44 protein-coding genes and 2 pseudogenes (2 of these 46 cut by a window edge) are annotated in these 57,671 nt (G+C 72.5%); 19 read left to right on the forward strand and 27 right to left on the reverse strand.

Annotation, left to right across the window (positions count from 1 at the left end; translation table 11 throughout):
• Nucleotides 1-569, reverse strand: partial view of a sensor histidine kinase gene (locus tag ACFV18_RS20965; protein ID WP_380485318.1) — the 5' portion only. The gene continues 562 nt to the left of window position 1, outside the view; the window shows 569 of its 1,131 coding nt (coding positions 1-569); its start codon is at nucleotides 567-569; its stop codon lies off the left edge, out of view.
• 132 nt (nucleotides 570-701) lie between these two features.
• Between ACFV18_RS20965 and ACFV18_RS20970 the strand changes: the two genes are divergently transcribed.
• Both ACFV18_RS20970 and ACFV18_RS20975 read left to right on the forward strand, forming a co-directional pair.
• Nucleotides 702-1,385, forward strand: a complete 684-nt coding sequence (locus tag ACFV18_RS20970; RefSeq protein WP_380485320.1) for a class I SAM-dependent methyltransferase — start codon at nucleotides 702-704, stop codon at nucleotides 1,383-1,385.
• Between the two features lie 126 nt (nucleotides 1,386-1,511).
• On the forward strand, nucleotides 1,512-2,222 hold the full coding sequence (locus tag ACFV18_RS20975; RefSeq protein ID WP_380485322.1) for a lytic polysaccharide monooxygenase: 711 nt from the start codon (nucleotides 1,512-1,514) through the stop codon (nucleotides 2,220-2,222).
• A 70-nt stretch (nucleotides 2,223-2,292) separates the two neighbouring features.
• Here ACFV18_RS20975 and ACFV18_RS20980 read toward each other — a convergent pair whose 3' ends face one another.
• From ACFV18_RS20980 to ACFV18_RS21000, 5 genes are all read right to left on the reverse strand, one after another.
• The gene (locus ACFV18_RS20980; RefSeq protein ID WP_380485324.1) at nucleotides 2,293-3,738 is read right to left on the reverse strand and encodes a cytochrome P450; all 1,446 of its coding nucleotides are present in this window, start codon (nucleotides 3,736-3,738) and stop codon (nucleotides 2,293-2,295) included.
• Between the two features lie 73 nt (nucleotides 3,739-3,811).
• Entirely contained in the window at nucleotides 3,812-4,429 is a 618-nt protein-coding gene (locus ACFV18_RS20985) for an ATP/GTP-binding protein (protein WP_380485326.1), read from the reverse strand.
• Nucleotides 4,410-4,760, reverse strand: a complete 351-nt coding sequence (locus tag ACFV18_RS20990; protein ID WP_380485328.1) for a DUF742 domain-containing protein — start codon at nucleotides 4,758-4,760, stop codon at nucleotides 4,410-4,412. The genes ACFV18_RS20985 and ACFV18_RS20990 overlap by 20 nt, the downstream gene beginning before the upstream one ends.
• A gap of 13 nt (nucleotides 4,761-4,773) precedes the next feature.
• Entirely contained in the window at nucleotides 4,774-5,181 is a 408-nt protein-coding gene (locus ACFV18_RS20995) for a roadblock/LC7 domain-containing protein (RefSeq protein WP_380485331.1), read from the reverse strand.
• The gene (locus ACFV18_RS21000) at nucleotides 5,178-6,842 is read right to left on the reverse strand and encodes an ATP-binding protein (protein WP_380485333.1); all 1,665 of its coding nucleotides are present in this window, start codon (nucleotides 6,840-6,842) and stop codon (nucleotides 5,178-5,180) included. Before ACFV18_RS21000 ends, ACFV18_RS20995 begins: the two co-directional genes overlap by 4 nt.
• Nucleotides 6,843-7,375: 533 nt before the next feature.
• Between ACFV18_RS21000 and ACFV18_RS21005 the strand changes: the two genes are divergently transcribed.
• Nucleotides 7,376-8,899 carry a CehA/McbA family metallohydrolase gene (locus ACFV18_RS21005; RefSeq protein ID WP_380485335.1) on the forward strand — a complete coding sequence of 508 codons (1,524 nt, stop codon included), beginning with the start codon at nucleotides 7,376-7,378 and terminating at the stop codon, nucleotides 8,897-8,899.
• Between the two features lie 386 nt (nucleotides 8,900-9,285).
• Entirely contained in the window at nucleotides 9,286-9,786 is a 501-nt protein-coding gene (locus tag ACFV18_RS21010; protein WP_380485337.1) for an AAA family ATPase, read from the forward strand.
• Here ACFV18_RS21010 and ACFV18_RS21015 read toward each other — a convergent pair.
• Genes ACFV18_RS21015 through ACFV18_RS21030 form a run of 4 tightly spaced genes read right to left on the reverse strand, consistent with a single transcriptional unit; the run spans nucleotide 9,744 to nucleotide 13,709 of the window.
• Nucleotides 9,744-10,625 carry a hypothetical protein gene (locus tag ACFV18_RS21015; protein WP_380485339.1) on the reverse strand — a complete coding sequence of 294 codons (882 nt, stop codon included), beginning with the start codon at nucleotides 10,623-10,625 and terminating at the stop codon, nucleotides 9,744-9,746. The genes ACFV18_RS21010 and ACFV18_RS21015 overlap by 43 nt on opposite strands.
• Nucleotides 10,622-11,857, reverse strand: a complete 1,236-nt coding sequence (locus tag ACFV18_RS21020; protein ID WP_380485341.1) for a hypothetical protein — start codon at nucleotides 11,855-11,857, stop codon at nucleotides 10,622-10,624. The genes ACFV18_RS21015 and ACFV18_RS21020 overlap by 4 nt, the downstream gene beginning before the upstream one ends.
• The gene (locus ACFV18_RS21025; RefSeq protein WP_380485343.1) at nucleotides 11,854-12,558 is read right to left on the reverse strand and encodes a hypothetical protein; all 705 of its coding nucleotides are present in this window, start codon (nucleotides 12,556-12,558) and stop codon (nucleotides 11,854-11,856) included. The genes ACFV18_RS21020 and ACFV18_RS21025 overlap by 4 nt, the downstream gene beginning before the upstream one ends.
• Nucleotides 12,555-13,709 (reverse strand): glycosyltransferase, encoded by a 1,155-nt coding sequence (locus ACFV18_RS21030; RefSeq protein WP_380485345.1) that lies wholly within the window; start codon nucleotides 13,707-13,709, stop codon nucleotides 12,555-12,557. The genes ACFV18_RS21025 and ACFV18_RS21030 overlap by 4 nt, the downstream gene beginning before the upstream one ends.
• Before the next feature lie 143 nt (nucleotides 13,710-13,852).
• Between ACFV18_RS21030 and ACFV18_RS21035 the strand changes: the two genes are divergently transcribed.
• The 4 genes from ACFV18_RS21035 to ACFV18_RS21050 all read left to right on the forward strand — a co-directional run bounded on the left by ACFV18_RS21035 (nucleotide 13,853) and on the right by ACFV18_RS21050 (nucleotide 19,845).
• Nucleotides 13,853-14,824, forward strand: a complete 972-nt coding sequence (locus ACFV18_RS21035; RefSeq protein ID WP_380485347.1) for a multiprotein-bridging factor 1 family protein — start codon at nucleotides 13,853-13,855, stop codon at nucleotides 14,822-14,824.
• Nucleotides 14,821-15,390: a peptide deformylase gene (locus ACFV18_RS21040; RefSeq protein ID WP_380485349.1), complete on the forward strand. Its 570-nt coding sequence runs from the start codon at nucleotides 14,821-14,823 to the stop codon at nucleotides 15,388-15,390. Before ACFV18_RS21035 ends, ACFV18_RS21040 begins: the two co-directional genes overlap by 4 nt.
• A 382-nt stretch (nucleotides 15,391-15,772) precedes the next feature.
• Complete coding sequence (locus tag ACFV18_RS21045; RefSeq protein WP_380485352.1) at nucleotides 15,773-17,947, forward strand: ATP-dependent endonuclease; 2,175 nt, start codon at nucleotides 15,773-15,775, stop codon at nucleotides 17,945-17,947.
• Nucleotides 17,944-19,845 carry a UvrD-helicase domain-containing protein gene (locus ACFV18_RS21050; protein WP_380485353.1) on the forward strand — a complete coding sequence of 634 codons (1,902 nt, stop codon included), beginning with the start codon at nucleotides 17,944-17,946 and terminating at the stop codon, nucleotides 19,843-19,845. Before ACFV18_RS21045 ends, ACFV18_RS21050 begins: the two co-directional genes overlap by 4 nt.
• Nucleotides 19,846-19,920: 75 nt before the next feature.
• Here the strand turns inward: ACFV18_RS21050 and tyrS are convergent, their stop codons facing one another.
• A complete protein-coding gene (gene tyrS / locus ACFV18_RS21055) occupies nucleotides 19,921-21,330 on the reverse strand; it encodes a tyrosine--tRNA ligase (RefSeq protein WP_380485355.1) in 1,410 nt (469 codons plus the stop codon).
• Between the two features lie 504 nt (nucleotides 21,331-21,834).
• On the opposite strand from tyrS, the gene ACFV18_RS21060 reads away from it, so the two are divergent.
• Entirely contained in the window at nucleotides 21,835-22,503 is a 669-nt protein-coding gene (locus tag ACFV18_RS21060) for a DUF5995 family protein (protein ID WP_380485356.1), read from the forward strand.
• A 111-nt stretch (nucleotides 22,504-22,614) separates the two neighbouring features.
• Here the strand turns inward: ACFV18_RS21060 and ACFV18_RS21065 are convergent, their stop codons facing one another.
• The 6 genes from ACFV18_RS21065 to ACFV18_RS21090 form a co-directional block, all read right to left on the reverse strand.
• Complete coding sequence (locus tag ACFV18_RS21065; RefSeq protein ID WP_380485357.1) at nucleotides 22,615-24,054, reverse strand: GuaB1 family IMP dehydrogenase-related protein; 1,440 nt, start codon at nucleotides 24,052-24,054, stop codon at nucleotides 22,615-22,617.
• A gap of 189 nt (nucleotides 24,055-24,243) precedes the next feature.
• Nucleotides 24,244-24,873 carry a hypothetical protein gene (locus ACFV18_RS21070; RefSeq protein ID WP_380485359.1) on the reverse strand — a complete coding sequence of 210 codons (630 nt, stop codon included), beginning with the start codon at nucleotides 24,871-24,873 and terminating at the stop codon, nucleotides 24,244-24,246.
• A gap of 89 nt (nucleotides 24,874-24,962) precedes the next feature.
• A complete protein-coding gene (locus ACFV18_RS21075; RefSeq protein ID WP_380485361.1) occupies nucleotides 24,963-25,607 on the reverse strand; it encodes a response regulator in 645 nt (214 codons plus the stop codon).
• Nucleotides 25,598-26,764, reverse strand: coding sequence for a sensor histidine kinase (locus ACFV18_RS21080; protein WP_380485363.1), 1,167 nt, complete (start codon nucleotides 26,762-26,764; stop codon nucleotides 25,598-25,600). Before ACFV18_RS21080 ends, ACFV18_RS21075 begins: the two co-directional genes overlap by 10 nt.
• Before the next feature lie 83 nt (nucleotides 26,765-26,847).
• On the reverse strand, nucleotides 26,848-27,552 hold the full coding sequence (locus tag ACFV18_RS21085) for a DedA family protein (RefSeq protein WP_380485365.1): 705 nt from the start codon (nucleotides 27,550-27,552) through the stop codon (nucleotides 26,848-26,850).
• 212 nt (nucleotides 27,553-27,764) lie between these two features.
• Entirely contained in the window at nucleotides 27,765-28,595 is an 831-nt protein-coding gene (locus tag ACFV18_RS21090; protein WP_380485367.1) for a transglycosylase SLT domain-containing protein, read from the reverse strand.
• Between the two features lie 850 nt (nucleotides 28,596-29,445).
• Between ACFV18_RS21090 and ACFV18_RS21095 the strand changes: the two genes are divergently transcribed.
• The 7 genes from ACFV18_RS21095 (at nucleotide 29,446) to ACFV18_RS21125 (ending at nucleotide 37,255) form a co-directional block, all read left to right on the forward strand.
• Complete coding sequence (locus ACFV18_RS21095; protein WP_380485369.1) at nucleotides 29,446-30,387, forward strand: AEC family transporter; 942 nt, start codon at nucleotides 29,446-29,448, stop codon at nucleotides 30,385-30,387.
• A 100-nt stretch (nucleotides 30,388-30,487) separates the two neighbouring features.
• Nucleotides 30,488-31,987 (forward strand): SDR family NAD(P)-dependent oxidoreductase, encoded by a 1,500-nt coding sequence (locus ACFV18_RS21100; protein ID WP_380485371.1) that lies wholly within the window; start codon nucleotides 30,488-30,490, stop codon nucleotides 31,985-31,987.
• Nucleotides 31,984-32,505 (forward strand): NUDIX hydrolase, encoded by a 522-nt coding sequence (locus ACFV18_RS21105; protein WP_380485373.1) that lies wholly within the window; start codon nucleotides 31,984-31,986, stop codon nucleotides 32,503-32,505. The genes ACFV18_RS21100 and ACFV18_RS21105 overlap by 4 nt, the downstream gene beginning before the upstream one ends.
• A 42-nt stretch (nucleotides 32,506-32,547) precedes the next feature.
• Nucleotides 32,548-33,351: a thioesterase II family protein gene (locus tag ACFV18_RS21110; RefSeq protein WP_380485374.1), complete on the forward strand. Its 804-nt coding sequence runs from the start codon at nucleotides 32,548-32,550 to the stop codon at nucleotides 33,349-33,351.
• A gap of 671 nt (nucleotides 33,352-34,022) precedes the next feature.
• Nucleotides 34,023-35,534 (forward strand): hypothetical protein, encoded by a 1,512-nt coding sequence (locus ACFV18_RS21115; RefSeq protein WP_380485376.1) that lies wholly within the window; start codon nucleotides 34,023-34,025, stop codon nucleotides 35,532-35,534.
• A gap of 354 nt (nucleotides 35,535-35,888) precedes the next feature.
• Nucleotides 35,889-36,428, forward strand: a complete 540-nt coding sequence (locus ACFV18_RS21120; RefSeq protein ID WP_380485378.1) for a hypothetical protein — start codon at nucleotides 35,889-35,891, stop codon at nucleotides 36,426-36,428.
• 212 nt (nucleotides 36,429-36,640) lie between these two features.
• Entirely contained in the window at nucleotides 36,641-37,255 is a 615-nt protein-coding gene (locus ACFV18_RS21125) for an O-methyltransferase (protein WP_380485379.1), read from the forward strand.
• Here the strand turns inward: ACFV18_RS21125 and ACFV18_RS21130 are convergent.
• The gene (locus tag ACFV18_RS21130; protein ID WP_380485381.1) at nucleotides 37,249-38,313 is read right to left on the reverse strand and encodes an LUD domain-containing protein; all 1,065 of its coding nucleotides are present in this window, start codon (nucleotides 38,311-38,313) and stop codon (nucleotides 37,249-37,251) included. The two genes, ACFV18_RS21125 and ACFV18_RS21130, sit on opposite strands and share 7 nt — an antisense overlap.
• A gap of 186 nt (nucleotides 38,314-38,499) precedes the next feature.
• On the opposite strand from ACFV18_RS21130, the gene sigJ reads away from it, so the two are divergent.
• Nucleotides 38,500-39,396 carry an RNA polymerase sigma factor SigJ gene (sigJ, locus tag ACFV18_RS21135; protein WP_380485399.1) on the forward strand — a complete coding sequence of 299 codons (897 nt, stop codon included), beginning with the start codon at nucleotides 38,500-38,502 and terminating at the stop codon, nucleotides 39,394-39,396.
• Here the strand turns inward: sigJ and ACFV18_RS21140 are convergent.
• The 3 genes and pseudogenes from ACFV18_RS21140 to ACFV18_RS21150 all read right to left on the reverse strand — a co-directional run bounded on the left by ACFV18_RS21140 (nucleotide 39,393) and on the right by ACFV18_RS21150 (nucleotide 40,953).
• Nucleotides 39,393-39,908 carry a DinB family protein gene (locus ACFV18_RS21140; RefSeq protein WP_380485401.1) on the reverse strand — a complete coding sequence of 172 codons (516 nt, stop codon included), beginning with the start codon at nucleotides 39,906-39,908 and terminating at the stop codon, nucleotides 39,393-39,395. The two genes, sigJ and ACFV18_RS21140, sit on opposite strands and share 4 nt — an antisense overlap.
• Nucleotides 39,909-39,968: 60 nt before the next feature.
• Nucleotides 39,969-40,100 (reverse strand): annotated as a pseudogene (locus ACFV18_RS21145) (hypothetical protein); the annotation flags it as partial.
• Between the two features lie 28 nt (nucleotides 40,101-40,128).
• Complete coding sequence (locus ACFV18_RS21150) at nucleotides 40,129-40,953, reverse strand: SAM-dependent methyltransferase (RefSeq protein WP_380485383.1); 825 nt, start codon at nucleotides 40,951-40,953, stop codon at nucleotides 40,129-40,131.
• A 421-nt stretch (nucleotides 40,954-41,374) separates the two neighbouring features.
• Between ACFV18_RS21150 and ACFV18_RS21155 the strand changes: the two genes are divergently transcribed.
• On the forward strand, nucleotides 41,375-41,899 hold the full coding sequence (locus ACFV18_RS21155; RefSeq protein WP_380485385.1) for an RNA polymerase sigma factor: 525 nt from the start codon (nucleotides 41,375-41,377) through the stop codon (nucleotides 41,897-41,899).
• Complete coding sequence (locus ACFV18_RS21160) at nucleotides 41,896-42,510, forward strand: hypothetical protein (protein ID WP_380485387.1); 615 nt, start codon at nucleotides 41,896-41,898, stop codon at nucleotides 42,508-42,510. The genes ACFV18_RS21155 and ACFV18_RS21160 overlap by 4 nt, the downstream gene beginning before the upstream one ends.
• An 8-nt stretch (nucleotides 42,511-42,518) precedes the next feature.
• On the opposite strand, the gene ACFV18_RS21165 is transcribed toward ACFV18_RS21160, so the two are convergent.
• The 6 genes and pseudogenes from ACFV18_RS21165 to ACFV18_RS21190 form a co-directional block, all read right to left on the reverse strand.
• Nucleotides 42,519-43,028 carry an SRPBCC family protein gene (locus tag ACFV18_RS21165; protein WP_380485389.1) on the reverse strand — a complete coding sequence of 170 codons (510 nt, stop codon included), beginning with the start codon at nucleotides 43,026-43,028 and terminating at the stop codon, nucleotides 42,519-42,521.
• 238 nt (nucleotides 43,029-43,266) lie between these two features.
• Nucleotides 43,267-43,491: a DUF6059 family protein gene (locus ACFV18_RS21170; protein WP_380485391.1), complete on the reverse strand. Its 225-nt coding sequence runs from the start codon at nucleotides 43,489-43,491 to the stop codon at nucleotides 43,267-43,269.
• 1 nt (nucleotide 43,492) lies between these two features.
• Nucleotides 43,493-45,049 carry an FAD-dependent monooxygenase gene (locus tag ACFV18_RS21175; protein ID WP_380485393.1) on the reverse strand — a complete coding sequence of 519 codons (1,557 nt, stop codon included), beginning with the start codon at nucleotides 45,047-45,049 and terminating at the stop codon, nucleotides 43,493-43,495.
• Between the two features lie 16 nt (nucleotides 45,050-45,065).
• Nucleotides 45,066-49,676: pseudogene (locus ACFV18_RS21180) on the reverse strand (beta-ketoacyl synthase N-terminal-like domain-containing protein); the annotation flags it as partial.
• A 110-nt stretch (nucleotides 49,677-49,786) separates the two neighbouring features.
• Nucleotides 49,787-56,320 (reverse strand): SDR family NAD(P)-dependent oxidoreductase, encoded by a 6,534-nt coding sequence (locus tag ACFV18_RS21185; protein WP_380485395.1) that lies wholly within the window; start codon nucleotides 56,318-56,320, stop codon nucleotides 49,787-49,789.
• A 44-nt stretch (nucleotides 56,321-56,364) separates the two neighbouring features.
• Nucleotides 56,365-57,671, reverse strand: partial view of an SDR family NAD(P)-dependent oxidoreductase gene (locus ACFV18_RS21190; RefSeq protein ID WP_380485403.1) — the 3' portion only. The gene runs 4,615 nt beyond the window's last position; 1,307 of the gene's 5,922 nt are visible here — the last part of the coding sequence; its start codon lies beyond the right edge, outside the window; its stop codon occupies nucleotides 56,365-56,367.

Raw genomic sequence — 57,671 nt, forward strand, 5'->3', positions numbered from 1 at the left:
AGGCTGAGCCGGTGGGCGAGGACGTCGTGCATCTCGGCGGCGATCCGGGACCGTTCGGCGGCGCGCGCCGCGTCCTCGCGCAGCCGGGTCTCCACCCGCAGCTGTTCGACCTGCCCGGCCAGGGTCTGCACCAGGCGGCGCCGGTTGCCCTGCCACAGGCCGAGCACCAGCCCGAACAGCAGCACCGTCAGCGTGGACAGCCACCGCTGCCCGACCCACACCGAGGCGGCCCGGAGCCCGGCCAGGTTTCCCGCCGGCGCGATCGCCGCGCAGAGCAGCGCGAGCCTGGTGCGCCGGGCCACCGCCAGGTCGAACATCACCACGGCGAGCAGCAGATCGACCAGCCAGCCCCAGCGCGCCGTCATCACCACGGACACCAACGGAGCGGCTGACAGGCGTAATTGAGGAACCGTCAGAATCGCGGCGCAGCTCGCCGCGGCCACGGTGATCGTCAACCGCTCGCTCTCGTCGCCGAGTTGGGCGCTGTTGTGGTTGATCGTCACCACCAGGAATGCCAGCACCGCCGCCCGTCCGGCGGTCGCCCACAGTGGGCTTCTCCACCACGTCACGGCGTCCATGCTAGGCAGTGTTCCCGGTCGGTGGGATCGCCGAACGGCCGTGCGCACCACCGACTTTCGTCGATAGGGACGGCCGCCCGACGGCGGATCGGCGGGGCGCGGCGCGTTCCTAGCGTCGAAGCCATGACCGAGCAGACCACTCCGCCGCCGCGGCCCCGGGCCGACGGCTGGGCGTTCCTCCGCGAAGCCGTTCGCGACCTGCGCACCACCGGCGCGGTCGCCCCCAGCAGCCGGGCTCTCGCCCGGGCCCTGTCCGCCCCGGTGCGGGCCCGCGCCCCGCACCCGATCGACGTCCTGGAGGCCGGCGCGGGCACCGGCGCCGTCACCCGCGTACTGCTGCCCCAACTGCCGCGCGGCGCACGGCTGGACGTGGTGGAGGCCAATCCGCGGTTCGCCGCCCGGCTGCGCGAGCTGGTGGCCGGGCAGAGCGCCGCCCGGGTGGCGGTGCACCAGGCGTACGTGGAGGAACTGGCCACCGACCGGCGCTACGACGTGATCGTCTCCGGCCTGCCGCTGACCAACTTCACGCCCGCGCAGGCCGACCGCATCATGGCCCGCTACCTCGAACTGCTGCACCCTGGTGGGACGTTGACCTGGTTCGCCTACCTAGGCACCCGTCGCGCCCGGGCACTGTTCGCCACGCGCGCCGAGGCCCACCGGCACGCGGCGGTGGAACGCGCCGTGGCCGTCCGTCTGCGGGCTGGGGCGACCGGCAGCCGTACGGTGCTGGCGAACCTCCCTCCGGCCCGGGTCTGGCAGCTGCACCTCCCCGGGTGTCCGGAAGGCCCGTCCGGCGCAAGCTCTTGACCTCGCGCCGGGCGCCGCTATCGTCTCCCTCGGCGCATCCGGTCCAGACCAATGACCGCTCTCCCGGCCCCGCCCCGACCGGCCTCCGGAAGAAGCGCCCTGACCCCACATCAGGAAGGTACGGAGATGAAGGCAAACAGGAAGGTGACCGCCGCGATCGGTGCGCTGGTCGCCCCGCTGCTCGGGCTGACCATGTCGGCCGGCACCGCCAACGCCCACGGCTGGGTCACCGACCCGGCCAGTCGGCAGGCGCAGTGCGCCGACGAGGTCGTGGTCTGCGGGCAGATCAAGTACGAACCGCAGAGCGTCGAGGGCCCGAAGGGCCTGTTCAGCTGCAGCGGCGGCCACTCCGAGTACGCCGAGCTGGACGACGACTCCAAGGGCTGGCAGGTCACCAACGTGTCCTCCACCCAGACCTTCAGCTGGCACCTGACGGCCCGTCACGCCACCGCGAACTGGCAGTACTTCATCGGCAGCCAACTGATCGCCCAGTTCTCCGGCAACAACGCCCAGCCCCCGGCGGACGTCAGCCACCAGGTGAACTTCGGCGGCCGCACCGGCCGACAGAAGGTCCTCGCGGTGTGGAACGTCTCGGACACCGCCAACGCGTTCTACTCCTGCATCGACGTCAACATCGGCGGCACCGGCGGCGGCAACCCCGGTGGTGGCAACGGAAGTTGCACCGCCACCGGCTGGGACCCGGCCCGGGTCTACAACGGCGGCGACAGCGTCTCCTACGGCAACCACACCTGGCGTGCCAAGTGGTGGACCCAGGGCGAACAGCCCGGCTCCACCGGCCAGTGGGGTGTCTGGGAGGATCTCGGGGCCTGCAAGTAGCCTCCCCGGAACGACACGGCCGCCCGGCGACCCCCTGTGGGGGAGGGTCTCCGGGCGGCCGTCCGGGCGATCAGCCCCGTAGCTTGGCCGCCAGCTTGGCCCACCAGCCCTGGCGCTGCTCCGGCACGGCGCGCACGGGTTCGGCAAGCGGGGCGTACCCGGCGGGCGGGGTGTGCGGAGCGGGCGCGGGGGTGGAGATCACCGGGGCGCTGGCGGTGGTGGTCGGGTCCTGCGGCTGGAGCGCGGTGCGCGGGGTGAAGCTGACCGGCAGCGTGGTCAGGTGCCGCGACATCCAGTTGCCGCGCCACACCAACTCATCCTCCTCGACCGCGAGTTGGAGATCGGGCAGCCGGGTGAGCAGGATGTCGATGCCGGTCTCGGCGATCGCCCGGCCGATCTCCTGGCCGGGGCACTCGTGCGGTCCGCTGCCGAACGCCAGGTGCGAACGGTTGCCGAACAGCGGCTTGTTCAGGTCGGGCCGCACCGCCGGGTCGGCGTTTCCGGCGGCCAGGCCGATCAGCAGCATGTCCCCCGCCTTGATCCTGCGGCCGCCGAGCTCGGTGTCGCCGGTCGCCCAGCGGCCCGGGACCAGCATGAACGGCGGGGCGTCCCACAGGACTTGGTCGAGCGCGTCCGGCAGGGTCATCTGGCCGCCGGACAGGTGGGCGCGGAAGCGGCCGTCGGTGAGGACCATCTTCAGCGTCTCGGCGATCAGGTTGATGGTGGTCTCGTTGGCGGCCAGCAGCACCGAACGCAGGTGCTGAAGCACCTCGTCCTCGCTCAGCGCGGACTCGTGCCGCATCAGCCGGGTGACCAGGTCGGCCCCGGGGTCGGAGCGCTTGCGGTCCATGGTGCGGCGCAGGCATTCGACCACGTACTCGTTGGAGGCGACGGCCGTCTCGGTGCCGCGCACCAGGTCGCGGGCGGCCTCGACCAGCCGCGGGCCGTACTCCTCGGGCATGCCGACGAGTTGGGTCATCACCAGCATCGGGAGGTGCTCGGCGAACTGGGAGACCAATTCGGCCTGCCCGCCGGTGCCGAAGTCGGCGATCAGCTGATCGGCGAAGCGGGTGACGTAGCGCCGCATGCCGCGCCGGTCGAAGCCGTTGAGGCCGTCGGTGACGGCGGTGCGCAGCCGGCGGTGCTCCTCGCCGTCCACGAACGAGCAGGTCGGCTGCCAGGCGATGACCGGCAGCACCGGCGAGTCGGGGGCGACCCGGCCCTCCTGGAACTCGGTCCAGCGGCGGGAGTCGCGGGAGAACCGGGACGGGGTGCGCATCGCGGTGAGGTTGGCGGAGTAGCCGAGCACCAGCCAGGCCGGCAGGTCGCCGTGCAGCAGGACGGGCGCGACGTCGCCGTGCTCGGCGCGCAGCTTCTCGTACAGGCCGGACGGGTCGGCCTCGGCCTCCGGCCCGAACAGCCGCCGCAGCTCGTCCTGGTGGAGCGGCGTGGCGCCGTGGGCCGGGCAGCCGGGCGGGGGGACGGCGCCGTTGTACGTGCGCTCTTCGGGGATCACGGGAGCTCTCCAGGAGATCGGGGCGTGCGGGGGCGTCGGCCGACGGGCTGGACGGCGGCCGGCGTGGGGGGCGTCAGCCGACGGGCTGGGCGGCGAGTTCGTACAGGTAGCGCATCAGCGCCATCAGCACATCGCGGCTGGACTCCCGGGAGCGGGCGTCGCACTCGACGATCGGCACGTGCGGCGGCAGGTCGAGCGCGCCGCGCAGTTCGTCGAGCGGGTAGGCCGGGGATTCGGGGAAGGAGTTGACGGCGACGACGAACGGCACGCCGCGGTCCTCCAGCCGGCCCAGGACGTCGAAGCTGACCTCCAGGCGTCGGGTGTCGACCAGCACGACCGCACCGAGCGCGCCTTCGAACAGGCCGTTCCACAGGAACCAGAAGCGTTCCTGGCCGGGGGTGCCGAAGACGTACAGCACCAGCTGGTCGCTGATGGTGATCCGGCCGAAGTCCATCGCCACGGTGGTGGAGCTTTTGCGTTCCACCCCGGCCAGGTCGTCGATGCCGACGCCGGCCTCGGTCATGGTCTCCTCGGTGGTCAGCGGGCGGATCTCGCTGACCGAACCGACCAGGGTGGTCTTGCCGACTCCGAAGCCGCCGACGATGACGATCTTGACGGCGGTGGCCACGGTGGCCGGGAGCAGTTCGGCCTCGCGCGGCCCGCGCACCGGCTCAGAGCCGCTGAAGTCCATGGATCACTGCCTCCAACAGGGAAAGGTCGGGAAGGGCGGCCGGCGGGATGGGGGCACGGGCCTCGATCCGGTGCGCGGCGAACAGGTCGGCCAGCATGACGATGACCAGGCTGTTCGGCAGCCGCAGGTACGCGGAGACCTCGGCCACCGAGAGCGGCGAGCCGCAGATCCGCAGGATCGCCGCGTGCTCGGGCTGCATGGTGGGCTCGGGCCGGGAACGGGCGATGATCAGCGTGACCAGGTCGAAGTCCGTGCTGTGCTGACCGTCGAGGCCCCCGCTGATCACGAAGAACCGCTCGGGGCCGCTCTGTTCCCAGTCCTGGTTGCTCATCGGGGGCCCCGACTCACGCGAGCTGTTCGCCGGTGCGGGCCGGTGTGGTGAGGTGCTCGCCGATCCGCGCGACCAGGTCGCGCATGCGCTGGCCGACCAGTCCGGCGTCCACGCCCTCGTCGGCGAGCACCGCGAGGAACGCCCGGGATCCGGCCGCCATCAGGTAGAAGAATCCGCCGCCGACCTCGATCACCACCAGCCGCATCCGCCCGTCGCCGTGCGGGAACTCGTTGCCCACCGCGTGCGCCAGGCTCTGCAGTCCGGCGCAGGCCGCGGCCAGCCGGTCGGCGGTGTCCGGGTCGGTGCCGTACTGGGCCAGCCGCAGGCCGTCGGCCGACAGGACGATGGCGTGCCGCGCGTACGGGACACTCTCCGCGAGGTCCCTGAGCATCCAGTCCATGTTGGTCCGTTGCTGAATCACTTCTCGCCTTTCCCTGCTGACTGTTCACTGGCGTGCTGGCCGTCCGCCGGGCCGCCGGTCGTGGTGCCGTTGATCCCTTCGGTGAACGCGGCCAGCCACAGGCCGGGCTGGACCGGCTCGGCGGCGGGTGCGGGTGCGGGTGCGGGTGCGGGCACGGGGGCCTGCCGCAGCCGGCGGGCGCCCGGGCCGCGCAGCTGCGTGGGGTGGCGGCGGCGCTGCGGCAGACCGTTGGCGGTGCGCTCGGTCACCACCGGGTAGTCGTCCTCGCCCGGGGACGGCGCGGACATCCACGGCCGGCTTCCGGCGGACGGGAAGGCCGAGGCGGCGGCGAATCCGCCGGACGGGGTGTGGGTCGGGGCGGACGGGACGGGGGCCGCTGCCGGGCTGTGACCGGCGGCCGGCTCCTCGGCGGGCGGGCTCCACACCGGGTTCTCCGATTGCCTGGCGGCCCTGCGGTCCGCCATCGGGTGACCGGTGGCCATCCGGCCGATGCCGTGGGCGCGGCTGGGCGCGGGCGCGGTGGTGATGTAGCGCTGCGGGACGATCAGCACGGCGCGCACGCCGCCGTACGCGGACGGGCGCAGCGAGACCTGGAAGCCGTAGGCGCGGGAGAGTCGGCCGACCACCGCGAGGCCGAGTCGCGGGGTCTCGCCGAGGTCGTTGAGGTCGATGCCGGACTGGGCCTTCTCCAGCATCCGTTCGGCCCGGGCGCGGCCCTCCTCGCCGAGGCTGAGGCCGCCGTCCTCGATCTCGATCGCGATGCCGGTCTGCACCTCGACCGCGGTGAGGTGGACGTTGGTCTGCGGCGGCGAGTAGCGGGTGGCGTTGTCGAGCAGCTCGGCCAGCGCGTGGATCAGCGGTTCGACGGCGGGGCCGACGATGGCGACCTCGGAGACCGGGTGCAGTTCGACCCGGCGGAAGTCGAGGATCCGGGACATGCCGCCGCGCAGCACGCTGTACAGCGGGACGGGCCGGCTCCACTGGCGGCCGGGGCGGGCGCCGCCGAGCACGGCGATCGAGTCGGCGAGGCGGCCGATCAGCGCGTTGCCGTGGTCGAGGACCAGCAGGTCGTTGAAGACGGCGGGCAGGTCGCCGTGCCGCATCTCCATCTCCCGCATGTCGACGGCCTGCCGGTGGACGATCGCCTGCACGCGGCGGGCGATGTTCACGAACGCGCGCTGGGCGGACTCGCGCATCGCCTCCTCGTTGTCGACGGCGTTGAGGACGGAGCGCACCACGGCGTGCCGGGCCTCGTGGAAGTCCTCGCCGACGTTGGCCAGGTGGCGCTGCTCGTAGGAGCGGAGCACGTCGGTGATGAACTCGCCGCGCTGGAGCCGGTCGATCGCCTCGGGCAGCTCGTGTTTGGCCAGGTGGATCATGCCGGCCTGCTGGCGGGCCAGCCGCTGGAGCACCTCCTCCTCCTGCCGGGCGCTGTCCGCGCGGGCCTGCTCCAACGCCCGTCCCCGGCGCACCGCTTCGAGGCCGGCCGCCGCCACGGCCGCGGCGCCCACCAGACCGCACAGCAGGATCCCCGAGATCGCCTGCCCGGGCCCGGCGGTCGCGGCGAGAGCCGCCGTCGCGCCGATCACGACCGCGGGCAGCAGGCCGACGAGTACGGCTGCGGGCAGCCGGTTTCCTGGCGACGATCCGGGTCGAAGCATCGGTGTCCTCATACGGTCAAAGGGATGGAAACGCGAGTCCGGGCGGTGCGGCGGGGCCCGGGCGCGAAGCAGCATAGCCGGTGCCCGACCGTGCTGATGGTTCGTCAGCATCCCTTTCCACCAGCAGAGTTGTCCTGCTGGCGGCGGGTGTCGCACACCCCGCGGAACGGTTCGTGCGCCCCTCGCCGGGGCTCTTAGGCTTGTCGCACCAGGCACCCCGCGGCAGCCTCCCACCCCGGATTCACCCGGACGAGCGGCAGTCGCGGCGATCCTTCACCGCCACGCCCCGGATGCTGCTAGGGCCGTGCTCGGCGGTGACAACGACGCGGCCCGCACCCCCGTCGAGGAGGAACGAGCCGTGATCGCCATATTACTGACGGATGATCAGTTCGTCATATTCATGCCGCACACTCACCTGCCGGCGGGCCACACCTCACCGCCCGTTCACCCCCCGGGGTAGGCAGCCGGGCGACCCTCGACCGTCCTGCCCAGCGGAGATCATCGTGCCTCATGTACCGCCCATTGAGCACCAATTGACGGCCCGTCGCACGCTGCTGCGCGCCGGCCTGGCCACCGCCGCCCCGCTTCCGGGAACCATCGGTCAGGCCGTCGAGGCCCCGTCCGCCGCCCCGGACCAGGTGATCACCCTGACCGCCCAACTACCCACCGGATCACCGGACTTCGTCCACCTGCCGTTCGAAGTCCCGCGTGGAGTACGGGAGATCAAGGTCTCCTACCGCTACGACCGGCCCCCCGTCCCGCCCGGCACGCCCGGCAACTCCTGCGACATCGGCATCTTCGACGAACGCGGCACCTCCCTCGGCGGCGACGGCTTCCGGGGATGGTCGGGCGGCTTCCGCACCGAGTTCAGTCTGTCCCGCGAGACCGCCACCCCCGGCTACCTGCCCGGGCCGATCAATCCCGGCACCTGGCACATCGTGCTCGGCCCCTACCAGATCGCCCCCGCCGGACTGACCTGCACCGTGCAGGTCACCCTCCGGTTCGGCACCCCCGGCCCGGCCTTCGTCCCCGCCTACCCGCCGGAGCGGGCCCGCGGCCGCGGCCGGGCCTGGTACCGGGGCGACTGCCACCTGCACACGGTGCACTCCGACGGCCGCCGACTGCCCGCCGAGGTCGCCGCCGGGGCGCGCGTCGCCGGCCTCGACTTCATCGTCTCCACCGACCACAACACCTCCTCCTCACACGGAAGTTGGGGCCCACTGGCCAGCCCCGACCTGCTGATCCTCCCCGGCGAGGAGGTCACCACCCGCAACGGCCACTGGCTGGCCCTCGGCCTGGCACCCGGCCAGTTCGTCGACTGGCGCTACCGGGCCCGCGACGACCAGTTCCCCCGCTTCGCCCGCCAGGTCCACCGCTCCGGCGGCCTCGTCGTCGCCGCCCACCCTTACTGCCCCTACGTCGCCTGCCAGTGGAAGTTCGGCTACCAGGACACCGACGCCGTCGAGGTGTGGAACGGCCCCTGGACGTACGACGACGAATCCGCCCTCGACACCTGGGACGCCAACCTCGCCACCGCCCTGCGCCAAGGCCGCGACTGGCTACCCGCCCTCGGCAACAGCGACGCCCACAGCGCCCCACAACCCATCGGCACCCCGCACAACGTCGTCCTCGCCGACGACCTCCACCGCACCGCCGTCCTCGCCGCCCTCCGCGCCGGCCACAGCTGGCTCGCCGAATCCGCCGCCGTCACCCTGGAGTTCACCGCCACCGGCCACGGCCGCCAGGCCACCATCGGCGAGCGCCTCACCGTCCCCGCCGACGCCCCCGTGGACATCCGCCTCACCGTCACCGGCGTCCCCAACGGCACCGTCCGCCTGATCACCGACGAGGGCCAGCTCCACCAGGAATCCCTCCCCACCACCGGCACCGGCACCGTCACCTGGCGCACCACCGCCTCCCTGGCCACCTACGTCCGCGCCGAAGTCCGCCACCCCAAACCCGACGGCACCCCGGGCAAGGGCAACTCCCTGGGCCCCGACCTGCCCTGGGGGCCGATGGCAGCACTCACCAACCCGATTGTGCTGCACATCTCTTGACGCACCGCACCCAACCTCCGAACGAGCGAACCCGACTGATCGCTCTGCCGACCCGGCTCCACGAAGCAGCGCAGAGCCGGCCCTGACCACACAAAGGCCATCACGCCTGCCGCGCCCCGCGTCAGCACGGCACGGCTCAGTAGCTGTTTCTCTGACCCGGGTGGTGGCGAGTTCGGTCTGGCTCACCAGCCCGGCCAGAGGCGCGGTCGGCGTTTGGAAGGCGGCGTGGACGTGGCGGGGGCGGACGGCAGTGGTGTGGCCGAGGTTGGTGGGGTCCTCCAGGTACAGGGCCGGCGTGCCGGGACTCCTTGGCTGGCGGCGGTCACGGGCGGGCCGGTGGTGGCAGACTGGCCGGTGAACGCTGGTGGTGGTGAGGAGAGTTGACAGTGAGCGAGCGCGGTCCGGTGGTGTTCCTGCTGGTGGGGCTCACCGGTTCGGGGAAGACCACCTATGCCCAGCGGGAGCTGGAGCCGCGGGGAGCGGTGCGTCTGTCGGTGGACGAGGTCGTCCACGAGCGGCACGGTCGGTACGGTGTCGACTACCCGGAGCACGCCTACTTCGACAAGGAAGCCCCAGTCGTCGCCGAGCTGCACGACCGGCTGGTCGAGCTGGTCGGCGAGGGCCGGGACGTGGTGTGGGACCACGGACTGTGGCCGCGCAAGGACCGCGACGCGATGAAGCAGTTGGTGGAGTCGGCCGGCGGGCGGTGGCGGCTACTGTACTTCCCGGTCGCGCGAGAGGAGCTGCTGCGCAGGCTGGCCGAGCGCAACCAACGAGGCGACGCGAACGCGCTGATCGTGACGCCGCAGGCCCTCGACGACTTCTTCGCCCGCTTCGAGGCGCCTCACGGCGAGGGCGAGGAGATCGTCAAGCCGGGCCGGCTCTGACCCGGCGGGCGCCAGGTGGTGGTGATCTGAGCGGCTTCGGCGGCCCAGCCGTCCGGCAGGCGGTCGAGGGTGGCATGCCGGAAGGCAAGGCGGGGGTCGGAGACGTCGATGCGGCCGTGGTGCCGGTCGATGTGCTGTAGCAGCCGGGCGGCCTCGGTCCGTACGGCTGGGGTGTGCTCGGTCCAGATGCCGGAGGTGAATCGCTCGACGCGACGGCGCAGGTCATCCAGGACACCGGCGCGCCACTTGAAGTGGTGCGCACACGCGAGTGCGTGCGGGTCGGGCCTGCGGCCGGGGGCGCGGTGGTTGCCTGAGGCGAGGGCGACGTCCGAGAGGGCAAGGACGATCTTGCGGGGGTCTCCGCGCAGGAGGCGGTGGGTGAGGTGTCCGCCGAGCGGGAAGGCACGGTCGAGCCCGATCTCAGGGCGCCAGAGGCCGAGGCGGCCATCGGCACTCACGCGGTCGAGCATCAGCCCGCCCACCACCGCTCGACCGTTCTCCTCCGCCATCGTGGTCACCTCGCTGAGCGGGGCCGGGTAGGTGTGGAACTCGTCGGAGTCGGCGATCAGGTGCCAGCCGGGGCCGGCCTGTTCGCGCAGCGCGTCGCGCAGTTCGGTGTTGGTGTGCTCGTGCCACGGGCCCGTGCTGACCTGAGGGCTGGGGAGGTCGAGTTCCCGAGCGGTGGCCAGCAGTTGGCGGCGCCAGGCGTCGGGGACGTGGTCGGGGAAGTGGAAGGCGAGGTGGAAGCTCTCGATGCCGAGCCGGCGGTAGTGGGCGGTCCAGGCGGTCAGGAGGGCCGGTTCGACCGCTCCGATCACCGCGACCAGGGCGGGCGTCATCGGCACTCCTTCGTCAGGTGGTCGTAGGTGTCGGTGAGGTAGGCGGTCTGCTCGGCGGCCGTAGGCATGTCCAGCGCTCCGGATGCCTGCGGTCCTGGCCGGTCGAGAGCCTCGGTGACAAGCCGGTCCAACACATCGGCGAGGGCTTCCGGGTAGCTGACCGGGAAGAGCCGGGCCCACGGCTGGTCGGCCAACTGCTCGGTCAGGTCCGGGTCGTGGTCGGAGAGGATCAACGGGACCCCGAGCCGGGCAGCGTCCATGACCAGTCCGGACTCCTTGCCCACGCCGGGGCACCGAGCCACCACAGCGGCGTTGGCAGCGGCGTACACCAGCCGCAGCACCGGCTCGTCAACCGGGCCGGGCACGATGTGGAGGGTCACCTGGCGCAGTTGGCGCCACCGGGCAGGCAGGTTCTCGTCCAGCGGGGTGCCGCACACCAGGACGTGCAGCGGCCGGGTGAGGCGGGCGAGGGCACCGTCGATGGTGGCGATGTCCTTGTACGGCCACCAGCCACCGACCAGGCACACCGCCGTCGCGTCGGCGGAAATGGTGAAGGCGGCGCGGGCACCCTCGCGTTCGGCCTCGGTCAGCCGTCGGCCGTCATCGACCGCGAAGCTCCGCACCTGGCCGCGCAGACGGGGGAAGGCCGACGCGAGCTGGTCGCGGACAGCGGCGGTCGGGTACAGCGCGACCGTGCGCCTCTCCCATCGGCGGGCGAGCCGGCCGAGCAGCCGGACGGGCAGGTCCTCGGCGGTGACCAGCTCGTGGATGAACCGCAGGTGCGGGGTGCCGCCGAGCAGGGCGGCGGCACCGTGCAGGGCCTCGCTCGCGCTGAGGATCACCACCGCTGCCGGGCGCGGGGCGAAGCGGCGAGCGGTTCGAAGGCAGGCGGCTTCGGTCAGGCACCGGGCGATCAGAGTGAACTGGTGCGGAAGCCGACGGACCTTCACCGGCCAGCTCCGCGAGTCGAAGACCTGCTGACCGGTGACCGAGAAGCGAGCCGCCGCTCGCGCCGCGGCCAGCAAGGCCTTCGCCGCCGAACCAGTCGGCCCGGCAGCAACGCACGCGCCGGCCCGCACCAGCGGACCCGGGCCGCCAGCGATCCCCTCCGGGGCGATGACCAGGGCACCCGGGTAAGCGGCGGCGAGCGCGGTCAGCGAGCGCTGGTGGTGCCCACCGCCTCGGTGGGCGTACGGCTCGATCAGGACCAACGGCCCGGAACGGGCGCTCACCCGGCGACCGCCTGCGCGCCGTGCAGCGCGATGAAGTGCTGGTACAGCCAGGGCGGGTCGTTGAGCGTCTCGAACTGCTTCGGGTCGCGGGCCGCCATGTGGGCGAAGTCGAGGCCGTCGCGGGCGCCGGCCGCCGCGAAGTCGGCGAAGTCGCCGTCCGTGCTGGCCGCCCAGGCGTCGATGCGCTCGCGGGCGGAGGCGCCGGTCATGCCGTACTCGCTGCCGCGGGCGAGCATCGCGCACTCGCGAAAGCCCGCCTTCCAGGCGTGGAACGGGGTCTGGTTGAACAGCGTGGTCCCGGCGGTGACCCGGCTGAACTCGACGCGTGCGGGCAACGCGGCCAGCACATCGACGGCCTGAGCCATCTCCCGCAGCGCGCTGGTGCGGATGAGCTTGAGTCCACCGTAGCCGTAGGTGAGGCCATTGACCGGGTTGACGGCCTGCCAGACCCGCATCGACACTCCGTCGGTCAGCGGCTCCACCGTGGCGGTGGGAAACTCGGGGTCGATGGCGAAGTCGCCGTCGGCCAGGAAGAACTGGTCGGTGTCGACCAGTTCGGCGGTGAGCCGGTAGGCGCGTCGCATCCCGCGCACGCCATGCAGGCGCTTGACATTGCCACCGAGTACCCCGGTGAGGCGGGTGTGAAGGAAGTCGGCCAGTGGCTCGTCGTAGGACAGTTGGACGGCGTCGAAGCCGGTCACTTGATCGCCTCCAGGTAGTCGGCGGCCACTGCGGCGGGCGTGAGCTCGGTGGTGGAGGCGTGCGCGCGCCCGGCGTGTACCAGATAGAACTCGGGGTCGGTGACGAGGCGTTCGGCGATCCGGACGGCCTGGTCATCGGTGTCGAAAAGCAGCTCAGGGTCGATGTGCTCGGCCAGCCAGCCGCTACGCGGGCCGATGACGGGCAGGCCCATCGCCTGGCAGTCGATCACCGACATGGACCAGGGGCATCCGGGCCGGAAGGGCGCCATGCCGAAGTCGGCGCCGGCCAGCAGGTTGCGGTAGCGGATGCGGTCACCGCGGTCGGAGGCGATCGCGACGCCGTCCACGGAAGCGAGCTCCTCCAAGTGTCGCTCGGGGCTGGGGTCCAGGCGGATCCGCTCGGGGCTGCGTGTGCCGAACAGGTCCATCACAGTGAGCCGCACCGGAGCCTCGGCGACGAGGCGGCGGGCGAGCTGAGTGAAGCGGGCGGTGCCGTAGTGGGCGTACAGGCGGTGGTTGTAGACACCGGTGGCGCGGCCCTGAGGCGGGACGATCTCGGCCGGGTCGCGCACCAGGCGCTCGTCCCTCGGTGCGGGGACCACGTGCAGTTTCTCGGCGAGCTCAACTCCCGTGCGGGCGGCGACAGCGGCGGTCCACGACGCGGCGGTGCCGGAGTGGACCAGGACGCGGTCGCAGGCCGCCAGGCCGGCGGCGAAGGCCAGCAGCACACTGCGGCCGAGCCCGCCGCCGTTCATTGCCGGGTCCAACTCCAACTGGCCGGTTTCGGTGAAGGAGAACGGCAGGTAATGGCAGTAGCCGGCGATCAGCGCGTCCACACCGGCTTCCAGGAGCGCGGCGCGGATCGCGGGTGCGGCCTCGATCTGGTTGGCTACCACGACCTCGGGCTGGTGACGGCGGAACAGCCGCACCAGGGTGCCCATGCCCGGGTTGAAGCGGGCCCGGTACTTGGTGGACGGCGACGTGGTCCGAGTGAAGTGCACGCGCTCGTCGCCGGTCGGGACCGGGGAGGCCACGGTCACCTCCACTCCGGCATCCGCCAGGGCGGGGGCGAGCAGGTCGGCAAAGGTGAAGCCGGAGTCGGCGGTCAGGCGGCTGGAGTTGGAGACGTTGAGCAAGTACAGCAGGCGCATCGCCAGGGCCTTCCTTCTTGGGGCCCGGGGTCGCCCTGGGCCGGTGAAAGAAGGAAACTGGTTCCCCGAGACGTGACAGAATGATGAACCGAGATCACTCACGGTCCACTCATTCTCATCCAGCGGCCAGGGCGGGGGCTCTGATGAACACGCGAGGCGACGCCTCAACGGTCGAGCAGGCCGCCGAGGCGTTCGCGGCGGAGGTCGCCTACTGGCGCGAGGTGCGCGGACTCTCCAAGCGGGACCTGGCCCGCAGGATGGGCTTCGACCCGTCGTACGTGAGCCATGTCGAGTCCGGCCGGCACAAGCCGACCGAGGACTTCGCCCGTCGTTCCGAGGAGATCTTGAACGCGGGCAAAGGCATCTGGAAGCGCTGGCTGGACTACGAGGTGGCCAAGAACCGCACCGCCCCGGCGGCGGCCCCGCCTGCCCCGCGCAGGGCCGAGCAGCCGTACGCGACGGGCTCAGCGATCGTCGTCGAGCACGATGCCGCCCGCCTGGACTACGACGGTGACCAGTACCGGCTGACGATGCGGCGGTTACTGCGAAACACCGGCAGCGAGCCGATCACCCGCTACCTGATCCGCATCAGCGTAGACCGCTACCCCGGCGAACCGGAACGCTCCAACGCGCACTACCGCGGGCACCCGCTGACCTGGGGTGAACTCGCGCTCACCGCCACCTGCCGAGGCGAGGAGATGCGCTGGCAGGCCAAGCACGACCGCGACGCGTTCAAGGAAGTGTGGCTGCTGTTCGAGAACGGGCACGGCCGCTTCCCGCTGTACCCCGGCGAGTCGGTGTGGATCGAGTACGCCTACTCGGTCGGCGAAGAGAAGTGGGGCCGTTGGTTCCAGCGCGCCGTCCGACTCCCCACTGAGTACCTGGAAGTCGAACTCGCCTTCCCCGCTGAGCTCGACCCGGCGGTCTGGGGCACCGAGACGTCGATGACCGCCGAGGCGGCACCGCTGCGGACCGCCCCGATCCGGCGCGAGGAGGGCGGAATGCGCGTCTTCTCCTGGAGCACGTCCACGCCCGCGCTCCACGCCCGGTACCGTCTGGAATGGCGATTCCGGGCCCGGCCCGAACGCCACACGACCCAAGGGGAGTTCAGGTGACCCAGGTGCGGCCCAGCGAGCAGATGCGTGACCTCGGAGTCGTCCAGGAGGGCGCCCCGATCCTCGCCGAGCCCGCCCGTCCCTTCGACCTGCCCAGCGAGCGCGACGCCGCCGAGCAGGTCATCGGGAAGCTGTTCACCGCGATGGAGCGCATCGGCCAGGTCCACCCCTTCGCCAAAGGCATGGGCATCGCGGCACCCCAGATCGGCATCGGCCGGGCCGCCGCCATCGTCCAGCCGGCCGAGCCCGGAGCGCCGGCAATCATCCTGCTGCACCCCCGCATCACCGACCGCTCCACCGAGACGGACGAGCAGTTCGAAGGCTGCCTGTCCTTCTTCGACGTACGCGGCGTGGTCCCACGACCGCTGCGGATCACCGTGGAGACCACCACCCTGAACGGCGAACTGGTGACCACCACATACGAACGCGGACTCGCCCGCCTGATCCAGCATGAGATCGACCACCTCGACGGCCTGCTCTACACCGCACGCATGGCTGCCGGTCTCACCCCCATCCCGGTCGAGCAATACCGACAGACCGGTCGGGCCTGGGCCTACGAGCAGTGAGCGTCGTGCACAGCCCGGCCGATGTGCCCGCGGGAGAGACACCCTTCCGCTTCACCGACTGCATGCATGAGGGGATCACAGTCACCGCCTGCAGCCCGCGGCCTCAGGTGCGCGGACGTGCTCTGGTTGACGCCGGACGGGCCACGCCCGATCTCGCTCCAGATCCTCTGCGTCAGAAGGCGCATCGCCACCACCGGGGAGTGGGCACTCGCGAATCGGAAGCCACAGCAACGTCCAGCCGGAAAGGCCAAGTAGTAACTGCCGAAAGAATTGCAGTTCGATCGGACGGGACTGCGCTCATATTCCTAGCGAAATGGAACGCTATTCCGCCATACGCGATGGAATGCATGCCCTAAGTACATAAGACGACACAGAGGACCCAGTGCACATTAAGGCGTTTCGAGTTGAGAACTTTCGCCGCCTCAAGAAGGTCCGCGTTGACCTCGACAAGGAGACGACGATATTTGTTGGGGCCAACAACAGTGGAAAGACGTCGGCTACGCATGTTTTCCAACGCTTCCTGGTCCCCAAAGTCCGATTTCAGATCTACGACTTCACAGCTGACTGCTGGGAAAAATTCAACAGGTTCGATCCTGCTACTGGCAATGCAGAGACGGATCTTCCGAAGATCTGCTTCGACCTCTGGTTCGAGGTCGATGATAACAATGTGCATCGCGTGGTCGATCTACTGCCAGGACTTGACTGGGACGGGGAGCCTGTAGGCGTCCGTATGATCTACGCACCAAGAAACCCTTCCTCTTTGGTGGCCAACTACCAAGAGGCCTACAAAGGCAGGAAACTGAACACCGAGAAGCCGGGCGCTGCTTACAATCCCTGGCCCCAAAATCTTACCGATTATCTCAGCAAGCGCCTGACGAACGAATACGAGATCCAATACTACAAACTTGACGCCCGGAAGTGCGATGAGGATCTCGTCCCGGAATCCGGATACGAGCCGTTCCCCCTGGGGCCAAATGGCAGTGCCATTGTGGCCTCGCTCATCAGAGTTGACTTTCTAAACGCCCAACGCCACCTCACGGATTCGGAGTCACACGGCCGCGCAGAAGACCTATCGCGTAGGCTCAGTAGATACTATCAGCGCAACCTGCCGAGCTTTGAGGCAGATATCGATGCGCTAAGTGCGATCGCCGACTCCGAGGCCGCCCTAAATGAGCATTTTGCTCAGGCGTTCAATTCCATCCTGGAGAAAATTGAGATTCTAGGCTATCCCGGCTCTGCTAATCCAGGCATCATGCTCAAAGCCTCGCTCAATGTGCAGAGCCTTCTTAGTACGAGCGCCCGCGTCCACTATGCGCTTCCCGTTGGGGATAACGACCATCTCTCAGCGTCACTGTCGACCCTGCCAGACCAGTACAACGGCCTTGGCTTCAAGAATCTGATCTACATGGGTGTTGAGATCCTGGACTTTCATAATGCATGGGAGGATGTTGACGGCCAGCGCCCGCCAGTGCACCTCGTCATGATTGAGGAGCCAGAAGCCCATCTCCACGCCCAGCTGCAGCAAGTATTCATTCGCAAGGTATTCGACCTGCTCCCTGACGCCAAACCCGGGTTTCAAACGCAGATGGTGGTCACCACACATTCCTCGCACATCCTGTACGAAAGTAGCTTTCAGCCGATCCGCTACTTCTGCAGGAACAAGGGGATCAACTCACCATATTTTAGCGACGTCAAGAACCTCTCAGTGTTTTACCAGGGAGAGGAAGACGCGACACGTAAATTCCTCCAGCAATATCTGAAGCTCACACACTGTGACCTGTTCTTCGCTGACGGCGCCCTCCTCGTCGAAGGGAACGTCGAACGCCTACTGCTCCCGCTCATCATCGAACGGAACATTCCCAGGCTGAAAGAATGCCATCTGACGATCCTAGAAGTTGGCGGGGCATTTGCTCACAAGTTCCACGAGCTACTCGAATTCCTGGAGATCACGACCCTCGTCATTACCGATCTAGATAGCATCCAACCTCCCCAAGCCGAGACTGCTGAAAATAAGCTCTCCGAGGCAGGCGAGGCGTGCATGACGACCGCGCCATCCGCCGTCACGTCTAACGAGACGCTCAAGCACTGGTTCCCGCTGCTCACCTCAATCGATGACCTGCTTGATCTTCCCGACCCCGAAAAGGTTGTTAAATACAAGGGCGAGGATGGCGAAGACTACGGGAACATCCGAGTCGCCTACCAGACCCGTCGCCCAACCGCTTGGAAAGCTGACATAGCCGAGTTGGCCGGCCGAACCCTTGAAGAAGCCTTCGCTCTCGAGAACCTGAGCTGGACCCAAGAGCGGCAGAGGGACGCCATCAGTCTCTACATTCGAGGGGCAGACCAGAAGACACTCCACGAACTGCATCAAGCGATCTTCAAGCGGGTTCGAAACCTCGACAAGACCAGGTTCGCGCTGGGTCTCATCGCAGAGCAGGATGCGGGATGGAAAGCACCCCAGTACATCATCGACGGACTGGTTTGGCTGCGTGATCAATTGCTTCCTCCACCCAGGACCTCTACCGACTCCTTGCCAGAAAATAAGGCAGGCAAATGAATTTGCGAATCTCCGCGCCGAACACCCTCGCCGATATCGAACTGCACGATCTACTGGACGCCGAGCAGCTCAACGGCTTTGTCATGGTAGCCGGCGCCGGTTCGGGCAAGACAACTTCGCTAGTCAAAGCGCTAGATTATGTGGCAAGCAAGCATGGTTCCCGCTTGAAGGCTCGCACACAGCAAATCGCCTGTATCACCTACACTGACATAGCCGCCAAGGAGATCCACAACGATGTTGGCAACAGCCCGCTCATCTGGGTTTCCACCATTCATAGCTTCATGTGGTCCTTGGCGAAACCCTTCCAGCGGGATATTGCCAAGTGGGTCCTCCATCGTATCGAGTCCAAAATCCTGGAGATAACTGAAAAGCAGGCCAGTTACTCGTCTCGGACACGAGAGGCAACAATCGCGAAGGACGACTCCGATCTCACGAAGCTCCGTGCCCAGATTGGACGCCTCCAAGAAGTCAAGCACTACACATATGGAACCGGAAGCGATTATGCAAATGGAGTCCTTGGCCATGAGGACATCATCACTATGGTTCCGGAGCTGATTCTCGCCAGTAATCTCCTCGCGCGCGTCGTCGCCAGCAAACATCCGTATATCTTCGTCGACGAGAGTCAGGACACATTCCCTAATGTGGTCGAGGCGCTGAAGCATGTCAGCGCCAAGGCGCAAGGCGCCGTTTGCCTTGGCTTCTTTGGGGACCCGATGCAGCAGATCTATCAGCGCGGCACGGGGGAGATTTTGCCCGAGTCAGCATGGAAGCGGATTGATAAGCCGGAAAACTTTCGCAGTTCGAACAAGGTACTCGGTGTGATCAACCAAGTTCGCTCAAAGGCCGACGGCTTGGTCCAAGTGCCCGGCCGACCCATGGACGAGCGAGTGGAGGGCGAATGCTTTTTCTTCGTCCTTCCGGCCGACGATCAACGAAGCGGGCGCCTCGAGCACGTACGTGTCTGGCTGGAGCGGCACAGCAACGCCGGTAGTTGGTCCGCGGACTCAGCCGACGACGGACAAGGTGCCAAGATCCTCATGATCGTGCATCGAATGGTCGCCAAGCGCATGGGCTTCGAGCATCTCTATGCTGCATTCCATGACAGTAATTCGACTAGCCTGAAGCAGGCATTCGAGGAGGGAAGTGCCTGGCCGCTTCGACCGTTCGAAGACACCATCATTCCTCTCTGTGAAGCCGAGACTGTTGACTCGCCATCTGTGATTGCCGTCCTCCGTGAGCGCAGTGGCATGCTTTCTGGGGACCTTTCTGGCAGAGCTGTGAGATCGAGGTTGGCTGATGCGCGCGACGCTGTCGCAAAACTCCGCGACACCGTGGAAGCCGGCGGCCCCAACTCTGTAGGAACTGCTGTAAGGCTAGCCGTCGAGGCGGGTCTCATCACTGCAGATCCTAGGCTTTTCGCCTATTTGGAACCAGGTGGCCAGCATGCGAACATCGTGCTGGCTGCAGAGACTGTGAAGGCTCTCGACTACTTCATGGCCTGTGACGTTGGTGAGCTAACCGCCTACTTCAAGTACCTTGGGCAACAGTCGCCTTATTCTACGCAACATGGCACCAAGGGCGCGGAGTTCCGCAAGGTCATGGTGGTACTAGATGACGAAGAAGGTAATTACAACCTCTACTCCTACGACAAGCTACTCGGGATCAGGGGACTTTCGGACACTGACAAGAAGAATGTAGCTGCTGGTAAGGATTCGGTCCTGGAACGGACTCGGCGGCTCCTCTATGTGTGCGTGTCACGCGCGGTCGAGTCCCTGGCAGTCGTCGTGTTCGCTGGTGACGTAGCTGCGGCCAAGTTGGCGATCGAGGAGTCAGGGCTCACGCTTGGCGGGAAGGTTCTTACCGATTCCGACATTGCCGATTCCGACATTGCGAGGTAATCAGCAGAGCCCAACCGGCTGTCCGTTGAGCTGGTTGCACCTGATACGGCTGGCGCGAGCCCTGACTCTGTCAGCTCAGCTCAGCTCCAGCACCTTCCGCCCGCAGCGCAGGAACACCCGGCGCTGCGCGCTCGCCCGCGTCAGGTCGTGGGTGCCGAGGATCACCAGCAGGCGCTCGTCGGTGTCGGCGCGGGAGAGCGGTACCGTCCGCCGGTCGCCGTCGGGGCTCTCGATCACCAGGCGCAGGCCGCCCGCCTCGGCGACGCGGCGGACCTGGTTGAGGCTCGGGAGTTCGCCGCTGACCTTCACCAGGAGTTCGCCGAGGGTTGCCGCGCCGTGCCGGGCCGCGTCCACGGCGGGCAGCGGGCCGGCGTCGGAGAAGCGGCGCTGGGAGAAGCGGGCCCGGAAGGCGTCGCGGGCGGCGAGTGCCGCCGGGACGCCGTGCACGGTGGCGGTGACGGCGGCGGCCAGCAGGGTCTTCACCGCCATCGGGTGGCGGCGGCCGTCGGTGGCCTGGGCGAGCAGCAACTCGACTTCCTCGTCCACGAGTTCGGTGAGCAGCCGGAGGTAGTCCGGCAGCAGCCGGTCCGCGCAGGCCATCAGGCGGCCGAACATCTCCCCGGCGGGGAAGGCGAGTCCGACGTAGTTGTTCTTCGACTTGCTCATCTTGGCGCCGGTGCCGTCGGTGCCCTCGATCAGTCCGGTCGCCAGCACCACCTCCGGCTGCTGACCGGCCGAGGTCTGCACCCGGCGGCACATCTGGAGGTTCAACAGCTGGTCCAGGCCGCCGAGTTCGATGTCGGCGACGAGTTCCACCGAGTCCAGCGCCATCACCACGGAGTACACCAGCTCGGCCAGCGTCAGCCCGCTGCCCTCGGCGAGCCTGGTCCGGAAGTCCTCCCGCTGCAACGCCGCCGAGGCGGGCAGACGGGACAGCACCGAGAGGAAGTCCGGCAGCGTCAGCGGCCCCAACCACTCGCTGTTGAACCGGAATTCGGCCTGCTCGAAATCGAAGAACGGACCGACCTGCTGACGGTAGGTCGCGACATTGCGCGTCACGTCCTCGGCGGTCAGCGGCGGCCGCTCCGCACTCCGGCCGGACGGGTCGCCGATCCGGGCCGTGATGTCCCCCACCAGGAACACCACCCGGTGCCCCATCCGCTGCAACCGGCTGGCCAGGATCATCGGCACCGCGTGCCCGAGATGCACCTCCGCGCCGGTCGGGTCGATGCCGTACTTCACCGTCAACATCCGCCCCTGACCGAGCAGTTCGGCCAACTGCTGCGCCCCCGGCAGCACCGCCGCCGCCCGCGCGCCCAGCAGCGCGGCCTGCCGCTGCGGCTCCAGCTGCGAGAGGTCCGCCCGCTGCCGCTCCGCCAACACCTCCAGCAGCTGCCCGAGCGCCGGGCCCTCCCTCAACTCCTCTGCCTTCTCGATCAGTTCACTCATCAGCGCAACGCTGCGGTCGAATGCGGTGGCGGCCATGGCCATCCTCTCGGGGTACAGGAACAACAGACGGACACACCCGCCCCGCACACACGGCACCACCAAACGACGACCGCGAAAGCACCCGCACCCACGCACAAGCGCACACACGCGCACACGCGCACACGCGCACACGCAGGCAGCCGGGCAGGCATTCGCTACAGGTCGTCCAAGAAATCCGGAGGCCCGGCCGCCGTCACTTCAGGCAGGCCGGAGGGCGGTGGGGACCGCCTCTAATATCGCTTCACCACGCGAAACCTCCGGGAACAGGAAGCGGCAGCAGCCCCTCGGCTCCACCGCAGCCCCCATCCTGCCCTATCCGCACCCCCGCCCGCACCTCCTTTTTCCCTGGTCACCCGCCGCCTCCGGATCACCACCCCCACGGAATGCCCCGCCGGAGGCCGTCTCCCGCCCGCCGCGCGTCGTGTCTTGGCAGGCTCCCGGACCCCTGCCATCGTGGGCGCATCATCTGCTTGTCGGTTCGTCACCGAAGGATGGATGCCCATGACTGCACCGGTGCTGACGGTGGACCAGGTGGTCGACCGGATGACGGAGATCTCGGCAGAACTGCCCGCCGCGGACGGGGTCGCGGTGTTCAACGCGATGTACCTGACCGTGACCCGCCTGGTCCGTGACCGTCTCGCTGTCGCGTACTTCGACGACCCGTCCACCATGGCGGAGCTCGACGCCGTGTTCGCCGCCCGCTACCTGGCCGCGGTCGATGACGACCGGGCGGGGCGGCGGCCGGCGGCCTGCTGGCGGCCGTTGTTCGAGCTGCGCGCGGCGCCGAACGTTCACCCGCTGCAGTTCGCGCTGGCCGGGATGAACGCCCACATCGAGAACGACCTGCCGCTCGCCGTCCTCGACACCTGCCGAACGACCGGGCACCGGCCGGAGCAGCTGCACGCCGACTACCTGCGGATCAACACCCTGCTCGCCGAGGTGGAGGCCCAGGTCCGCGCCACGCTGCTGCCGCTCCCGGCCGGTGACCCGCTGCTGCACGTCCTCGGCGTGTGGAGCATCGACCAGGCCCGCGACGCCGCCTGGGCGTCCGTGCTGGCGCTCTGGGAGCTGCACCGGCTGCCGCCCGCGTACCGGCTGGTCGCCGACGCGCTGTCGGGGTCGGTCGGCATGGTCGGCCGGGCGCTGCTCACCCCGCTGTCGCCCAACTGACGCTCCCACGACTGACGCTCCCACGGCTGAATCTCCCACGACTGAGTCTCCCCCGACGCGAAAACCGGGCGGACCCCCGTAAAAGGGAGCCCGCCCGGAAGCGGCGGAGTGTCAGGCCCAGCTGGAGTGCAGCGGCTTGCCCTCGGCGTAGCCCGCAGCGCTCTGCACGCCGACGATCGCGTTCCGGTGGAACTCCTCGAGGTCGGCCGCGCCGGCGTAGGTGCAGGAGGAGCGGACGCCGGACACGATCGCGTCGATGAGGTCCTCGACGCCGGGGCGGGTGGGGTCGATGAACATCCGGGAGTGCGAGATGCCCTCCTCGAAGAGCGCCTTGCGGGCGCGGTCGTAGGCGGAGTCGTCGGCGGTGCGGTTGCGCACGGCGCGGGCCGAGGCCATGCCGAAGCTCTCCTTGTACTGGCGGCCGTCGGGGGTGGTCTGCAGGTCGCCGGGGGACTCCATGGTGCCCGCGAACCAGGAGCCGATCATCACATTGGACGCGCCGGCGGCCAGCGCCATCGCCACGTCGCGCGGGTGCCGGACGCCGCCGTCTGCCCAGACGTGCTTGCCGAGCCGGCGCGCCTCCTCGGCGCACTCCAGGACGGCGGAGAACTGCGGCCGGCCGACGCCGGTCATCATCCGGGTGGTGCACATCGCGCCGGGGCCGACACCGACCTTGAGGATGTCCGCGCCGGCCTCGACCAGGTCGCGCACGCCGGCCGCGGAGACCACGTTGCCGGCCACGATCGGGACCTGCGGGTCGAGTGCCCGCACGGCGCGCAGCGCGCTGATCATCGATTCCTGGTGCCCGTGCGCGGTGTCCACCACCAGCACGTCGGCGCCGGCTTCCAGCAGGGCCTTGGCGCGGCCGGCGACGTCGCCGTTGATGCCGACGGTGGCGGCGATCCGCAGGCGGCCGGAGGCGTCCACGGCGGGGGTGTAGAGGGTGGCGCGCAGCGCGTTCTTGCGGGTGAGTATGCCGACCAGGGTGCCGTCGGGGGCGACCACGGGGGCGAGCTTGCGGTGCGCCTCGTTGAGGTGGTCGAAGGCGGCACGCGGGTCGATGTCCCGGTCGAGCAGCAGCAGGTCGCGGGACATCACCTCGGACAGGCTGGTGAACCGGTCCACGCCCTGGCAGTCGCCCTCGGTGACCACGCCGACGGGCCGGCCGCCCTCGACCACGACCACCGCGCCGTGCGCGCGCTTGGGCATCAGCGCCAGGGCGTCGGCGACGGTGTCGCCGGGGGCGAGGGCGAGCGCGGTGTCGTGCACCAGGTGACGCTGCTTGACCCAGCCGATCACCTCGGCGACGACCTCGATCGGGACGTCCTGCGGGATGGCGACCAGTCCGCCGCGGCGGGCGACGGTCTCGGCCATCCGGCGTCCGGCGATCGCGGTCATGTTGGCGACCACCAGCGGGATGGTGGTGCCGGTGCCGTCGTGGGAGGAGAGGTCGACACCCTGCCGGGAGCCCACGGCGGAACGGCTGGGGACCATGAAGACGTCGTCGTACGTCAAGTCGTACGCGGGCTTGAGGTCATTCAGGAAGCGCATGAAGGGGCTCTCTGGCTGGGGAGGAACGTTTCAGCAGGGGCGCGATGGAGCTGTGCCGTCAAACGCACCGGGCGCGCCGCACCCAGCGTTCAATCCTCACTGATTCCCCGGTCGGGGGCCAGCTCACACGGGAATCCTGAAGATCGGCACAAGCGGACGGCCACCGTTCCACAAGCGGCTTGGAGGAAGCTACAAGAGCGTGGCGGCGAGCCGGCGGCCCTCCGCCAGGAAAGCCGTGGTCGCCGACAGATCGCCCAGGTCGGCGAGGGTGCGGGCGGCACCGAACGGGGCGTTCCAGAACGCGCCGCTGCGGGGCGTCGGCAGGCCGACGTACGCGTACGGCTCGGCCAGGAAATCGTCTCCGGGCGAGAGGCCGTAGTTCACCTCGTCCACCGTCACCGCCAGATCGAAGTGCTCCGGCCACAACACCGGGTCGGCCTGCGCGAACAGCGCCCGCAACGCGGCGTCGCCGTGCGCGAAGCAGGCGGCGACGGCCTCCGCACCCGCCGCGTCCAACTCCAGCCGCTGGTCGAGGGCCACCCCCGAGCCGTCCCGGTACAGGCCCTCCGGACGGCCCGGCACAATCCCGACGGCCGCCCCGAGCTCCGCGCAGCTCCGCCCGGGAATGTCCAACGCCCGCCCGGCACTGAGCAGTTGAGCACCACTGACCCGCAACCTGGGCTCGAACCGGGTGGCGAACCCGCCCGGATAGGCACGCAGGCGCACCGTCCCCGCGGCCCGGTACTGCGGGCCGGCCAGCAGGTGCTCGGCCACCGCGTGCAGTGCGGTGCGGGCCTCGGCGAACCGCTGCGCGTCCATACCGCCATCCTCGCGCTCGAGCCCGACCGGGGCCAGGGGCGACGACGGCAGGCGCTGCCGGCCCCGGTGGCGACGGCGGCAGGTGCCGCTCAGGCTCCCAGATAGCGCAGGACGGCCAGGACGCGGCGGCTGTAACCGGCGGTGCGGGGGAGGTCGAGCTTGTCGAAGAGGGCGTTCAGGTGCTTCTCGACGGCGCTCAGCGAGAGATGCAGGCGGGCGGCGATCGCGGTGTTGGTGTGGCCCTCGGCGAGGGCCTCCAGAACGGTGCGTTCACGGGGGGTGAGGCGGGCCAGGGGGTCGGCGTGTTCGGTGCGGACCACCAGGCGGCGCACCACCTCGGGGTCGATCACCGTGCCGCCCGAGCCGACCCGGGTGAGGGCGTCGAGGAACTCGTCCACCTCGGCCACCCGGTCCTTGAGCAGGTAGCCGACCCGTTCCGCGCCGGACGCCAACAGCTGGGCGGCGTAACCGCGTTCGATGTGCTGGGAGAGCACCAGCACACCGACCTCGGGCCGGCTCTCGCGGATCCGCACCGCGGCCCGCACCCCTTCGTCGGTGTGGGTGGGCGGCATCCGGATGTCGACCACCACGACGTCCGGCGGGTCCGCGTCCACCGCGGCGAGCAGGGCCTCGGCGTCGCCGACGGCGGCCAGCACCCGGTGGCCCTCCTCGGCGAGCAGGCGGACCAGGCCCTCCCGCAGCAGGGTCGAATCCTCGGCGACGATCACCCGCATGACAGCTCCGCAGTGACGACGGTGGGGCCCCCGGCGGGGCTGTGGACGGACAGGGTCCCGTCGAGCGCGGCGAGCCGGCCGCGCAGCCCCGACAGGCCGCCGCCCGCCGGGTCCGCGCCGCCCCGCCCGTCGTCCTCGACCCGGACGGTGAGCCGCGCACCGTCCCGCTCGACCAGAACCTCGACGGTGTCGGCGGCGGAGTGCTTGGCGGCGTTGGTGACGCACTCGCTGACCACGAAGTACGCGGCGGTGAGCACCGGTTGGGGCAGCGCGCCGGCCGCCCGGCAGTGCACCCGCAACGGGATCGGGCAGCGCTCGGCGAGGCCGGCCAGCGCCTCGTCCAGGCCGAGGCTGTCCAGCGCGGACGGGTAGACCCGCCAGGCGACCTCGCGCAGTTCGGTGAGCACCTCGGCGGCCTCCCGGTGCGCCTGGCGCAGCAGTTCGTCGGTGCGCTGCGGGTCGGCTCCGCGCCGGGCCCGGCCGAGCAGCAGCCGCAGCGCGACCAGCCGCTGCTGGACGCCGTCGTGCAGGTCGCGTTCGATCCTGCGGCGCTCGGCGTCCACGGCGTGCAGCACGGCGGCCCGACTGTCGGCGAGTTCGGCGATCCGGTGGCGCAGCAGCTCGGCCTCGGACGGGCCGAAGCAGTCCCGGGCCAGCCGGGCGTCCAGGTCGGCCAGCGAGGCCAGGCCCTGAACGGAGAGGAACAGCAGGACGCCACCGAGCAACACCTGGCCCAGCAGGTCGGCCACGCTCAGGGTGCCGCGCAGCGCGCCCGCCGCGAGCAGCACCACCAGGACGGCGCCGAACCCGATCAGCCCGAGCACCAGCCCCGCGACCAGCCCGGCACCGGTGCGACGGGCCAGGTACCGCAGCAGCTCGCGGTCGCCGGCCCGGTAGTGAGCGGGGAACCGGTCGCCGAACCAGACGGCCCGGCGAGCCCGTTCGACGGCCGCCAGCCGGGCAGCCCCCGCCTGCAACGCGGCCCGCGCCCGCGGCCCGGTGCCCGGCCAGGGCAGCAGCGGACCCAGCAGCGCACCCGCCAGCACCAGGTACAACGCGGCGGGCGGCGCGGTCAGCGCACCCAGCAGCCCACCGAGAGCGCGGCGCGGCCAGGGCGGCGCGGTGGTGTCCCCCGCCACGATCGGTCCCTCCCCCATGGACGAGAGCCTACTGTCCACCATGATCACCCCATCCCGACAGGCCCCCACGGGCCCCATGTCCCCGCCGACCGCCGCAGGCGTCAGCGGGCCCGGCGGTGGCGGGCGTCGCGGCCGCGCAGGCGCAGGCCCAGGTAGCCGGCTGTCGCGATCAGGGCGAGCACCAGCACGACCTTGGAGAAGATGCCGACGTAGCCCTCGACCACGTCCCAGCGGTCGCCGAGCAGGTAGCCGGCCAGGATCAGCACACTGTTCCAGGCGAGGCTGCCGATGGCGGTGAGAGCGGTGAAGCGGGCCAGGGCCATCCGTTCGACACCGGCGGGCACCGAGATCAGGCTGCGGAAGATCGGGACCATCCGGCCGAACAGCACCGCCTTGGTGCCGTGCCGGGCGAACCAGGCCTCGGTGCGCTCCAGGTCGGAGACCTTGACCAGGGGCAGCCGGGCCCAGATGGCGTGCATCCGGTCACGGCCGAAGACCGCGCCCAGCAGGTACAGGGCGAGCGCGCCGGCCACCGAACCGGCCGTGGTCCAGCCGAGGGCGGACAGCAGGCTGAGGGTGCCGCGACCGGCCGCGAAGCCGGTGAGCGGGAGGATCACCTCGCTGGGCAGTGGCGGGAACAGGTTCTCCAGGGCGATGGCGAGTCCGGCGCCGGGCCCGCCGAGCGTGTCGACCAGACCGGCCGCCCAGCCCGCGACGCCCTCGGTGGGTGCCTGCTCGGTCGCCGGGGAAGCGGTCGCCAGGGAGGCGGTCGCCAAGGAGGCGGTCGCCAGGGAAATGAGCTGCATGGCCGGGTTCTCCTCAGGGGCGAGTGGGTCCACGGGCCGTTCGCCCGGGATCGCCACTCATCCTGGAATCCGCAGCTCAGCGGCGGTACGCGGTTTCCCACCCACTCCGGTTACGGGTTTCCGCACCCGGAAACCCCCGAAATGCCCCGGACATGCCGCGGCCCCCTGCGGAACGAATCCACAGGGGGCCGAAGAGCAAAAGGGAGGCTGAATTAGTAGCCCCGCCAGTAGGCGCCGTAGCCACGGGCGGCGGCCATGTTGTCCATGCTGCCGTAGCGGGCGTCGCAGTAGCGCGAGCTGGCGATCAGGTTGTCAACGGGGTTCCGGATGTCGGTGTGGCCGGGCAGTGCGTAGGCACGGAAGGTCGGCTCGATCATCTGGGTCAGGCCGATCGAAGGGGTGCCCTTCTTGGCGTTGATGTCCCAGTTGTTGACGGCGTTCGGGTTGCCGGAGGACTCGGCGATCGCCGCGGCGTGCATCGCCTTCGCGGACGGGACGGGCTTGCCGGCGGCGGCCAGCACGTCGCGGGCCTCGGCGATCCAGCCGTCCAGGTTGTTCGCGTAGGTCGGCTTGGCCGGCGCGGGGGCGGGCGCGGGCTCCGGCGCGGGGGCCGGGGCCGGGGCGGGAGCCGGAGCCGGGGCGGGCTCGGGCTGCGGCGCGGGGGCGGGCTCGGGCTGCGGCTGCGCGGCCGGCTGCTGGTCCTGCGGCTGAGCGGCCGGCTGCTGGTCCTGCGGCTGAGCGGCCGGCTGCTGCTGATCCTGCGGCTGCGGCTGCGCGGCCGGCTGCTGCTGCTCGGCGGGCTGCTGCTGCGGCTGCTGGTCCTGCGGCTGCTGCTGGGCGTTCTGGCCGTCGGTGGCGACCGCGGCGGTCTCGGCGCGGGCGGGCGACGGGTCGGCGAACGCCTGGGTCGCGGGCAGCAGGGCGCCGACGGCGATGGCGCCGGCCAGGCCAACGCCGAGGAAGGCGTCGGGCATCCGGTGGTGGCCCATCCGGATCTGGCGGATCTGCGGGAGTCGGCCCAGGTTGTTCTTGATGCGTCGCATGTCGAGTACCTCCGAGAGTCGTGTTCCAGGTCACGCCGCACCCGGTTCGGACAAGGGGGGACCTCCGCAGCACTGCGGGGTTCCTCGGCCCGGGACGGCCGGCCCGGCGGCTCGTGCTCACCGGGGACGCTGCGCCGCGTGGATCGCGGTCTGCTGCGCCATGAAGCCCCGTGAGCGTCGGATCGGCTCGGGGCACAACCACGACCTTGCCCGAGCGCCCAACCCGGCGGCAAACAGGCCGAAATGGGACATCCCTGGCCTGCCGACCGGCCTGCTTCCCTTGTGCGCCAAGGGAATTGGCGCCCTGTCGAGGCCGGTTTTCCCAGCTTCCTATGAGGAGCCTCACAGGCGGCTCCCAGGAAGCGCCAACCCCGCCCCGCGCCACGGAATTTGGGCCGGAGCCCAGTCGCGCCAAGGGCTCCGCGCCACCGCTGGGCCACCCCTCACCCGCCCGGACCGGCCGGCCCCTGTGACCCCGGCCACCGCCCGTCCGCTGTGACCCGGCTCTCGCCCCGCACACCCACCGCAGCCGCCTCGCCACCCGGCGCGCCCGGGCTGTGACGCGGGCCACCGACAGCCCCGCCCAACACCCGCGCCTGACTGTGGCCCAGACCACCCGACCCCACCGAACCCCCGCCGCCTGGCCGTGACCCAGACCACCCGACCCCACCGAACCCCCGCCGCCTGGCCGTGACCCAGACCACCCGACCCCACCGAACCCCCGCCGCCTGGCCGTGACCCAGACCACCCGACCCCACCGAACCCCCGCCGCCTGGCTGTGACGGGGGCCACCGCCGACCCCGGCGAACGACCGTTCGGGCATGCCTGGTTGACTGCGGCGGGAGGTCGAGTGGAGGCGTTGGTCGCGGCGTTCGCGCCGATCTGGGTGCTGACGGCGGTCGGCTGGCTGGCCGGACGGACCGGGCTGCTGGGCGCGGACGCCGAGGCGGTGCTCGGCCGGTTCGTGTTCCACGTGGCGATGCCGGCCGCGCTGTTCACCGTGGTCGCCCGCACCGATCTGGCGGGGTTCGCCAACACCTCGATGCTGGCGTTCGCCGCCGGAACGCTGGCCGCCTCGCTGCTCGGCCTGCTCGCGGGCCGCCGGCTGTTCGAGCGCACGCCCGCCGAGCGGACCGTGGCGGTGATGGCGGCGGGCTACGTGAACTCCGGCAACCTCGGCATCCCGGTGGCCGCGCAGGTGCTCGGCGACGCGTCCTTCGTCGCGCCGGTGCTGCTGTTCCAGGTGCTGCTGGTGACGCCCGTCATGCTGGCCCTGCTGGACTCCGCCACCGGATCCGCCGCCCACCTGGCCGAGCGGCTGCGGCGCCTGGCGCTGCTGCCGCTGCGCAACCCGGTGATCCTCGGTGCGGGGCTGGGCGCGGTGTTCTCGGCGGCCCACTGGCGGCTGCCGGGCCCGCTGGCGCACTCGGCGGAGCTGCTGGGCGGCGCGGCCGTCCCTGCGGCGCTGGTCACCCTCGGCCTGTCCCTGTACACCCCGCCCGGCGCGGCGGCGCAGCGCCCGGACCGCGCCGAGCTGGCCGTCACGGTGCTGCTGAAGACTGTCGGCCAGCCGCTGGCCGCGCTGGCGGTGGGCGCGCTGCTGCTGCACCTGTCGGGGCCACAGCTGCTGGCGGTGGTGCTGCTGTCGGCGCTGCCGACCGCGCAGAACGTGTACGTGTACGCGCGGCTGTACGGGGCGGCGCCGGTGCTGGCGCGTTCCTCTGTACTGGTGTCCACGGTGCTGTCGATGTTCACGCTGTCGGGCATCGCCTGGGCGCTGGGCGGGCGTTGAGGTTCGGCCGGCTGTGCGGCAGGTCACAGGCTTCGCCCCGGCCGGGCCCGCTCACGTAGAGTTCGCCGGTACCCATGGGGAGATTGAGGAAGCATCCGCAGTGACGAACGCGCAGACCGAGCCGGGCAGCACCCCGGTCGAGGACGACATCGACTACGGCAAGGGCATCGACCCTGAGCGCCTTGAGCTGTGCCTGAGCGTGATCGCCGAGCTGGACGAGATCCACGTGGACCACCCGGACGCGATCCGGGTCCGGATGGCCGTCGGCGGGATCTTCCGCACCCTGAAGCAGCGCCGCCGCCAGGAGACCCGGGCCCGCAAGACCGCCAACGACCGTGCGGTGACGTCCAGGACCGCGACCGGCGCGCCCGGCCGGATCGACGACGAGACGGCGGGCGTGTTCGGTCTGAGCACCGAGACCACCACCGAGCTGGCGGGCATCCTGGAGCGGGCCCGCTCCTGCTACATGTGCAAGCAGCGGTACACCGAGGTGGACGCCTTCTACCACCAGCTGTGCCGCAACTGCGCCGCCCTCAGCCGGCAGCGGCGGACGGCGCGCGCCGACCTGACCGGCAAGCGCGCGCTGCTCACCGGCGGCCGCGCCAAGATCGGCATGTACATCGCGCTGTGCCTGCTGCGCGACGGCGCGCACACCACCATCACCACCCGCTTCCCGAACGACGCGATCCGCCGCTTCTCGGCGATGCCGGACAGCGCCGAGTGGATCCACCGCCTGAAGGTGATCGGCATCGACCTGCGCGACCCGGCGCAGGTGATGGCGCTGGCCGACGAGGTCGCCGCGGACGGCCCGCTGGACATCCTGATCAACAACGCCGCGCAGACCGTGCGCCGCTCCCCCGCCGCGTACCGGGAGCTGATCGCCGCCGAGTCGGCGCCGCTGCCCGCCGGTGCGCTGCCCGCTTCCACGGTGATCGGCCGGTACGGTTCGGGCGCGGTGGACGTGCCGGCGCTGCCCGGGCAGAGCCGCACCGAGCAGCCCGCGGTGAGCGCCGAGGAGGTCACCTCGCTGGCGCTGGTGACGGGTTCGGCCTCGCCGGAGCGGATCGCGGCGGGCACCGCGATCGACGCGGGCGGCCTGGTGCCGGACCTGGCGGACACCAACAGCTGGGTGCAGACCGTCTCCGAGGTCGGCCCGATCGAGCTGCTGGAGGTGCAACTGTGCAACTCCACCGCCCCGTTCATCCTGATCAGCCAGCTGCGCCCGGCGATGGCCGCGTCCAAGGCGCGCCGCAAGTACGTGGTGAACGTGTCCGCGATGGAGGGTGTGTTCGACCGCGGTTACAAGGGTGCCGGTCACCCGCACACCAACATGGCGAAGGCCGCGCTGAACATGCTGACCCGCACCAGCGCGCAGGAGATGTTCGAGACCGACGGCATCCTGATGACCGCGGTGGACACCGGCTGGATCACCGACGAGCGCCCGCACCCGGACAAGATGCGCCTGCACGAGGAGGGCTTCCACGCCCCGCTCGACCTGGTGGACGGCGCGGCCCGGGTGTACGACCCGATCGTCCGCGGCGAGCTGGGCGAGGACCTGTACGGTTGCTTCCTGAAGGACTACCAGAAGGGCAAGTGGTGACGGACGTTCAGCTCCCCGGCGTCGAACTCCCCCTCGGCCCGCACCCGTTGCCGCCGCTGGTGGGCGCGGGCGTGATCGTGCCGACCGGGGACGGGCGGGTGCTGATCGGGCGGCGCACCACGGCCGGCGAGCCGCCGACCTGGAGCCTGCCGGGCGGCAAGGTCGACCATCCCGGCGAGTCGTTCGAGCAGGCCGCGGCACGGGAGTTGGCCGAGGAGACCGGCATTGTGCTGCCCGCCGAGCAGATGCGGGTGCTGGCGGTGCTGCTCGACCACGAGCTGGGCCGCACCCGGGTGACAGCGGCGGTGCTGGCCCCGCCGAGCCTCGCGGAGGCGCTGGTCACCGAGCCGCACGCGTGCGCCGGTTGGGAGCGCTTCCCGGTGGACGCGCTCCCCGAGCCGATGTTCTACCCGTCCGCCCAGGTGCTGGCCGCCTGGCTGCCCAACCACCCGGCCCCGGGCGGCACTTGGCGCTACGCGGCGGCGGGCGGCGTCGCCGGGCACGGCGCCCGGTCATAAAAGACATGTCATCGGCCCCGGTAACGTGAGGACCTCCTGACCATGCGCCCCACGATCCGTATCGACGACTGGCTGAGGCTCCAGAAGAAGTCGGACGACCCCGCCGCCACGGTCTTCGTCTTCCACCACGCGGGCGGGTCGTCGGCCCCCTACCGCCCGATCACCGATCGGCTGCCGGCCGAGTGGGACGTGGTGTTCGTCGATCTCCCCGGCCGCGGTCACAACGGCCGGGCGAAGCCGCTGACCCGAATGGCCGAGGTGGTGGCGCAGTTGGTCCCCCGGGTGGTCTCGGTGACCGACGGCCCCCGGGTCTTCTTCGGCCACAGCATGGGTGCGGCGATCGCCCACGGTGTCGCCGCGGGAACGCCTGCCGGGCAGCGGCCGGTGTGGCTCGGCCTGTCGGGTGCCGGGCCGCGCCGCGCGAGCGCCGCCCCCGACCGTCCCGCCTCCCCGCACCTCGACCGTGGGCGGATCATCGGCCTGCTCCGGCAGCTCGGCGGTACGCCGGAGGCCGTGTTCGAGAACCGCGAGCTGCTGGAGTACGCGGTGACGCTGCTCCACGCCGACCTCCTCACGCTGGCCGACTGCACCGCCCCGGCCGCCCAACTCGCCTCCCCGATCAGCGTGTTCGGCGGTGCGGAGGACGCCACCGCCCCGGTGGCGGAGCTGCGCGGGTGGGAGGCGTTCACCGACGCTGCGCTGCGCCTGCACCGGTGGCCGGGCGGCCACTTCTACCTGTTCGACCACCCGGCGGCCCTGGCCGCCCGGATGGCCGAGGACATCGCCGACGCCCTGAACGGCCGCTCCGGTCCGGCTCCGGAGCAGGTCGCATCCACCCGGGTGTGAGCGAAACCGGACCGGCGCGGCAACCCTGAACCTGTCGCCCCGGCCACAGCGCACGGCGGACCGAGTGGAGCCCCGGCGGCCTCCGGGCCGGTGGGGGCTCTCCCAAGTCGAAGTCCACCCGGCCGAGATGGTGCGGGTACGTATGGTGTGCATGCGCATGGTACGGCTTTCCGAGCCCCGGCGCCGGGCCTCCCGAACGGCGGGGCCCGGGCTCGTTTCCCGCCCTCGGCCGATCCCATCTTGCCGCGCGGCGGCGACAGTTCGTCCACCGTCGCACCCAACCCGACCTGCGGCAAAGGCCGTTCACCGCTTCCCCCCGCCGCATCCGGAAGGGTCCCCGACCGGCCGCGCCACCATGATCGCCGGCCGGGGCGCGCATCGCGGCCAGGTACCGGTTCGCCGACAATGCGGGAAACACCGGGGTTTGGCAGGTGGTCCGAGGCGTGCGGTATGTGTATCGTCGCAATGCGCTATCAGGGACATACGCGGGCAGCAGCTGGGGGCGGGCAATGGCTGTGCAACTACCACCGGGACTCAACGCCGTAGTCGGCATGCTGGGCGTGCGTTTCCCAGGTGCCAATGAAGACGAACTCAACCGACTGGCGAACCAGTTGGAGAAGTTCGCCAGTGCTCTGGACTCCGCCCAGATGGCGGCCGACAAGGCGCTGACAATGCTTCACGAGGTATACAAGGGCGCCTCCGCCGACAAGCTGTCGGAACTGTGGAGCACCATCACCAAGTACTCGAAGGTCATCGTCGAGGCCTGCCAGACGATAGCCAAGGTGCTGCATGCGGCCGCCGTGGTGATCGAGGTGGCGAAGACCCAGTCGATCGTCCAACTCTTCTCCATCCAGGCGAGCTTGGCCGCGGCCTCCTCGACCGGGCCGTGGAGCACCGCGGCGATCCTGCGGCTCGGCCGCGAACTGATGAACCGGCTGCTGTCCGAGGCGGTCGCCCGGCTCGGCCAGACCCTGCTGCGCCCGATCGAGGACATGATCGTCAAGGCGGGGCAGCAGATCGTTCCGACCCCGGCCCACAACTCCAACGGCCAGGGCTTCAACATCGACCTGGCCCAGGTCGCCACCTGCGCGGCCGATCTGCGCCGCGGCGCGGACGACATCGAGTCGCACGGCCTGGACTTCAAGCGGATCGTCTCGGGCCTGAAGATGGGCGAGTCCGGCGACCCGTTCGGCCGGCTCGTGATCCAGGTCGCCGAGAAGATCCTGCAGACCATCGCCGAGGACGTGCTCAAGCGGATCCTCGCCTCGTTCCGGGACACCGCGGGCAAGATGGACAAGCTGGCGGGCAACCTCAGCGAGAACGAGGAGAGCAACCAGACCTCGCTGAACAGCATCGCCTCCCTGGTGGCGAACCCGCTCAGCCCCAACTCCGCGGTCGGCACCGGGATCAACTCGGTCGGCGGCTCGCGGATCGGCGGGGGCGGCGGCTCGTCCGACGCCGGGCTCGCCGCGTTCACCTCGCTGATGCCCAAGCTCGGCCCGGTCGGCAGCGGGAGCTCGCGCGGCGGCAGCGGCGGCAGCGGGCTCGACATGCTGGGCCTGAAGGGGCCGAACCTGGGCGCCATCGGCTCCGGCGGCCACGGTGGCGGTGCGGGCGGAGCGGGCGGCGGCGCGGGCGGTGCCGGCTCCCCGGGTTCGTCCGGGGGCGTGGCGGGCGGCTTCGCCACCCGGCTCAACATCCCCGGCGCCTCCGGCTCCAAGAACGGCAACATGCGCCTGGGCACCGGCCTGGACAACGGCCACGACGGCCCGTCCCACGTCAGCGGCAGCGGCTCGGGCGGCAGCGGCGGCACCGGCACCAGCACCGCCGGCCTGGCCGGCCGCCCGATGGCCGGCGGCATGATGGGCATGCCCATGGCCGGCGGCTACGGCCCGGTCGGCGGCGGCAGCGGCATTCGCGGCGCCCAGCGCCGCACCGGCCAGGTCAGCAGCGACAGCGCCGGCGGTGGCGGCGCGAACGGCGAGAACCCCGCCGACGGCGTCATCGCCGACCCGAGCGCGGCCGCTGCGGGCATGCACTCCTCCCTGCAACTCGGCCGCGTCGCCCCGGTCCGCAAGGAGCCCACCGAGGAACGCGCCGAGCGCGACGACCGCTACGACGACGACTTCGACGCCGACCTCTCCGACCTCCCGGACTTCACCGAGTTCAGCGACCCCGTCTAACCCCGCACCACCCCAAGGGCCCCGGCCCGGGCCACCGCCCGCGCCGGGGCCTTCGGCATGCCGCCAACGGCCGTTGACGCCCGGCCAGGCCCCACCGCCCCACGCCTCTCGCCCGCGCCACCCCCGCCCCAAGCGCCCCTCCACTTCCCACGCCCCCCGCACTCCCCCCGCGCCACCCCCACCCCAAGCACCCCTCCGCTTCCACTTCCCCACCCCTGGTGTTTCCTCCGTACCACTTCCCTTGAATTGACCGTGAACGGTAAACTTTTCCCCTTGGTGGTGTGGACCACGAACGAAGCCGGTGGCTAGGGTCGATTCCGGCCCGCACCCTCAGACCTGCGACGGGACATGTCCGTGACCGACACTCTGGCGGCACCCGACGCCGACGGCGCCCGCTACGAAGCCGACCGGCTCGACGCGACCGCCGCCTGGGTCGCCCGGCACCGTCCGCCCGGCAGCGGGGCGCTGGCCGAACTCGGCGCCCGCGACGGCGCGCTGACCGGCCGCCTGCTCAGGGCGGGCTACACCGTGCACGCCGCCGAACCCGACCCGGCACTGCGCCAGCGCCTGCTGTCCGCGTTCGGTCGCCGCACCCGCCTGCGCCTGAGCGCAGCCGATCTCGCCGCCCCGCCGCCGGTGCGCCGCCGTTTCGGGGCCGTGCTGCTGATCGAGGCCTTACAGGCAGGCGAGGACCTGGAGTTGCTGCACGCCCTGCCCACCGACCTGCTGTTCGTCGCGCTCGCCCCGTCGGCCCTCGATGTCTGCTTGCGCCCCTGGATCTCCGCCCAGCAGGGCTGGCTGCTGGTCGAGGAGATCGATCTCGCGGCCCCGCGCGCCGCCACCCGCCGCCCGGCCCCGGGCAGTCGCGGCATCCTGCTGCGCCGCGCGGGCTGACGGCACGCCGACGTGCGCGGCCACGCGGGTATCGCAGCCACGCTGGTACCGCAGCCGCGCGCGGAGTCCCGGCGGGTCACCGCGCCGCCGGTCCGCGAGAAAGGCGCCGGGCACGCCAACGATGCAGCCACGTCCGGGAGTTGCCGGGCCCAACAGCAGCACGTCGCTGCGACGACCTGAGGCAGCCCCACCGCGAGTCCTAGGCTGACGCCATGTCACCTCTCGGAACGACCGCGTACACCGACCGCGCCGCTCTCCCCGAACCTGTGCTCCGGGCCGTCGAGTTGGCCGAGCGGCTGGGCTTCGCACAGTCCTGCCGCCCGGAGCAGGGGCGGCTGCTCCAGGCGCTGGCCGCCGGTGCGGCGGGCCGGATCGGCGAGACGGGGACCGGCTGCGGTGTCGGTCTGGGATGGCTGCTGGCCGGGCGGCGGCCGGGGGTGCGGGTGGTGAGCGTGGAGCGGGAGGCCGAACGCGTGGTGGCGGTACGGGAGTTGTTCGCCGGCGTGCCCGACCTGGAGATCGTGCACGGTGATTGGACGGCCATCGCGCCGCACGGCCCGTTCGACCTGCTGGTCCTGGACGGGGGCGGCAACGGCAAGCAGTCCCAGCCCGCTGACCCGGATCTCCTGCTGACCCCGGCGGGCACCCTGGTGGTCGACGACCTGACGCCGCTCACCGCCTGGCCGCCGACCCACCAGGGCCGCCCGGACACCGGCCGCACCGCCTGGTACGGCCACCCGTCCCTGCTCACCACCGAGGTCCGGCTCGCCCCGGACCTCGCCACCCTGCTGGCCACCCGCCGCCCCCGACCGGCCGGCGATCAGTAGCCGATGGCCTCCTGGACCAGCAGCACGATGCCGTCGGTGAACCGGGTCGGGGCGTTGAACACCACCAGCTGGTTGACGGCGCTGGGCATCCCGTAGGCGGCCTCGGTGCGGGCGCTCTCCAGCGGGAGGGCGTGCTCCTCCAGGCGGCGCAGCGCGGTGGGCAGGTCGGGGACGATCTTCTGGGCGCCGATGATCCAGATGGCGCGGCCGGCGCCGCCGGTGTTGGCGGGCAGTTGGCTGCCGCTGCCGGAGGCGACGACCAGGGAGCCGGTCTCGGTGAGCGCGGCGACGCTGCCGATGACCACGTCGGGGGTGGCGAGCAGGTGCCGGATCTCCTCGGCCTCGCTCTCCCGGTCCATGGTCAGGACGCGCGGCTTGACGGCCCGGGGGTACCGGTCGCTGTTGAGGTCCTCGTCGATGCCGGACAGCCGGAGCGTCTCGCTGGCCGTGGTGAACACGCCGGACTTCTCCGGGACGAGTTCTCGGACCCGGGCGCGGGCGGCTTCGGCGTCCGCCAGGATCTCGACGGCGAAGCCGCGCGCGGCGAGTGCGTCGGCCGCCCGCTCCAGGCGGTCCGCGCCGACCGGTTCGGTCCAGCGGGCCGCAGGTGCCTCGGTGGCCTGCTCGGGGGCGGATCCGGTGAGCGGGCTGGTGTCCAGGTAGCGGAGCTCGTAGACCCGTTCGGTGAATCGCCAGCCGTCCGGGGTGCGCCGGTAACGGTCGTGGTAGATGGCGTAGTTGAGGCCCTCCAGGCCGTTGCGGGTGCGGGCGATCTCGTGCATGTGGGCGCGGCCGGTGGCGGTGTCGCCGTCGATGGTGATCGCGCCGGGGTGGGTGTTCTGCACGAAGAACACCCACTGTTCCTGGAGCTTCTCGCCGCCGAGGCGGATCTCCTCGGGGCCGGTGAGCTCGATCGGGATGTTGGGCATCCGCAGCACGCCGTCCGCGGTGAACAGCGCGGCGAGGCGGGCACGGTCGCGCATCGTCACCGCGTCGGTGAACTCGGCCTGCAGCGCCTGGATCTCGACGCGATCGGCGATCGCCTGAAACGTGGTCATCGGATTCTCCGTTCGTCTTCCTGCCCAGTACGACAAAGCAGCCGCCCGGAATGTGACGGGACGGCGCGACGTCACATTCCGGCGCCCTGTCCGGTCCTACTGGGAAGGGATGACCACCACCGACAAGGAGACGGACCCGTGCCGAACACCGTGGACCAGCGACCGGACGACGAGCTGGACGCGATCATGGGCGAGCGCCGCCGGCTGACCAACCTGGCGTACCGGCTGCTCGGTTCGCTGGCCGACGCCGAGGACGTCGTGCAGGAGACGTACGCCCGCTGGTACGCGCAGTCGGAGCGGCAGCGGGCCGCGATCGAGTCACCCGGCGGGTGGTTGACGACGGTGGCGGGCCGGATCTGTCTCAATCTGCTGGGCTCGGCGCGGGCCCGCCGGGAGCGCTACGTGGGCCAGTGGATCCCCGAGCCGCTGCCCGCCCACCGGGAGGGGGCGGGCGGGGCGGCGGCCGACCCGGCGGACCGGATCACCCTCGACGAGTCGGTCCACATGGCGTTCCTGGTCGTGCTGGAGTCCATGACCCCGGCGGAGCGGGTCGCGTTCGTGCTGCACGACGTGTTCCAGTACCCGTTCACCGAGGTGGCGGAGGTCCTCGGGCGTTCCCCGGCCGCCTGCCGCCAGTTGGCCACCTCGGCCCGCCGCCGTATCCGCTCCGCACCGGTGCCCGCCACCCCGGCCGGCGCGCAGGCGGGCATCGTGCGGAACTTCAAGCGGGCCTGGGAGAGCCAGGACGTCAGGTCGCTGATGGATCTGCTCGACCCGGACGCCACGGTGATCGCCGACGGCGGCGGCCTGGTCGGCGCCCTGCTGGAGCCGCTCACCGGCCGGGACAACATCGTCCGCGGCTACCTCAGGATGGCCCACCTGATCCCCGCCATGACCTTCCTGGAACGCACCGTCAACGGCCAGCCGGGCCTGATCGCCCAACTCGACGGTGTCACCGTGACGGTGTTCGCGTTCCGGATCGTTGACGACCGGATCACCCACATCTGGGGCGTCCGCAACCCGGAGAAGCTCCACCCGTGGACGGCCTCCGACCGCGGCGCCGGCCCGGAAGGCAGGCCCTAGATTCCGGTCCGGCCGTCCAGCAGTTCGCGGACGATGTCGAGGTGCCCGTTGTGCCGGGCGATCTCCTCGATCAGGTGCAGCAGGATCCACCGCAGGTCCATGTGCACCCCGCCGCGCATCGGGCGGACGGCCCTCTCGTCCAGGTCGTGCTCGGCGACCAGCTTCCGGAACCGGACGGACTGTTCCTCGTACTCCGCGAGCAGCTGCTCCAGCGGCACGTCGACCGCCGTCCGCATCTCGGGGTCGGGGTCCTCCGCGGTGGCCCCGGCCAGCGGCCCCGTGTCCTCCTCGCCGAGGAACACCGCGTGGAGCCACCAGTACTCCACCCATCGCAGGTGGCTGATCAGCCCGCACACCGTCATCAACGGGGAGCCGGGAAGCGGCGAACGCCGGGCGTCCTCCGCGGAGATGCCCTCGCACTTGGCCTTCGCGGTGGCCCGGGCGTAGTCGAGGAAGGTGGTCAGCTGCGTGCGCTCGTCCCAGCTGGGAGGCGTATCGGTTCGCTCAGTCATCGTGCCCAGTCTGCCCGAGCCCTGACGGTCCGTCGACGGGATTCGGCCCGCCCGGCGGGAGCGGTTCGACTCCGGTGCGCACAGGACGGTGCCGGTCAGGGCCACCAGCAGGGCCACGAAGGCGCCGGCCGGGCCGCCTCCGGTACCGGGAGCCGTGCCGGGGGGCGGCCACAACGACGACGCCGCACCCACCGGCCGCCCACCTCAACTGCCGCCCGCGTCACCCGAGTTGCGCGACCCCGCCGTAGCAGCCCGCCTGCGCGTCAGTGACGGGGGCAACCCCGGTGTCGGGCCGCCACCGGGGGCTGGCGACGACGCCGGGCGTGAGCAGGCGCCAGTCCTGGAAGAGCCCGGTGATCTCCGCCCGGGTGCGCGCCTGGAGGTCGGTGCCGGAGCTGCGGTAGACCTGCTCCATCCGGGCGGTGGCCTCGGGGTCGAAGTCGGCGGTGAAGTGGCTGATGACCAGGTAACTCCCCCGCGCGAGACGCGAGATGAACGCCTCGACGACATCGGCCGCGCTCTCGCCGGGGCGGTCGGCGACGAAGTGCAGCAGCGCGACCATGCTGAGCGCGACGGGGCGCTCCAGGTCCAGCGTGCCCGCGGCGGCGTCGAGGATCGCCTCGGCATCGCGGACGTCGCCCTGCACGTACGAGGTGCGCCCCTCGGGGGTGCCCTCCAGCAGCGCCTCGGCGTGCGTCAGGACGATCGGGTCGTTGTCCGCATAGACCACGCGCGCGGCCGCGTTGACGCCCTGGGCGACCTCGTGCAGGTTGGGCGAGGTGGGAATGCCGGTGCCGATGTCCAGGAACTGGTCGATGCCGAGTTCGGCGATGGTCCTGGTGGCACGGCGCATGAACGCCCGGTTGGCGTGCGCGGCGAGCCGGGCGTTGGGGAAGGCGTCCAGCGCGCGGCCGGCGGCCTCCCGGTCGGCGGGGAAGTTGGTCACGCCGCCGAGGTAGTAGTCGTACATCCGGGCCGAATGGGCCTGGTGGATGTTCAGGTTGATGCCGATCTCCGGCGTCTGCTGAGCGGTGTCGTCAGCCATCGCGCGTCCCCCCTGGTCGCTGAGTCCTCGTCAACGCTTCGGTGGCGCGCGGCATGGCGCACCCCCTTGCGCGGAACTCATGAGATCATGCCCGCGGAACAGCCGGGCAACCGGCCGGGTCGCGCCCTGCCGACTGCATGCCCGCCCCGGCCCGGGCCAACCCCCGCCGGGGCCCATCGACCGGGTCCAACCCCTCTCAAGCCCCAACTGGCCGTCCGGCTTTCACTTCTGTGCCCCGGATGTTCGCGGAGTTCCGTTTTCACCACAGGGATCCCGATACGCTGAAATGGTGGTGTGAGGGGGGTGACAATCCCCTCGTCAAGGCATCGGCGTCAGGCGCGGAGGGGGCGCGGGCCGCGATCCGATCGGCGCGGGAGAGGCTCTCCCGCTGGGAGGGGTGACAGTGGACCCGGAGTTCGGATTGGCGGTACCGCAGCGGCGCGATCAGCTGACCTTCGACGCGTTCTGCGAGACCCACGAGCAGGCCTGGCTCGGCGCCGCCCGGGCCTGCCGGCTGTCCGACGAACAGGCCCACGCGGTGGTCGACGCGGTGCGCGACTGGCTGTGGGGCGACTGGCAGATGCTGCTGCGCGAGCCGGCCCCCGCGGCCTCCGCCTGGAAGGTGCTGAAGGACGAGATCGCCAAGGCGGGCCTGACGGCGGCGGACACCGACGGCGAGCACTGGCCCCACGACCAGTGGCGGGTGGCGATCCGAACTGCCATGCACCGCATGCGGATGGAGTTCACCCCGGACCTGAACGGCACCTACGAGGCGATCCTCTCCCTGCCCGAACGCCAGCAGGACGTGATCATCCTCCGCTACGCTCTCGACCTGCGGGACGAGACGGTCGCCGAGTACCTGGGCTCGACCGTGGGGACGGTGCGCTCCAACGCCCGCCACGCCGAGGACCGTCTCAAGGAGAAGCTCGCCCGGAGGAACGCGTGAGTGGCAGATCCACGGCAACCGAAGTGATGCTGGAGCGCAGCCGGGGAGCCGCGCCGGCGCCGCTGCGCCTGGCACACCGTCAGGCCCGGCACGAACTGGCCATGCTGTGCTCGCTGATCCTCGCCAACCCGGCGGCGGCGAGCTCGCTGGCCAAGCTCGTCGACAGCGAGGTCGAACGTCCGGACGGCGCCCTGGTCCTGGGCGTACTGCTGAACCTCGCCGACTACGAGGAGGGCGCCCGCTTCTGGTGGGAGTTCGCGGCCGGCGGCGGCAGCCACCTCGCCGCCTCCTGCCTGTGGTTCCTGCACCAGTCGCGCGGCGAGCCCAGGGACGCGAACTTCTGGCGCCTCCAGGCCGAATCCCTGGCCGAACTCCCGCAACCGGCCTGGCAGTTGATTTCCCAGGACCGCCCGCTGGTGCCTCGCAGCGTCCGTGCCGAGATACTCGCCCGCTGCAAGCAGGGCATGTCCCCGCGCCTGCCTCCGCGCCTGGCGGCCGTCCTCAAGTCCCTCCCGGTGGAGGACGACAACGGTGACTGGCCCGAAATCCCGCACTGGAGCCCCGACGTCGTCCACCACCTCCGCGCGGCCGGCGAGGACAACCCCCGCTGACCGCCCGGTCAGGAGCGGGTGGCCTCGGTGGCGATGCCCTTCAGGACCGCCTCGATGCCGTCGTGGAGGCTGGCGAGGCGGGCGTCCACGAGCATCTCCTCCTGGTCCGGGTTGGCTTCGACGTACTTGTGCAGGGGAGTACGCAGGTTGCCCAGGCGCATGCCGTGGCGCAGGCGGGTGCCGGTGCCCTCGGGGGTCAACTCGTAGTACCAGTTGGCGAAGGCGTCGCCCTGGGCGGTGGCGATGTCCGGCAGGACCGACCAGCCGAAGCGCTCGTTCGGGGTGAGTTCGGTGATCCGGTTGACGGTCTGCCACTGCTGCCCGTCCGGCCGGGCGTTGTGGCCCGCGAAGTGGGCGCCCACGGCGGGCCCCTCCGCGTCCTGGAGCCATTCGGTGCGCTGGAGTTCCGGGCTGAAGCGGGGGGAGGTGGAGATGTCCGTCACCAGCTCCCAGACCCGCTGCGGCGGGGCGGGTATCGTCACCTCGAGCACCACGCCGAATTCGTCGGAGAGTCGCACGGCTGCCTCATTCCTGTTCACGTCGACCGGCCCGGGTTCCGCCGGGCCTCTGCCCCCGCAAGGGTTGCATGTACCGTCAAGACCCCGGGTTCCGGGGCACGATCGGGGCCTGGCCTAAAGTCTGTTACCGTCCCGCCACCCCGAGCAGGGACGCCCGGGGCGAGTGCCGGATGGCGGTGACGAGGCCGCTGCCGACCCCAACGCCAGCAGTGCCGGGCCGGAGCGGCAGGCCGGCCGGTCAGGCCCGGCCCCGGTGTCCGAGCTGGCGCCACAGCGCCAGTTCGGTGGCGCTGGGCGGTAGTTCGGGGCAGAGCCGCTCGGGGTGCCCCGGGCCGGGGTCCTGCTCGTGCGGCACCGGCGCGGGCGGGCCGGGGAACCAGCAGGTGCCGAAGCCGATCAGTGCCCGGCCGAGGCGGCAGCACAGCGAGATCGCCGCGGTCCGGGCCGCCAGGTGCCACCGCATGTCAGGCGGTGGCCGGGCCGAACCAGCGGTTCAGCGCCCCGGCCGGTCCAGGACGGGGGTCCACGCGGTCGCCGGCCCAGGCCAGGTAGCCGTCCGGCCGGACCAGCACCGCGCCGAGGCCGGGGTGACCGGGGAACTCCGCCCGGCTCCAGCGCAGACCGGGACGGCCGGCGACGGCCGCGCGGTGCTCGCCGGCGGGTGTGGCGTCGAGCAGCACCGCCAGCCCGTCGTCGAGGCCGTCCACCGGCAGCAGGTCGGGAGCGAACCGTCCCACCAGCGGGTGGCCGGCGCTGCGGTCGGGGTGGTCGTAGGTGACGTCCAGCGCGTGCAGCATCTCGATCAGCATCCGTTTGGCCTGGGGCACTTCGACCAGGTCGGCGATCAAGTCCCGCACCGCGTCCACCTGAGGGCCGTGGCGCAGCAGCGCGGCCTGGGCCCGGGAGTTGCGCAGGACGCGGGCGGCGGGGGCGTGCCGTTCGGCCGTGTAGCTGTCGAGGAGGTCCTCGGGGGCCGAGCCGCGCACCACCCGGGCCAGCTTCCAGCCGAGGTTGGCGGCGTCCTGGATGCCGAGGTTGACGCCCTGCCCGCCGAACGGCGAGTGGACGTGGGCCGCGTCGCCGGCCAGCAGGACGCGGCCGAAGCGGTAGCTCGTGGCCTGCCGGGCGTTGTCGTTGTACCGGAACGGGGAACCCACCCGGGCGACCGTCACGTCGGCCCCGCCCACCCGGCGCAGCGCCGCCTGCAGTTCCGCCGCGGTCACGGGGGCGCGCCGGTCGGCCGGCGGGCGGTCGAACTCCAGCGCCACCACCTGGCCCGGCACCACGTCGACCATCAGCGCGCCGGCCGGAGTGCGGGTGAAGCCACGCGGCAGCTTCTCCGCGTCGAGCAGCGCGACGTCCTCCCCGCCGACCGCGAACAGGGTCGGACCGGTGCCCGGGAAGTCGAACCCGGCGAGCCGGCGCACCGCGCTCCGGCCCCCGTCCGCGCCCACCAGGTAGCCCGCCCGGATGGTCCGGCCGTCGTCCAGCCGGGCCACCACCCCGTCCGGCCCCGGTTCGACCGCCACCACCGAACGCCCGTGCAGCAGCCCGGCGCCGTGCTGCCGGGCCCGGGCCGCGAACACCTCGCGCAGGACGGTGTACGGCACCGGGAGCAGCGACACGTCGGTGTGTTCCCCGAGTGGGTCGGTCAGCGGCACCATCCCGATGTGCCCCTTGGTCGCGCCGCCGCTGCCGAGCTGGGTGGAGGCGACCTGACCGCCCGCCGCGACCGGCCGCGGACCGGCCGGGGCGAGCGTGGCGGCGGTGCCGATCAGGGTGCGCAGCGCCTGCTCGGCGGCCGCCACGACCGGCCCGTCCAGTCCGCGCAGCGCCAGCGTGCGCATCGTCCGGGTGGTGACCCCGCGCAGCGCGGGGCTGTCGGTGCGGGCCGCCCGGTCGAGCCGCTCGACCACCAGCACGGACGCGCCGGCCAGGCCGAGCTCGGCCGCCAGGAACAGGCCGACCGGGCCGCCCCCGACCACGACCACGTCCGCCTCGGAACAGACATCGGCGTTCACGACTGCACTTCCTTCCTCAGCGGGCGGCGGCCGGCAGCACCGTGTGCAGGTGCTCGGCCAGCGCGGACGGGGTGGGGTGCTCGAATATCCGCGCCAGCGGCAGGTCGACGCCGGTGGCGTCCACCACGCGGCGGCGCAGCTCGAACGCCGTGAACGAGGTGAGGCCGAGTTCGGCGAACGCGGTGTCCACCGGCACCGCGTCGTGCGCGGCGTGCCCGAGCACGAACGCCGTGCTCCGGCGCACCAGCGACAGCAGCGCCTCCCGCCGCTCCGCCGCGGGCAGACCGGCAAGGTGCGCGGCCAGCCGGGTGCCGGACCCGTCGGGGGCCGCGGGGTCGTCGGTGGTCCGGGTCCGGCCGAGCAGGTCGCGCAGCGGGGGCGGTACCGGATGGCCGGCGAACGCGGTGAGCAGACCGGTCAGCGGCAGGTCGGCGACCAGCAGGTCCGCGTCCGGGCCGCTCAGCGCCTCCCGGATCCCGGCCACCGCGTCGGCGGGCCCGGCCCACGCCACGCTCCGGCCGGACGCTCCGGCCGCCCGCCGCGCACCCGCCACCGCGGCGTGTCCGGCCCGCAGCGCCGCCGAGCCGTCCGGGGCGTCCCCGGTCAGCGGCGCGGCGAGCGGGGCGAACAGCGCGAACCGGGCCAGCGGCAGCCCGGCGGTCGCCTCGTGCAGCGCCGACGCGGCCGCGCCGTCGGCATCGACGTCGGCGTCGGCGAGGGCGGACAGGTGCAGCACGTCGGTCAGCGGGTGGTCGGCCGGGACGGCGCCGAGCACTGCGGCCAGCGCGGCCCGGTCGGCCGGGTCGCACGGCCGCACCGTCACCTCGCAGGGGCGCCCACCGCCGGGGGACGGAACGGCCGCTCCCCCGGCCGTCGGCTCCTGGCCGGGCTCCTGGCCGGGCTGCCGGCCGAGCTGCCCGGCGGGCTGTTCCGGGCCGGTCAGCAGCAGGACGTGCGCGGCGCCCCGTTCGACGGCCCAGCGGAGCGCGGCGTCGGTCAGGGCGGCCGGACCGGCGGTGATCAGGACCGTTCCGCCCGGGCGGCCCGTCGGTTCCGGGCCGGGCCCGCTCCGCTCCAGTCGGCGCACCTGCACGCCGGCCGGCCGGATGGCGGCGTGCTCGGGCCCGGCCGGGTCGGCGAGCAGCGCGACCAGCCAGGACAGGGTGCGCGCGGTGGGCTCCTCGGGCAGGTCCACCAGCCCGTACCACGGGACGGGGGCGGTCCGGCGGGCGTCGGCGAGCGACCACAGCCGCCCGGCGGCCGTCCCGCGCTCCGCCGCGTCGGGATCGACGGCGGCCCGGGTCAGGCACCACAGCGGCGCGTCCAGCCCGGCCTCCAGCAGGGCGGCGGAGAGGCGTTCGGTGGCGGCCGGTTCGGCGTCCCCGTCCACGCCCCCGGACGGGGTGCGGCGGGCCGGCAGCGACAGGACGCCGACCGGCGGCGGGCCGGCGGCCACGGTGCGGAGGGCGGCGGGGAGGCCGGGGCCCGCAAGGACGGGGACGGCCTCGGCGCCGCCGGCCCTCAGGGCGGCGAGGACCGCGTCGGAGAACGGGTCGCCGGCGCCGTCGGCCGGGAGGACGGCGAGCCAGCGGCCGGAGAGCAGCGGGACGTCCGGGGCGGGGACGCGTCGCCAGACGGCGCGGTGGGCGGTGCCGTCCTCGGACCGGTCCTGGCCGGGGCCAGCCGGGGTACCGAGGGCGGCGACCAGGTCGGCGAGGGTGGTGGGGCGGTCGTCGGGCAGGCCGGTCAGCCGGGCGAGTTCGGCGGTGTCGGCGCGGTCGAGGGCGGCCCGGAGCCGTTCGGTTCCGGCGCGGGGCGGCGTGCTGGGGGTCAGCCAGTGGTGGTCGCGTTCGAAGGGGTAGGTGGGCAGCTGTGCCGCGGCGGTGGTGGGCGAGGGCGGGTAGGCGGCGTGCCAGTCCACCGCGCCGCCCTCGACGTAGAGCTCGCCGAGGGCGGCGAGCACCGACTCGGGTTCGGGCCGGTCGCGCCGAAGCAGCGGGACGACCACGCGGGGCGCGGCGAGCTCGGCGCCGTCCCCGGCGGCCGGGGGGCGCTGGGCGAGCGCGGCCAGCACGCTGTCCGGTCCGAGTTCGAGGTAGGCGTTGATCCCGGACTCCTGCAGGCTGCGCAGCCCGTCGTGGAAACGGACCGTGCCGCGGGCCTGCTGGACCCAGTAGTCGGGGGTGGTGAGCCACTGGTCGGCGCTGTCGCCGGTGGCGCCGCAGACCACCCGGACACGGGGCGGCGCGAAGCGGACTGCGGCGGCCGCTTCGCCGAGGGCGCCGAGCATCGGTTCCATCAGCGGCGAGTGGAAGGCGTGGCTGACGGTGAGCCGGCGGACCCGGCGGCCCTGCCGGCGGAACGCTTCGGCAACCTGCTCCGCCTCCTCGGCCGCGCCGGACAGCACCACCGCGCGGGGGCCGTTGACGGCGGCGATGCCGAGCCGCTCGTGCAGGCCGTCCAGGGCGTCGCGGAGTTCGGTCTCGGTGGCTTCGACGGCGATCATCGCGCCGCCGCCGGGGAGCTCGCCCATCAGCCGGCCGCGGGCCGCCACCAGGCCGGCCGCGTCGGCGAGCGACAGCATGCCCGCGCAGTGCGCGACGGCGAACTCGCCGACCGAGTGTCCGATCAGCGCGTCCGGCCGGACGCCGAACGCCTCGACCAGCCGGAACTGCGCCACCTGGAGGGCGAACAGGGCGGGCTGCGCGTATTCGGTGCGGTCCAGCAGCGCGGCCTCGGGGCTGCCGGGCGCGGCGTCGACGATCTCGCGCAGCGGCCTCGGCAGGTGCGGGTCGAGGGCCGCGCAGGCGGCGTCGTACGCGGCGGCGAAGGCCGGGTGGGCACGGTACAGGCCGGTGCCCATGCCGGGCCGCTGGCTGCCCTGACCGGAGAACATGAACGCCACCCGGAGCGGGGCCGCCGCCCGGCCGGTCAGCAGCCGCGGCGAGGTGCGTCCCTCCCCCAGCGCGTGCAGGGTCTCGGCGAACCCGTCGCGGTCGCCGCCCAGCAGCACGGCTCGGTGCTCGAACCGGGTGCGGGTGGTGGCCAGTGCCCGGCCGACCGCCTCGTCGGTGTCGGGCGAGGTGCGCAGCCGGTGCAGCAGGCGGCGGGCGGTCGCGGCCAGCGCGGTCGGGGTGCGGGCGGTGAGCACCCAGGGGCGCGGGCCGGCCGGGGCGGGGTCGGACGGGGCGGGGTCGGACGGGGCGGGGTCGGACGGGGCGGGGTCGGACGACCCGGCCTCGGCCGGCGGCGCGGCGTCGGGCTCCGGCTGGGGCTGTGGCTCGGGGCACTGTTCGACGATGACATGGGCGTTGGTGCCGCTGATCCCGAACGAGGAGACCGCGGCGCGCCGCGGCCGGTCCACGGCGGGCCACGGTATGTCCTCGGTGAGCAGCCGGACGGCGCCCGCCGACCAGTCGACGTGCGGCGACGGCGCGTCGACGTGCAGGGTGCGCGGCAGCCGCCCGTGCCGGATCGCCTCGATCGTCTTGATCACCCCGCACACCCCGGCGGCGGCCTGGGTGTGGCCGAGGTTCGACTTGACCGAGCCGAGCCACAGCGGCCGGTCGGCGGGTCGGCCCTGCCCGTAGGTGGCGATCAGGGCCTGCGCTTCGATCGGGTCGCCGAGCGGGGTTCCGGTGCCGTGCGCCTCGACGGCGTCGATGTCGGCGGCGAGCAGGCGGGCCGCGTCGAGCGCCCGGCGGACCACCCGTTCCTGGGCGGGGCCGCTGGGCGCGGTCAGTCCGTTGCTGGCGCCGTCCTGGTTGACGGCGGTGCCGGTGATCACCGCGTGCACCCGGCGGCCGGACCGGCGGGCGTCGGAGAGCCGTTCGAGCAGCAGTACCCCGGCGCCCTCCGCCCAGGCGGTGCCGTCGGCGGCGGCGGCGAACGGCTTGCACCGGCCGTCGGGGGCCAGGCCGCGCTGGCGGCTGAACTCGATGAAGCCGCGCGGGCTGGGCAGCACGGTGACGCCGCCGGCCAGGGCCAGCGAGCAGCTGCCGTCGCGCAGTGCGCGGGCGGCCAGGTGGATCGCCACCAGCGAGGAGGAGCAGGCGGTGTCCAGGGTGATCGCGGGCCCGTTCAGGCCGAGCGTGTAGGAGACCCGGCCGGAGGCGACGCTGGTCTGGTTGCCGATCGCGAAGCCCTCGATGTCGGCGGGGACGCCGTGCGCGCCGACCGGGCCGTAGTCCTGTGCGATGACGCCCGCGTAGACGCCGGTGTCGCTGCCGCGCAGTGAGGCCGGGTCGATGCCGGCCCGTTCGACGGCCTCCCAGACGATCTCCAGCAGCAGCCGCTGCTGCGGGTCGGTGGCCTGGGCCTCGCGGGGGCTCATCCCGAAGAACGCGGCGTCGAACCAGCCCGCCTCGGGCAGGAATCCGCCGCGGTCGACGTAGCTGGTGCCGCGGTGCTCGGGGTCGGGGTGGTGGATGGCGTCGAGGTCCCAGCCGCGGTCGTCGGGGAACCGGGTGATCGCGTCGGTGCCGGTGGCGACCAGGTCCCACAGGTCCTCGGGGCTCCGCACGCCGCCCGGGTAGCGGCAGGCCATGCCGACCACGGCGATCGGCTCGGTCTGCTCGGCCTCCACCTCCTGCAGGCGGCGGCGGGTCTTCAGCAGGTCGGCGGTGACCCGTTTCAGGTAGTCGGCGAGTTTGGCTTCCTCGGTCACGGCTGGCCCGGCCTCTCCGGTGGGGTGCGGTCGATGGGGGTGGGCGGCGGTGCGGGGCGCCGGTGCGCCGCTCATCGGCCCAGCTCCCGGTCGATGAGTGCGAAGATCTCCTCGGTGCTGGCGGCGTCGATGCCGGCCTCGGAGGGCGCCCCGGGCTCCGGTTCGGCGGGCCGCAGGCGCCGCGCCATCGCCTCCAGGCGGGTCAGCAGTTCCTCGCGCAGGGCGTCATCGGGGTCCTCGGCGGTGAGCCGGGCCTCCAGTTCGCCGAGTTCGGCGAGCAGGGTGGGTCCGGCCGGGGCGAGGGCGGTGAGCAGGTGCTCGGCGAGTTGCCCGGCAGTGGGGTGGGCGAAGATCACGGTGGCGGGCAGCCGGAGGCCGGTGGCCCGGTTGAGGCGGTTGCGCAGTTCGACGGCGGTGAGCGAATCGAAGCCGATGTCCTTGAACGGCCGGTCCAGCGGGACGCCGTCGGGCGAGTCGTGGCCGAGCACCAGGGCGGCGTTGCTGCGGACCAGTTCCCGCACGGCCCGGGCCCGCTCCTCCGGGTCCCGGTCGGCCAGTTGCAGGACGGCGGGCTGCGCGGGCGCGGCGGGGTCGTCCCGTCCGGCGGGGCGGCGCGCCAGGTCGTGCAGGACGGGGTGCAGCAGGTCGGCCTCGGCCTGCCGGCGCAGCGCCGCCGGGTCGAACAGGGCGGGCACCACGGCCGGGTGGCTGCTGTCCAGGGCGAGGTCGAGCAGCCCGAGGGCGAGTTCCTCGTCCATCGGCAGCACGCCGCTGCGGCGCAGCCGGGCCAGGTCGTCGCGGTCGAGGTGGTCGGTCATGCCGCTGGCCTGCGCCCACAGTCCCCAGGCGAGCGAGGTGGCGGGCAGGCCGTGGGCCTGCCGGTGCCGGGCGAGGGCGTCCAGGAAGGCGTTGGCGGCGGCGTAGTTGGCCTGGCCGGGGGCGCCGACGGTGGAGGCCAGTGAGGAGAACAGCACGAAGTCGGACAGGTCGAGGTCCAGGGTGAGCCGGTGCAGGTTCCAGGCGGCGTCGACCTTGGCCCGCAGCACGGTGTGCAGCTGTTCTGCGGTGAGGTTGGGGACGGTGGCGTCGTCGAGCACCCCGGCGAGGTGCAGCACCGCGGTCAGCGGGTGCTCGGCGGGGACCTCGGCCAGCAGGTCGGCGAGCTGCTGCCGGTCGGCGGCGTCGCAGGCGACGATGTCGACGTGCGCGCCGAGCGCGGTCAGTTCCTTGGCGAGTTCTTCCGCCCCGGGCGCCTCGGGGCCGCGCCGGCCGATCAGCAGCAGGCGGGTGGCACCGCGATCACGGACCAGGTGGCGGGCGACCATCGCGCCGAGGGTGCCGGTGCCGCCGGTGAGCAGCACGGTGCCGTCGGGGTCGCGCGGAACGGGCAGGGTGAGCGCCAGCTTGCCGGTGTGGCGGGCCTGGGAGAGGAACCGCAGCGCCTCCTTGGCCTGCCGGACGTCCCGGCTGTGCACGGGCAGGGGTGCGAGCGTGCCCTCGGCGAACAGCCGGGCCAGGTCGGCGAGCATCTCGGCGATCCGTTCGGGCCCGGCGTCGAGCAGGTCGAACGCCCGGTAGCGGACGCCGTGGTGCTCGCGGGCGATCGTGTCGGCGTCGCGAATGTCGGTCTTGCCCATTTCGACGAACCGTCCGCCGGGTCGCAGCGCCCGCAGCGAGGCGTCGACGAACTCCTTGGCGAGCGAGTTGAGCACGATGTCGGCGCCTGCCCCGCCGGTCTGCTCGGCGACCATCGCCTCGAAGCCGAGTTCGCGCGAGGAGGCGATGCGTTCGGCGGGCACGCCGAGGGCGCGCAGCACCGGCCACTTGGCGGGGCTGGCGGTCGCGAGCACTTCCAGGCCCCAGTGGCGGGCCAGTTGCAGGGTGGCCATGCCGACGCCGCCGGTGGCGGCGTGCAGCAGCAGGCGTTCGCCGCGGCGGGCGCCGGCCAGGTCCTGCAGCCCGTAGTAGGCGGTGAGGAAGACGATCGGGACGGTGGCGGCCTGGGCGTAGGACCAGCCGTCCGGGATCGCCGTCAGCATCCGGTGGTCGGTGACCGCGACGGGCCCGGTGCCGTGGGTGATCAGGCCCATGACGCGGTCGCCGGGGCGCAGCGTGGTGACGCCCGGCCCGGTCTCCAGGACCACGCCCGCGCCCTCGCCGCCCATCCGGCCGTCGCCCGGGTACATGCCGAGGCCGATCAGCACGTCCCGGAAGTTCAGGCCGGCCGCCCGCAGTGCCACCCGGACCTGGCCGGGTTCGAGTGCGGCGGCGAGTTCCGGGCAGTCGGCGAGGACGACGTTCTCCAGGCTGCCGCGCTCGGTGAGGTCGAGCCGCCAGGCCGGTCGGTCGGGGACCGCCAGGTCGGGGTGCGGTCCGCCGGAGCGGGCGAGCCGGGGCAGCAGCACCGTCCCGGCCCGCACCGCGAGCCTGGATTCGCCGGTGGCGAGGGCGGCGGGCAGCGAGTCGAGGGAGTGTTCGTCGAGGTCGGCGAGGCCGAACCGGTCGGGGCTCTCGGCCATCGCCGCGCCGACCAGGCCCCACACGGCCGCACCGGCCAGGTCGGGCCCGGGTTCGTCGGCGGCGGTGACGACGGCCCGGCGGGTGACCAGGACGAGCCGGGTGTCGGCGAACGCCTCGTCCGCGAGCCAGTCCTGGAGCAGGCCGAGCAGTCCGGCGGTCAGCCGGTGGGTGTCGCCGGGGACGTCCGCGCCGCCCTGCGGCGGTACGAGGACCAGCACCTCGGCGGGCCGGGGGGCGCCCGCGGCCCGCAGCGCGCCGAGGTCCGGGTGGCAGGCGGGCCGGCCGTGGCGGTCGGCCAGCCGGCGGGCGGCGTCCTCGGCGGCCTCCGGACCGCCGGGGACGGGTGCGGCGAGCAGCGTCAGCGGACCGGTCGCGGGGACGGTCCCGGTGGCCGGGGCCTGCGGCCGCCAGCCGAGGTGGTACAGGGCGTCGCGGGCGTTGCGGCCGCCGGCGGCGAGGCGGGCCGGGTCGATCGGGCGCAGGGTGAGGGCGTCCGCGTCGAGCACGGGACGGCCGTGGGGGTCGGCCGCGGCGAGTGCCAGGGTCTGCTCGCCGGTGCGGCGCAGCCGGACCCGTAGGGTGCGGGCGCCGGTGGCGTGCAGGCGCACGCCGCTCCAGTGGAAGGGCAGGAGGAGTTCGTCCGTGGGCGGGTCGGCGGCGAGCAGGCCGTGCAGGCAGGCGTCGAGCAGCGCCGGGTGGACGGCGTGGCCGGTGCTGTCGGTGTCGGGGGCAGGCAGTTCCACTTCGGCGTGCAGGTCCGTGCCGTCCTGCCAGAGGGCCCGCAGGCCGCGGAACGCCCCGGTGTAGTGGTAGCCGAGGGCGGCGAGCCGTTCGTACGCGCCGTCGAGCGGGACGGGCCGGGCGCCGGGCGGCGGCCAGGCCGCGGCGGTGTCGGTGTCGGTGTCGGGCGCGGGTGCGGCGGGTGACGGTGCGGCGAGGGTGCCGGCGGCGTGCCGGGTCCAGTCGCCGGGGGTGGCGGCGGTCCGGGAGTGCACGGTGACCCGGTGCCGGCCCGGCCCGTCGGCGACGACGGCGACCTGGAGCTGCACCGGCTCGTCCTCGGGCAGTGGCAGCGGTGCTTCCAGGGTGAGTTCCTCGACCGCGCCGGCGCCGGCCCGGCCCGCGGCGTGCAGGGCGAGTTCGAGCAGCGCGGTGCCGGGGACCAGCACGCTGCCGGCGACGGCGTGGCCGGTCAGCCAGGGGTGGGTGCGCCGGGAGATCCGGCCGGTCAGCAGCAGGGTGCCGGGTTCGGCGGTGGCGAGTGCCGCGTCGAGCAGCGGGTGTCCGGCCGGGTCGAGGCCGAGGCCGGCGGCGTCGGCGGCCCCGGCGGGGGTGTCGATCCACAGCCGGCGGCGCTGGAAGGCGTAGGTCGGCGGGACGGCGTCGCGGGACGGTGCGGCGCTGCGCAGAGCGGTCCAGTCGAGGTCGGCGGCCTGGGTGTGCAGTTCGGCGGCGGAGCGCAGGAAGCGGTCGGCGGCGGGTTCGGCGCGGCGCAGGGTCCCGATCGCGGTGACGGTGGCGCCGGCCTGTTCGACGGTCTCCTCGACGGCGGCGGTCAGCACGGGGTGCGGGCTGGCCTCGACGAACAGCCGGTGGCCGTCGGCCGCGAGCCGCCGGGTGGCTTCGTCGAAGCGGACCGGTCGGCGCAGGTTGCGGTACCAGTAGGCGGCGTCGAGGGTGGCGGTGTCGATCGGGCCTGCGGTGACGGTCGAGTAGAAGGCGGTGTCGGCGGTGCGCGGCTTCAGGCCGGCCAGCGCGTCGAGGATCTCGGTTTCGATGGCTTCGACGTGCGGGGAGTGCGAGGCGTAGTCGACCGGGAGCAGCCGGACCTTCACTCCGGCGGCCCGGTACTCGTCGAGCAGCACCCGGACGGCGTCGGGGTCGCCCGCGACGACGGTGGCGCCGGGCCCGTTGACGGCGGCGATGTGCACGCCGGGCCGGCCGTCGGCGAGGGTCCGGGCGACCTGTTCGGCGCCGAGCGCGACCGAGGCCATCGCGCCGCTGCCGGCCAGCCGGGTCAGGGCGCGGCTGCGCAGGGCGACCGCGCGGGCGGCGTCGTCGAGGTCGAGGGCGCCGGCCACGTGGGCGGCGGCGATCTCGCCCTGGGAGTGGCCGACGACGGCGTCGGGGACCACACCGACGGAGCGCCACAGCCGGGCCAGCGACACCATCATGGCGAACAGCGCGGGCTGCACCACGTCGACGCGGGCCAGCAGGTCGCCGTCGCCGCCGGCGCGCACCACGTCCAGCAGTGACCAGTCGGTGTGCGGGCGGAGCGCGTCGGCGCACTCCTCCAGGGCGCGCCGGAAGACGGGGGAGCGTTCGAGCAGGTCGCCGGCCATGCCGGCCCACTGGGTGCCCTGCCCGGGGAAGACCAGGACGGTGCGGCCGGCCGTCTCGGCGTGCCCCTCGACCAGGTCGAGGGACGGGCGGCCGGCGGCGAGCGCGTCGAGGGCGGCGAGCTGCCGGTCGCGGTCGCCGCCGAGCAGTACCGCACGGTGCTCGAACAGGGTGCGGTGCCCGGCCAGCGCGGCGGCGACTTCGGCGTCGCCGGTGCGGGCGTCGCCGAGCCAGCTCCGGAGCCGGCCCGCCTGGGCGCGCAGCGCCCCGTCGGTGCGGGCGGACAGCACCCAGGGCGGGGTCGGCGCGCTGACGACGGGTTCGGCGGCGGGCTCGGCAGCGGGCTCGGCGGGTTCGGCGGCCGGCTCCTCCTCGATGATCACGTGGGCGTTGGTGCCGCTGATGCCGAACGAGGAGACACCGGCCCGGCGGGGCCGCTCGCGGGGCGGCCAGGCCACCGGCTGGGTGAGCAGGGCGAGGTGGCCGCCCGCCCAGTCGACGTGCGGCGAGGGCTGTTCGGCGTGCAGGGTGCGGGGCAGCGTCCGGTGGCGCAGCGCCATCACCATCTTGATCACGCCGGCCACGCCGGCCGCGGCCTGGGTGTGGCCGAGGTTGGACTTGACCGAGCCGAGTCGCAGCGGCGCGTCCGGGGACCGGTCGGCGCCGTAGACCCCGATCAGCGCGCCCGCCTCGATCGGGTCGCCCAGGGTGGTGCCGGTGCCGTGCGCCTCGACGGCGTCCACGTCACCGGGCAGGAGTCCGCCGTTGGCCAGCGCCTGCCGCAGGACGCGCTGCTGCGCGGGGCCGTTGGGGGCGGTGAGCTGACTGCTGGTGCCGTCCTGGTTGACGGCGCTGGAGCGGACCAGGGCGAGCACCGGATGGCCGTTGCGCCGCGCGTCGGAGAGCCGCTCCAGCAGCAGCAGCCCGCCGCCCTCGCCCCAGCCGGTGCCGTCGGCGTGCGCGGAGAACGGCTTGCAGCGGCCGTCGGGGGCGAGGCCGCGCTGGCGGCTGAACTCCACGAAGGTGTCGGGGGTCGCCATCACGGTGACGCCGCCGGCCAGCGCGAGCACGGACTCGCCGCGGCGCAGCGACTCGGCGGCGAGGTGGATGGCGACCAGCGAGGACGAGCAGGCGGTGTCCACGGTGATCGCGGGGCCGCCGAGGTCGAAGGTGTGGGAGACCCGGCCGGAGGCGACGCTGCCCGCGCTGCCGCTGCCCAGGTAGCCCTCGAAGGCGCCCGGCATCGGCCGCAGCCGCGCCCCGTAGTCGTTGTACATGACTCCGGTGAACACCCCGGTGGCGCTGCCGCGGACGTCCTGCGGACGGATGCCGGCCCGTTCGAAGACCTCCCAGGCGAGTTCCAGCAGCAGCCGCTGCTGCGGGTCGGTGGCGAGGGCCTCGCGCGGGTTGATTCCGAAGAACTCGGGGTCGAAGCGGTCGGCGTCGTAGAGGAAGCCGCCGCGGGTGGTGCAGGTGCGGCCGGTGGACTCCGGGTCGGGGTCGTACAGCCCTTCGGTGTCCCAGCCCCGGTCGGCGGGGAACTCGCCGGTGGCGTCGCGGCCGTCGGCGACCAGCTGCCACAGGTCCTCGGGGGTGTGGACCCCGCCCGGGTAGCGGCAGCTCATCGCGACGATCGCGATCGGTTCGGTCCGGGCCTCGTCGGCCTCGCGCAGGCGGCGGTTGGCCTGCGCGAGCTGGCCGGTGACCCGCTTGAGGTAGTCGCGCAGTTTCTGTTCGGTCGTCACGTTCAGCTGTCCTCTCGGGGTCTGCGGGGACGGTTGGCGGCCCATCAGGAGGCCCCGAGTTCCCGGTCGATGAAGTCGAAGATGTCGTCGTCGCTGACGTCGTCGAAGCCGTCCGTGGCCGCGGCGGCCGTTCCGTCGAGTTCCTGCAGCAGTTCGCGCAGCCGCACGGCCGCCCTGGCCCGGGCATCGGCTTCGAGTCCGGCGAGGGTGCCGGCGAACTCCTCCAGTCCGGTGAACGCGGGGGCGGCGGCCGGCGCCGGGTCGGCCGGCCCGGCCAGCTCCAGCAGGTGCCGGGCCAGCGCGTCCGGGGTGGGGTGGTCGAACATCACGGTGGCGGCCAGGCGCAGTCCGGTGAGCCGCTCCAGGTCGTTGCGGAACTCGACCGCGGTGAGCGAGTTGAACCCGAGGTCGAGGAAGCCGCGGCCGGCCGGAACGGCGTCCGCGCCGGGGTGTCCGAGCGCGGCGGCGGCCCGCTGACGCACGGTGTCCAGCAGCAGCCGGCCGCGTTCCGGCCCGGCCAGCGCCGCCAGCCGGGTCCGCAGCGGGTCCGGCCGGGTGGGCGCCGCGGTCGGCGCGGGCCGGCGCCGGGCGGGCAGCAGGCCGCGCAGCACCGCCGGGAGGGTGCCCTCGGCGTCCTGCGCGAGCAGCGCCCCCGGGTCGAACCGGGCGGCCACCAGCACGGGCCGGTCCGCCGTCAGACCCCGGTCGAGCAGGGCGAGTCCGTCCTGCGCGGTCAGCGGCACCACGCCGGTGCGGCGCAGCCGGGCCCGTTCGGCGCCGTCGAGGGCCCCGGTCATACCGCGGCCGTCCCCTTCGGCCTCCCAACTGCCCCAGGCCAGCGAGACGGCCGGCAGGCCGCGGGCACGGCGCTGCCCGGCGAGGGCGTCCAGGGCGGCGTTGGCGGCGGCGTAGTTCGCCTGCCCGGCGGAGCCGAGCACCCCGGCGACCGAGGAGAACAGGACGAACGCGCCGAGGTCGGCGTCCAGGGTCAGTTCGTGCAGGTGCAGGGCGGCGTCGGTCTTGGGCCGCAGCACGGTGTCCAGGTCGGCGGCGGTCAGTGACTCCAGCACCCCGTCGGCGACCACGCCGGCGGCGTGGAACACCCCGGTGAGCGGATGCGCGGCCGGCACCGCGGCCAGGACCTCGGCCAGCGCGGCCCGGTCGGCGACGTCGCAGGCGGCGAAGCCGGCGTCCGCTCCGGCTGCGGCGAGTTCGGCCGCGAGTTCGGCGTCCGGGCCGCCGCGGCTGACCAGCAGCAGCCGGCGCACGCCGTGCCGCCGGACCAGGTGCCGGGCGAGCTGTCGGCCGAGCGCGCCGGTGGCGCCGGTGATCAGCACGGTGCCGTCGGGGT

This window comes from Kitasatospora sp. NPDC059673 (assembly GCF_042734215.1).
Taxonomy (GTDB): domain Bacteria; phylum Actinomycetota; class Actinomycetes; order Streptomycetales; family Streptomycetaceae; genus Kitasatospora.

Bases quoted from the DNA above. Each gene is read 5' to 3' on its own strand.
- ACFV18_RS20970 (WP_380485320.1), top strand. From the start codon at position 702: ATGACCGAGCAGACCACTCCGCCGCCGCGGCCCCGGGCCGACGGCTGG.
- ACFV18_RS20975 (WP_380485322.1), top strand. From the start codon at position 1,512: ATGAAGGCAAACAGGAAGGTGACCGCCGCGATCGGTGCGCTGGTCGCC.
- ACFV18_RS20985 (WP_380485326.1), bottom strand. From the start codon at position 4,429: ATGGACTTCAGCGGCTCTGAGCCGGTGCGCGGGCCGCGCGAGGCCGAA.
- ACFV18_RS20990 (WP_380485328.1), bottom strand. From the start codon at position 4,760: ATGAGCAACCAGGACTGGGAACAGAGCGGCCCCGAGCGGTTCTTCGTG.
- ACFV18_RS21000 (WP_380485333.1), bottom strand. From the start codon at position 6,842: ATGCTTCGACCCGGATCGTCGCCAGGAAACCGGCTGCCCGCAGCCGTA.
- ACFV18_RS21015 (WP_380485339.1), bottom strand. From the start codon at position 10,625: ATGACGCCCGCCCTGGTCGCGGTGATCGGAGCGGTCGAACCGGCCCTC.
- ACFV18_RS21030 (WP_380485345.1), bottom strand. From the start codon at position 13,709: ATGCGCCTGCTGTACTTGCTCAACGTCTCCAACTCCAGCCGCCTGACC.
- ACFV18_RS21035 (WP_380485347.1), top strand. From the start codon at position 13,853: ATGAACACGCGAGGCGACGCCTCAACGGTCGAGCAGGCCGCCGAGGCG.
- ACFV18_RS21050 (WP_380485353.1), top strand. From the start codon at position 17,944: ATGAATTTGCGAATCTCCGCGCCGAACACCCTCGCCGATATCGAACTG.
- tyrS (WP_380485355.1), bottom strand. From the start codon at position 21,330: ATGGCCGCCACCGCATTCGACCGCAGCGTTGCGCTGATGAGTGAACTG.
- ACFV18_RS21060 (WP_380485356.1), top strand. From the start codon at position 21,835: ATGACTGCACCGGTGCTGACGGTGGACCAGGTGGTCGACCGGATGACG.
- ACFV18_RS21065 (WP_380485357.1), bottom strand. From the start codon at position 24,054: ATGCGCTTCCTGAATGACCTCAAGCCCGCGTACGACTTGACGTACGAC.
- ACFV18_RS21070 (WP_380485359.1), bottom strand. From the start codon at position 24,873: ATGGACGCGCAGCGGTTCGCCGAGGCCCGCACCGCACTGCACGCGGTG.
- ACFV18_RS21075 (WP_380485361.1), bottom strand. From the start codon at position 25,607: ATGCGGGTGATCGTCGCCGAGGATTCGACCCTGCTGCGGGAGGGCCTG.
- ACFV18_RS21080 (WP_380485363.1), bottom strand. From the start codon at position 26,764: ATGGGGGAGGGACCGATCGTGGCGGGGGACACCACCGCGCCGCCCTGG.
- ACFV18_RS21085 (WP_380485365.1), bottom strand. From the start codon at position 27,552: ATGCAGCTCATTTCCCTGGCGACCGCCTCCTTGGCGACCGCCTCCCTG.
- ACFV18_RS21090 (WP_380485367.1), bottom strand. From the start codon at position 28,595: ATGCGACGCATCAAGAACAACCTGGGCCGACTCCCGCAGATCCGCCAG.
- ACFV18_RS21110 (WP_380485374.1), top strand. From the start codon at position 32,548: ATGCGCCCCACGATCCGTATCGACGACTGGCTGAGGCTCCAGAAGAAG.
- ACFV18_RS21115 (WP_380485376.1), top strand. From the start codon at position 34,023: ATGCTTCACGAGGTATACAAGGGCGCCTCCGCCGACAAGCTGTCGGAA.
- ACFV18_RS21125 (WP_380485379.1), top strand. From the start codon at position 36,641: ATGTCACCTCTCGGAACGACCGCGTACACCGACCGCGCCGCTCTCCCC.
- ACFV18_RS21130 (WP_380485381.1), bottom strand. From the start codon at position 38,313: ATGACCACGTTTCAGGCGATCGCCGATCGCGTCGAGATCCAGGCGCTG.
- sigJ (WP_380485399.1), top strand. From the start codon at position 38,500: ATGGGCGAGCGCCGCCGGCTGACCAACCTGGCGTACCGGCTGCTCGGT.
- ACFV18_RS21140 (WP_380485401.1), bottom strand. From the start codon at position 39,908: ATGACTGAGCGAACCGATACGCCTCCCAGCTGGGACGAGCGCACGCAG.
- ACFV18_RS21150 (WP_380485383.1), bottom strand. From the start codon at position 40,953: ATGGCTGACGACACCGCTCAGCAGACGCCGGAGATCGGCATCAACCTG.
- ACFV18_RS21170 (WP_380485391.1), bottom strand. From the start codon at position 43,491: ATGCGGTGGCACCTGGCGGCCCGGACCGCGGCGATCTCGCTGTGCTGC.